Origin of the sequence: Desulfovibrio sp., from assembly GCF_035644575.1 — a bacterium.
GTDB lineage: Bacteria > Desulfobacterota > Desulfovibrionia > Desulfovibrionales > Desulfovibrionaceae > Desulfovibrio.
In genome coordinates this window covers 1-52,317 of record NZ_DASQOG010000093.1, presented here as the reverse complement: position 1 = coordinate 52,317, position 52,317 = coordinate 1, and the positions used below count along the sequence as shown (strand labels likewise).

The 52,317-nt window shown below is 53.0% G+C and carries 32 protein-coding genes and 1 CRISPR repeat array; of the genes, 24 read left to right on the top strand and 8 right to left on the bottom strand.

All coding sequences use genetic code 11. The annotated features are described in order from the left end of the window. Nucleotides 1-445 (bottom strand): hypothetical protein (locus tag VEZ52_RS05065; RefSeq protein WP_324835822.1); only part of this gene is annotated, 445 nt, incomplete at its 3' end. A 188-nt stretch (nucleotides 446-633) separates the two neighbouring features. Here VEZ52_RS05065 and VEZ52_RS14625 point away from each other — a divergent pair. After that, nucleotides 634-873, top strand: coding sequence for a helix-turn-helix domain-containing protein (locus tag VEZ52_RS14625; protein WP_414649502.1), 240 nt, complete (start codon nucleotides 634-636; stop codon nucleotides 871-873). 121 nt (nucleotides 874-994) lie between these two features. On the opposite strand, the gene VEZ52_RS05060 is transcribed toward VEZ52_RS14625, so the two are convergent. Further along, nucleotides 995-2,110 (bottom strand): Fic family protein, encoded by a 1,116-nt coding sequence (locus tag VEZ52_RS05060; RefSeq protein WP_324835821.1) that lies wholly within the window; start codon nucleotides 2,108-2,110, stop codon nucleotides 995-997. Nucleotides 2,111-2,506: 396 nt separating this feature from the next. Here VEZ52_RS05060 and VEZ52_RS05055 point away from each other — a divergent pair, with 396 nt between their 5' ends. From VEZ52_RS05055 to cas2, 9 genes are all read left to right on the top strand, one after another. After that, a complete protein-coding gene (locus VEZ52_RS05055; protein ID WP_324835820.1) occupies nucleotides 2,507-7,885 on the top strand; it encodes a DEAD/DEAH box helicase in 5,379 nt (1,792 codons plus the stop codon). Between the two features lie 13 nt (nucleotides 7,886-7,898). Beyond that, nucleotides 7,899-9,932: a hypothetical protein gene (locus tag VEZ52_RS05050; protein WP_324835819.1), complete on the top strand. Its 2,034-nt coding sequence runs from the start codon at nucleotides 7,899-7,901 to the stop codon at nucleotides 9,930-9,932. Between the two features lie 47 nt (nucleotides 9,933-9,979). Continuing rightward, a complete protein-coding gene (locus VEZ52_RS05045) occupies nucleotides 9,980-12,040 on the top strand; it encodes a hypothetical protein (RefSeq protein WP_324835818.1) in 2,061 nt (686 codons plus the stop codon). Between the two features lie 10 nt (nucleotides 12,041-12,050). Further along, nucleotides 12,051-12,842: an OmpA family protein gene (locus VEZ52_RS05040; protein WP_324835817.1), complete on the top strand. Its 792-nt coding sequence runs from the start codon at nucleotides 12,051-12,053 to the stop codon at nucleotides 12,840-12,842. Further along, complete coding sequence (locus tag VEZ52_RS05035) at nucleotides 12,839-14,224, top strand: EH signature domain-containing protein (protein WP_324835816.1); 1,386 nt, start codon at nucleotides 12,839-12,841, stop codon at nucleotides 14,222-14,224. Before VEZ52_RS05040 ends, VEZ52_RS05035 begins: the two co-directional genes overlap by 4 nt. A 26-nt stretch (nucleotides 14,225-14,250) precedes the next feature. Further along, nucleotides 14,251-17,253: a DEAD/DEAH box helicase gene (locus tag VEZ52_RS05030; protein WP_324835815.1), complete on the top strand. Its 3,003-nt coding sequence runs from the start codon at nucleotides 14,251-14,253 to the stop codon at nucleotides 17,251-17,253. 702 nt (nucleotides 17,254-17,955) lie between these two features. Next, nucleotides 17,956-19,044 (top strand): type II CRISPR RNA-guided endonuclease Cas9, encoded by a 1,089-nt coding sequence (gene cas9, locus VEZ52_RS05025; RefSeq protein ID WP_324835814.1) that lies wholly within the window; start codon nucleotides 17,956-17,958, stop codon nucleotides 19,042-19,044. Beyond that, on the top strand, nucleotides 18,932-21,445 hold the full coding sequence (cas9, locus tag VEZ52_RS05020) for a type II CRISPR RNA-guided endonuclease Cas9 (RefSeq protein ID WP_324835813.1): 2,514 nt from the start codon (nucleotides 18,932-18,934) through the stop codon (nucleotides 21,443-21,445). Before cas9 (VEZ52_RS05025) ends, cas9 (VEZ52_RS05020) begins: the two co-directional genes overlap by 113 nt. Continuing rightward, complete coding sequence (gene cas2, locus VEZ52_RS05015) at nucleotides 21,426-21,782, top strand: CRISPR-associated endonuclease Cas2 (RefSeq protein WP_324835812.1); 357 nt, start codon at nucleotides 21,426-21,428, stop codon at nucleotides 21,780-21,782. The genes cas9 (VEZ52_RS05020) and cas2 overlap by 20 nt, the downstream gene beginning before the upstream one ends. Here cas2 and cas1 read toward each other — a convergent pair. After that, nucleotides 21,779-22,702 carry a type II CRISPR-associated endonuclease Cas1 gene (gene cas1, locus VEZ52_RS05010; RefSeq protein WP_324835811.1) on the bottom strand — a complete coding sequence of 308 codons (924 nt, stop codon included), beginning with the start codon at nucleotides 22,700-22,702 and terminating at the stop codon, nucleotides 21,779-21,781. The two genes, cas2 and cas1, sit on opposite strands and share 4 nt — an antisense overlap. Nucleotides 22,703-22,826: 124 nt before the next feature. Next, a CRISPR array of direct repeats spans nucleotides 22,827-23,323; the repeat unit is 36 nt; unit sequence AGTTTAGCAGGATAGATTTGGACAGACAACTATAGC. Nucleotides 23,324-23,433: 110 nt separating this feature from the next. Here cas1 and dpaL point away from each other — a divergent pair. Then, a complete protein-coding gene (gene dpaL, locus VEZ52_RS05005; protein WP_324835810.1) occupies nucleotides 23,434-24,651 on the top strand; it encodes a diaminopropionate ammonia-lyase in 1,218 nt (405 codons plus the stop codon). A gap of 94 nt (nucleotides 24,652-24,745) precedes the next feature. On the opposite strand, the gene VEZ52_RS05000 is transcribed toward dpaL, so the two are convergent. The 3 genes from VEZ52_RS05000 to VEZ52_RS04990 are packed head-to-tail and all read right to left on the bottom strand — an operon-like array spanning nucleotide 24,746 to nucleotide 29,699. Further along, nucleotides 24,746-25,282, bottom strand: a complete 537-nt coding sequence (locus VEZ52_RS05000) for a GNAT family protein (protein ID WP_324835809.1) — start codon at nucleotides 25,280-25,282, stop codon at nucleotides 24,746-24,748. Between the two features lie 46 nt (nucleotides 25,283-25,328). Then, nucleotides 25,329-28,469 carry an efflux RND transporter permease subunit gene (locus VEZ52_RS04995; protein ID WP_324835808.1) on the bottom strand — a complete coding sequence of 1,047 codons (3,141 nt, stop codon included), beginning with the start codon at nucleotides 28,467-28,469 and terminating at the stop codon, nucleotides 25,329-25,331. Nucleotides 28,470-28,472: 3 nt separating this feature from the next. Then, nucleotides 28,473-29,699 (bottom strand): efflux RND transporter periplasmic adaptor subunit, encoded by a 1,227-nt coding sequence (locus VEZ52_RS04990; RefSeq protein ID WP_324835807.1) that lies wholly within the window; start codon nucleotides 29,697-29,699, stop codon nucleotides 28,473-28,475. 123 nt (nucleotides 29,700-29,822) lie between these two features. On the opposite strand from VEZ52_RS04990, the gene VEZ52_RS04985 reads away from it, so the two are divergent. The 10 genes from VEZ52_RS04985 to hmcF all read left to right on the top strand — a co-directional run bounded on the left by VEZ52_RS04985 (nucleotide 29,823) and on the right by hmcF (nucleotide 47,597). Further along, on the top strand, nucleotides 29,823-30,638 hold the full coding sequence (locus VEZ52_RS04985) for a MerR family transcriptional regulator (protein WP_324835806.1): 816 nt from the start codon (nucleotides 29,823-29,825) through the stop codon (nucleotides 30,636-30,638). 170 nt (nucleotides 30,639-30,808) lie between these two features. After that, entirely contained in the window at nucleotides 30,809-31,105 is a 297-nt protein-coding gene (locus VEZ52_RS04980) for an STAS domain-containing protein (RefSeq protein WP_022658308.1), read from the top strand. A 78-nt stretch (nucleotides 31,106-31,183) separates the two neighbouring features. Further along, nucleotides 31,184-33,427, top strand: a complete 2,244-nt coding sequence (locus tag VEZ52_RS04975) for a SpoIIE family protein phosphatase (protein WP_324835805.1) — start codon at nucleotides 31,184-31,186, stop codon at nucleotides 33,425-33,427. Nucleotides 33,428-33,542: 115 nt separating this feature from the next. Continuing rightward, complete coding sequence (locus VEZ52_RS04970) at nucleotides 33,543-34,883, top strand: hypothetical protein (protein WP_324835804.1); 1,341 nt, start codon at nucleotides 33,543-33,545, stop codon at nucleotides 34,881-34,883. Nucleotides 34,884-35,365: 482 nt separating this feature from the next. Beyond that, a complete protein-coding gene (gene rpoB, locus VEZ52_RS04965) occupies nucleotides 35,366-39,502 on the top strand; it encodes a DNA-directed RNA polymerase subunit beta (protein WP_324835803.1) in 4,137 nt (1,378 codons plus the stop codon). Nucleotides 39,503-39,620: 118 nt separating this feature from the next. Beyond that, on the top strand, nucleotides 39,621-43,790 hold the full coding sequence (gene rpoC / locus VEZ52_RS04960; protein WP_324835802.1) for a DNA-directed RNA polymerase subunit beta': 4,170 nt from the start codon (nucleotides 39,621-39,623) through the stop codon (nucleotides 43,788-43,790). Between the two features lie 841 nt (nucleotides 43,791-44,631). Then, nucleotides 44,632-44,916: a hypothetical protein gene (locus VEZ52_RS04955; RefSeq protein WP_022658301.1), complete on the top strand. Its 285-nt coding sequence runs from the start codon at nucleotides 44,632-44,634 to the stop codon at nucleotides 44,914-44,916. 117 nt (nucleotides 44,917-45,033) lie between these two features. After that, entirely contained in the window at nucleotides 45,034-45,441 is a 408-nt protein-coding gene (locus tag VEZ52_RS04950; RefSeq protein WP_324835801.1) for a cytochrome c3 family protein, read from the top strand. Nucleotides 45,442-45,488: 47 nt separating this feature from the next. Continuing rightward, nucleotides 45,489-46,169: a sulfate respiration complex protein HmcE gene (hmcE, locus tag VEZ52_RS04945; protein ID WP_324835800.1), complete on the top strand. Its 681-nt coding sequence runs from the start codon at nucleotides 45,489-45,491 to the stop codon at nucleotides 46,167-46,169. A 42-nt stretch (nucleotides 46,170-46,211) separates the two neighbouring features. Further along, nucleotides 46,212-47,597, top strand: a complete 1,386-nt coding sequence (gene hmcF / locus VEZ52_RS04940) for a sulfate respiration complex iron-sulfur protein HmcF (protein ID WP_324835799.1) — start codon at nucleotides 46,212-46,214, stop codon at nucleotides 47,595-47,597. Nucleotides 47,598-47,784: 187 nt separating this feature from the next. On the opposite strand, the gene VEZ52_RS04935 is transcribed toward hmcF, so the two are convergent. Beyond that, nucleotides 47,785-48,138, bottom strand: a complete 354-nt coding sequence (locus VEZ52_RS04935) for a response regulator (RefSeq protein ID WP_324835798.1) — start codon at nucleotides 48,136-48,138, stop codon at nucleotides 47,785-47,787. Beyond that, entirely contained in the window at nucleotides 48,062-48,610 is a 549-nt protein-coding gene (locus tag VEZ52_RS04930; protein ID WP_298997999.1) for an RrF2 family transcriptional regulator, read from the bottom strand. Before VEZ52_RS04930 ends, VEZ52_RS04935 begins: the two co-directional genes overlap by 77 nt. Nucleotides 48,611-48,943: 333 nt before the next feature. Here VEZ52_RS04930 and VEZ52_RS04925 point away from each other — a divergent pair, with 333 nt between their 5' ends. The 3 genes from VEZ52_RS04925 to VEZ52_RS04915 all read left to right on the top strand — a co-directional run. Then, a complete protein-coding gene (locus VEZ52_RS04925; RefSeq protein WP_192112874.1) occupies nucleotides 48,944-49,360 on the top strand; it encodes an RrF2 family transcriptional regulator in 417 nt (138 codons plus the stop codon). A 496-nt stretch (nucleotides 49,361-49,856) separates the two neighbouring features. Continuing rightward, nucleotides 49,857-50,795, top strand: a complete 939-nt coding sequence (locus VEZ52_RS04920) for a respiratory nitrate reductase subunit gamma (protein WP_324835797.1) — start codon at nucleotides 49,857-49,859, stop codon at nucleotides 50,793-50,795. Nucleotides 50,796-50,806: 11 nt separating this feature from the next. Beyond that, nucleotides 50,807-52,317, top strand: a 1,511-nt coding sequence (locus VEZ52_RS04915; protein ID WP_324835796.1) for a (Fe-S)-binding protein, incomplete at its 3' end; no start/stop codon positions are given.

Sequence of the window (52,317 nt, the reverse complement as noted above, 5' to 3'; positions counted from 1 at the left end):
AAAATGACAGTACTGCAAGGATCAAAAAAACCCAACCACGGGATCCTTTGTTAATATCAAATGTTTTAAATATATCACCATGCACACCTGGCATCACCCATTCTGCATCCGTTGTAGTATTTTTGACAAAGCAGGTGAGATTCTCTTTTCCATCTGAAACCTCACAAATAGCAATCTTGTGTCCAGGTCTAAAGGCCAAAGATCCAGGGAAACCCCATTGGACCTCCTTGCCATTATGATTTACCCAAACCTTTGTTTTCCACGATGTATGTGAGCTGATGCGTACGTTGGACATATGACCTGAGCCATTAGAAACCGATCCGCCCCCACCTTGACCGTGAACATGGGTGGTGCCCACTTCATCAAGCTGAAGAACCTCTCCCTCAAGAATTTCTGCGACCAGTTCAGCGTCCCCGATTGTATATTTCCGCGTAGTCTCCATCATTTTCTCCTTTTATGTTTTTTAGGCTCTATACGTCAGGGCTGCTTTTGCTATTAAGGAACCTTGGTAGCTGAGATTCCTTAGTCAGAAGTGGCATCCCATCCTTCAAAAAAACATATGGGTCACAACTGAAATCAGGGTTACAACTGTGACTCTAATAATGTCAAGAAAAAATATGCTAGCTTGATAAGATGAGAAGCGAACCTGAGATATATCAAGAAATTTCGGAGGTATTGGAGCGGCGACGTGTGGATTTGAAAATGTCGAAAAGACAATTAGCTAAACTAACTGATATAACGCCTGTATACTTAAGAGAAGTGCTGAGAGGTGATAGAAAACCATCCGTTGTTATTCTTATATCACTCTGTTCAGCTCTAAATTTAAGAATGTCTGATTTATTTCTTCAATTAGAAAGACAAAATAAAATATAAATCAATGCTGAGGATTAAAAAAGTGGTTCAGGAATAGCCAGCATCGTGATGTGTAGCTAGTTTTCTTGATGTATGAACTGCTCATCTGTTTTTTTCTATAATAAAAGGCTCTCGTTGCGAGTTATTGATTGGCTGTTTTCTCCGCTAAAGTGTAACTTGTGCTGCGCCCGCCGCTCTCGCCTTGCAGCAAAATACCGTATCCCATCAATTCCCGAATATCCCGTAAGGCGGTATCCGGAGAACACTTTGCCAGTTTTGCGTATTTGCCGCTGGTCAGTTTCCCCTCGAATCCGGTTAACAAGCGATTGATGATAGCCCGCTGGCGTTCATTGAGCGGGTACTGATTAGCATATTGCCACACATGAGCCTTGCGAAAGACAACGGCCAACGTTTCATCGGCTCCATCAATAGCCCGCCCAAGGCAGCCAAAGAACCAATTCAGCCAAGGCGTGATATTCAAGCCGCCCTTTTGGGTGCGTTCCAAGATATCATAATACTCTTTGCGCTCCCGCTCGATCTGGCCGGACATGCTGTAAAAGCGTTGTGGACAATCATCGGCCCGCGCCAGGGCACAATCAGCAATGGCACGGGCTATGCGCCCGTTACCGTCCTCAAAAGGGTGGATAGTCACAAACCAGAGGTGCGCTATTCCCGCCTTCAGTACAGGATCAAGTTGCAACGGCGCATTGAACCACTCCAGAAAGTGGCTCATTTCCATATCAAGGCGTCCTGCTGCCGGGGCTTTAAAATGAACCTTTTCATGGCCGATGTAGCCGGAGACAACTTGCATGGGACCAGCTTCTGGCTTGCGCCATGAGCCCACGGTGATACGTCGTGATGCCCCGAATCCGGTAGGAAAAAGCGCCGCATGCCAGCCAAACAGCCGTTCCGCTGTGAGCGGTTCAGCATAGCGCTGTGTTGCGTCCAGCATCATTTCAACAACGCCTTCCACGCTTCTGCTCGTGGGCATCAGGCCGCCGATGTCAATTCCAAGCCTTCGAGCCAGTGAAGAGCGCACCTGAGCCACATCAAGGGATTCCCCTTCAATGGCACTCGATTTCACCACATCCAGGGTCAAAGTCTCCAAGCCAGCCTCAGCGCGAATGGAGAAGCCAAGGGCGTTCATCCGTCCCAAGAGCAAGCCCTGCTTGTGGCGAATTGCGGCAAGCTGTTCCGCCAGTTTTGCAATGTCCCATTGGAATGTCGGCCAGTATGGCCTCTCGTAAATATAGCGCATAATATCCGCACCCCTTGCGGTGAATATGGCAGATATTCTTCGCAAAAGCAATATTCGCCGTAAAAATTGCGGCGAATATAAGTCTCAAACGCCGCATCTGTGTTGGAGGGGATTCACCAAGATGCATGATAGCATGTATGACGGCATTGATAACACGTTTACCGCATTTCTCCCACTGCCATCCCGTTGCCGCTAAAGACGCGAGCTGGGACAGCTCTTGTCACGCTTGAATTTGTTTAGCGGCAAAAAGAACGAAAGTGGGAGCATCTTCGCAGCTAGGGGCTAGGTTGAGAGGGAGAGGAATCCCTCCATATATTGACAAAGTTACGTGGTTTATTTTTTGAGCTGTTCGCGGTATTGTTTTCAATACCAATCTGATAATGAGAGTATAATTTAATGAATTTTCAGGAAGTTTTGACCAAATATCGGCAAATATCATTTTCCGAGCGTGATAAAGGTGATCGTTTTGAGCGCCTGATACAGGCGTTTTTGAAAACGTATCCTGTATACGACGGAAAATTCAAGCATATCTGGCAATGGAAGGAATTTCCTTACAAGCAGAATATCGGCGGCAAGGATACGGGCATCGATCTTGTTACTCAGACCGTTGAAGGCGACTTTTGGGCCATTCAGTGTAAATGCTGGGATCAAAAATCCACCATTGATAAACCTTCGGTGGACAGCTTTCTAGCCACGTCTAGTAAGACCTTTATTAATGATCAGCACCAAACTGACTCTTTTGCGCTCCGCTTATGGATATCTACAACCAACAGATGGGGTAGTGAAGCGGAAAACGCCATTCAGCACCAAAATCCGCCCGTCCACAGAATCAACCTTACCGACCTTGAAGACGCGCCAGTGGCTTGGGAAGAACTGGATAAAGGCATTTTCGGCGCTCAAGCTCGGCAGGAAAAAAAGAAACTGCGAGAGCATCAACGAAGGGCATCTGATACGTTCCATGAGCATTTTCAAAAAAATAGCCGTGGCAAGCTGATCATGGCTTGCGGAACCGGCAAGACTTTTACCTCTTTGAAAATTGCCGAGCGGGAAACTAGCGGAAAGGGCTTGGTGCTATTTCTCGTGCCTTCTATCGCCTTGTTGGGGCAGACCTTGCGAGAGTGGACAGCAGAGGCTGAAAAACCAATATTTCCTATCTGCATTTGTTCCGATCCGGAAGTCAGCAAACACAAAACCAAGAATGGCGAGGAAAGCGATGGGTACAGTGTTGAAAATTTAGCCCTTCCTGCGTCCACCTATGTCCCTGATATTGTAAAGCAGTTTTCATCCGCAGAAAAAACGTGTCCTGAAGGTATGATCGTCGTTTTTTCTACCTATCAGTCCATAGAAGTTATTGCCAGAGCGCAAGAGGAATTCGGCAAACATTTTGATCTGATTATTTGTGATGAAGCCCACCGCACTACGGGTGTCACCATAAAGGGCGAAGACGATTCTGCTTTTGTGAAAGTCCATGACAACGACTTTATTCGGGCAAAAAAACGTATATATATGACGGCCACACCGCGCTTATACAATGATAGCAGCAAGGAAAAAGCCAAAGAATCTGAAGCTTATCTTTGCTCTATGGATAACGAGGCCATGTACGGGCCGGAAGTTTTCCGTATCGGTTTTGGCGAAGCCGTGGATAAAAAGCTGCTCTCCGATTACAAGGTCCTTGTTCTTACTCTTAAGGAAAGCCAGATACCAGAAGCCTTACAGAAGGCCATTGCCGACAAAACCAAGGAAATCAGCACGGATGACGCCAGCAAGCTGATCGGCTGCATCAATGCCCTGTCAAAACGGATGCTGGTGGATGAAGGATTGCTTAGGGCATCAGACCCCAACCCGATGCACCGGGCGGTGGCATTTTGCCAGAGCATAAAAAATTCTAAGCGGATTACCAACACCTTTAACGAATACAAAGACGACTACTACAGCAGTTTCGAGCAAAACGAGCGCGAAGAGCTGGTTAACGTGTCTGCCGATCACGTTGATGGCACTATGGGCGCAACCTTGCGCGACGCTAAGCTGGCATGGCTGAAAAATGCCTCATCTGAAAGTAATGAATGCCGAGTCCTGACAAATGTCCGCTGCCTGTCCGAGGGCGTTGATGTGCCGAGTTTGGATGCCGTCATGTTCTTGTCCGCCCGGAACTCCCAAGTAGACGTGGTGCAGTCAGTAGGCCGCGTTATGCGTGTGGCCTCTGGTAAAAATTATGGGTACATCATCATTCCTGTTGTAATTCCCTCCAATGTTTCGCCGGAAGAGGCATTGAACGATAATGAACGCTTCCGTGTGGTCTGGACGGTTCTCAATGCACTTCGCGCTCACGATGACCGCTTCAACGCAATGGTCAATAAAATCGAACTGAACAAGCACAAGCCAAAAAATGGCGGCTCTGTTCTGATTGGCGGCATTGGCGGCGGTAACGGAAGCTCAGATGCTGGTGACAGTAAACCTAAGTCGCAGAAGCAACTGACGTTGCCTTTGCCGGAAATCCAGCAGCTCCAAAACGCCATATACGCCCGCATGGTGCAGAAAGTGGGTAATAAGCGCTATTGGGAGCAATGGGCGGCTGATGTTGCCCAAATCGCCCAGGGCTACATCGAACGCATAACTCGGCTGGTTGCCCAAGAAGGCCCGCACAAAGAAAAATTTGAAGAGTTCTTAAACGGACTGCGAAAAAACATCAATCCGTCCGTAAAGACGGATGAGGTGGTCGAGATGCTGGCCCAGCATATGATCACCAAACCGGTTTTTGAAGCGCTCTTTGAGAACTATTCCTTTGTAGGTAACAACCCTGTATCCAAAGCGCTACAAAGCATGGTTGATTTGCTTGAAGAACAGGCACTTGAAAAAGATACAGTGGTGCTTACCCGCTTTTACCAATCGGTAAAACAGCGTGTTTCCGGCATCGACAACTCCGATAGCCGCCAAAGCATTATGGTGGAATTGTATGAAAAATTCTTCAAAACAGCTTTCCCGAGAACAGTTGAAAAGCTAGGTATTGTATACACGCCTATCAAGATAGTGGATTTCATCAATAAATCTGTGGCCGATGTTCTGCAAAAAGAATTTGGACGCTCCCTTTCAGATGAAAATATCCATATACTAGACCCGTTTACTGGGACAGGAACATTCATTTCCCGTCTGATTCAAAGCGGCCTGATTGAAAAAAGTGCCTTGAAGCGGAAATACGAGCAAGAGTTTCACGCCAATGAAATTATTCTTTTGGCGTACTATATAGCGTCTATTAACATTGAGAATACCTTCCATGAGGCAATGGGGGAGAGTTCCGACTATGAACCGTTCTCGGGTATCTGCCTCACAGATACCTTTCAGCTTGGCGAAACAGAGGATGTAAACTGGCTGTACTCTCCCATGCTGCCGCAGAACTCCGAGCGAGTGCAAGAACAGCAGAAAGCGCCTATCCGAGTTATTCTTGGCAATCCACCGTATTCGGCTGGGCAAAAGTCTGCCAACGATAATGCGCAAAACCAAGAATACCCTAAATTGGAAAAGCGCATTGTAGACACCTATGCCGCCGGTTCAAAGGCAACCCTGAAAAACTCTTTGTATGATTCCTATATAAAAGCCTTCCGCTGGGCATCAGATCGCCTTGAACAAACTGGCGGCGGGGGTATCGTCGCCTTTGTCTCTAACGCCGGATGGATTGACGGCAATGCTATGGATGGTTTCCGGAAGTGTCTGGAGAATGAGTTCAGTGCTGCCTATGTGTTTAATTTGCGGGGCAATCAACGCACGTCTGGAGAAGTGTCCCGCAAGGAAGGCGGAAAAATTTTTGGCTCTGGCAGCCGAACCCCCATTGCCATTACCGTACTGATAAAAAATCCCACACATGAGGGGAAAGCCATTATTCGCTATCGTGATATCGGTGACTACCTTTCCAGAGAAGAGAAGCTTGATATTATCGCTCAAAAGCAGAGTATCTTGAGCGGTGAAATGGATTGGGAGCTTTTATGCCCCAATGAGCATGGCGATTGGTTAACTCAACGGAACGATTTATTTAGCAGCTTTATTCCCATTGGAGATAAAGACAATAAAACAAACAAGCATACTGTATTTATAAATTACTATTCTCATGGTTTAAAAACCCAGAGAGATGCTTGGTGTTTTAATTTTTCCAAGAAAAATCTTGAAAAAAATATGCGGGTTACTATTGATTTTTATAATGAGCAACTAGCCTTACTCCAAAACAATAGCGTTAACGTTTCTGATGCTAGCACAATAATAGGTAATGATCCCCAAAAAATAAGCTGGTCAAGATCACTACGTGCGGATATTACGAACAATAAGAAAAAGGTGTTTGAAATAAATAATATTCGAATTTCAGCATATAGGCCATTCTCTTTATGTAATGTTTATTACAGCAGAGAGATGAATGAACTTATTGGCCTCATGCCAAAAATTTTTCCGACACTTGAACAAAGAAATTTAGTTATATGTGTTTCAGCTAATAAGAACGAGTTGCCTCTTATTGCTATGAATATTGTTGACCTTCATTTCAATGGTGACTGCCAGTGTTTTCCTCTTTATTATTATGAAGAAAAATCCATCCAACACCCAACTCTGTTTGACTTCAATAACAATCAGTACACGCGCCGTGACGGCATAACTGACTTCATTTTAGAACAATGTCGTTTCCTCCATGGACCTAAAGTCACAAAAGAAGACATTTTCTACTACGTTTATGGCTTGCTCCATTCGCCTGATTACCGTGAGCAATTCAGTGCTGACTTAAAAAAGATGCTGCCTCGCCTCCCTTTGGTGGAAAAAACTGCGGATTTCTGGGCTTTCAGCAACGCCGGGCGGGCGTTGGCGGAATTGCATCTCAAATATGAAGAACAACCGCTTTACCCAGATGCCGTTGTTACCGGTGCGGAGCATGAAAACTTCCGGGTAGAAAAAATGCGATTTTCCACCAAGGGCGACAAAAGTGTTATTGAATACAACTCGCGGATTAAAATCTCAAATATCCCGCTTGCCACCTATGATTATGTCATCAATGGTCGTTCAGCTATTGAGTGGATCATGGATCGTTACCAAGTTAAAGTAGATAAGGCCAGTGGCATTAAAAATGACCCTAACGACTGGGCTGATGAGCGTGGCAAGCCAAGGTATATTCTAGATTTGTTGTTGAGCATTATCACTGTCAGCTTGGAAACGATGAAAATTGTGCATGCGCTGCCAGCACTTTTATTCGTTGAAGAAGCCGCAAAAGCTACGCCGAATGTCAAAACAGTGGCTATAACTAAGCCGCACCCGCAAATATTTCCGCACCCTGGTCGCGAGGCGGCTATCCGCAAGATACTGCCGTATATCCTTCAAGCTCGGCCCGGAATGGCCCAAGACAAAGCATTCCAACGGGCGTGGCTGTCCACATACCCTGAAGCTTGCTCAACTTTGCTTGCGGATAAGGCGCAGGCTTTCAATGACGCCTATTTCCAGTCCGCTTTGGGACAATGGCCCCTTGCGAAAGATGACCCAGTTAGAGAAAAAGGACTGTGGAAATCATGGAAGAATAACATGGGGATCATCGTCAATGCCAACGCTGAGTGCTTTGTTACAGGCGAGATTAAGTACCCCATTCAGGGAATTGGAGCCCTCATTCCCTTTATTCTAGAGGCTGGCGACAATTATGATCTGGGAATTGAGCAGCTTATAACGCAGGAACAATTCCAAGGCAGTGTTTCCAGCCTGCAAGCCTGCTACGCGCAGCTTACGGAAGCGCTAAAGGCCATAGACCAAGCCGCATAATGAGGAGGTAAACTTGCAATTTGATCCTTCTACTGCGCCCAAGCTGTGGTTCAAGCGGGTGGTGCTTTTTCGATCACTAAATCCCGTTGCAGTCATACGTGAAATCAAACTGTACCGCGGCTTGAATATTGTAGAGGGTAGATCATCCCGCGATCCTACCTTATCTAACAATCCAATGGCGATGGCCGGACATTCCGTGGGGAAGACCACCTTTTGCCGTCTTTTACGCTACTGCCTTGGCGAACAGCACTTTTCGACGGCAGGCAGCGAACAGTGTCTTCGGTCAAGCCTTCCCCACACTTGGATAGGCGCGGAACTGGAGATAGAAGGCGTCCCTTGGGCTGTCTTGCGTTCTTTGGGCGCACAGAAAGCGCAATCTTCCGCGCAACGAGATGCATCCATTGAAGAATTGGTTGCAACAACGAAAAAGGACTCCGGATATTTTGAGTTTCGTCAGGAGCTGGATAGATTGATGCCTTCCACCGTCCACCACCCGGAACTTACCTACAAATGGGAACATTTGCTGTCTTGGTTGGCAAGGGATCAAGAATGCCGACTCAGGAAATTCGAAGTCTGGCGCGATAGCGATAGTGGTTCTGAATCGCCGGGGTTTCGTAAGCCCAAAGAATACCCGATTCATTTAGTTCGGGGGATGCTCGACTTGCTGGTTCCGGAAGAATCCAAATGGAGCCACACTGTATCAGAATTGACGAGTCGACTGGGAGCCTTAAAAGAGCAGTACCGTACCTCCATGTTGGATGCAGACTATTTTTATAGAGCCGCCAGCAAAAGACTGGCTGAATTCATTGGCGAATTCCCAGATACAAGGAATGACATCACGCCACGCATTGACGGGCCAATCATGCAGGCGGAAATTCGCCAAGCGGGTCTTCTTCACCAGCATATGGAGTTGGAACAGCAATTTGAAGAGGCCGACGCCAATTTTCGCAAGGAGCAACGCTATGTGGATAATGCCCTGGAGCGAAAGAGGCAAATTGATGCTCTAAGAGTCGCCACTCCACCCGTACTGCAGGCCGCCACAACCAAACCTTTAAGTGAATACGCAGAAAAGAAGAAAGAATTGGCCAAACTCACTGCGCAAGTGGACGACGGCGGTGAATGTATGCTGGCCAATCAGATGCCGTTGTCCAAATGCGAACACATTGCCGCCTACATGAAAGATTTGGAAAAATTCAAGCCAATTCTCAATTTGCCCACAGAGCGTCAAAAACTAGCTTTGGCCGAAATGAACGCTCAGCAACGTGAAAAAATTCAGACGATCATACAGCAACAGAATGCTGCAGATGCCGCCTTAAAAGAAGCTGAGCACCGTGCAGAATATTATAAAACGAAGCGCAATAGTGTTCTGAAAAAACTGTCTGCGCTTGAAAATCAGATGGATCGCCTAAGCCGTACCCTCCGAGATTTTCAGAACGCGGAAAAGGCTAACATGAGCGGCGGGCAAGAAGCCGAGGCTCAAAGAGTCAAAGAAAACTTGGATAAGCTTGATTCGGAAATCCACCATGCAAGAAACCAATTGGAATTCTACCGCGATCAATCCGCAAAAAAAGACCAGGGGGTGCAGAAACTTTTTGACGAAATTGTACGCCGGATTCTCAAGGCTGATTATTCCGGCTCCGTCATAACTTCCGCTGATGGTTTCGCACCGCAAATACGGCAAGGTAGCACCATTACAGGGGCTGCGGTAGAAAGTCTAAGTTTCGTACTGATGGACATAGCTTCAATGCTGGCTTCATCACGGGGAATAGGCCAACATCCGGGTTTTCTCATACACGATAGCCCACGCGAAGCCGACCTTGATATTGGACCGTATAATAGCCTGCTTACTGAACTTGCGATGATAACCACAGAAAAGGGTGGAGAGGACTGTGCGCCGTTCCAGTACATTATTACAACCACAACCCCGCCGCCCGATGCGCTGAATCCATTAGTTCGTTTGGCCCTCGCCGCATATCCTGAAGAAGAAATGCTTTTTCGGCAACGGCTGAAACGCGAAATGCCGTTGGGGCATATGCTTGAAGGTTAAGAGTAGCAAAGAGGACACAACGGTAGATCGCATCACTGGGAGATATCATGGAAGGTTCCTTTCCGCAGAGTATTTTTAGCATGGCTGGAGCTCCTCTTAAATGGGTGATGGAATGGGCTTTTAAGCTGCTTCATCTAGAGGGCTTTCCAGAAACGATCTCTCTTTGCATAGTCCTAGGAATGATATTCTTCATTGCCCGTTGTTGGCTTGGGCTGCGCACGTTAAATACGGGCATACAGTCATGCTCGAACGCTTTGGGTCGCATTGATCCAACTGAAAAATTTTTTGATAATTCCCAGGAAGTTGAATCAGCAGTAAATAATTCTCCTCAATCGCTACGAGATTGTTGGAATAAATTTCGGGCAACGCTTGTAGAGCACCGTACTTCAGTCTTTTTAACGACAAACCCGATAGATTTTTTCAATATTAATACATTGGGTGCCGAAGTAACTTTACGCAAACTATCAAAGTGGAGTGGTCTTTTTGTTGGGATTGGGCTTCTGTTTACTTTTTTAGGATTGGTGGCAGCACTTAGCGAGGCCAGTAATGCAATTAAAGCGGCAACTGCGTCTTCAACTACTAATGCAGCCTCTCTTGCAACCCAGCCGCACCAAATAACTTCCGTCGAAAAGCAGCAAAGTTCAAGCCTTGAGCAATTTTCAGCCACAGAATTGTCACCCCTGCTAGATACTCAACGCAATAAGCAAGAAAGTATACAAATTGCGCTTAAAAATTTGCTCAGTGCTGCAACATTTAAATTTTATACCTCTATTTTTGGCCTGCTTGCATCACTTGTTGTTAGTTATTCTGAAAAACGCTTGCGTAACAACCTTGAGCGAAACGCAAATGACTTATGTTTAGCTCTTGAGCATGCTCTGCCACCTATCACGTCAGAACAGTTGTTGGCGGAACAAGTCAGGGAAGCACAGGAAACCTCAACCCAATTAAAGCAATTTAATGGCGAAATGAGAGAAGGTTTGGTGCAACTTTCTGGTGCCATGGAGAAATCATTGCTTGAAACTGTGGGGCCCGTACAGCAAGAATTGACCAATGGTTTCTCATCTAGTGCGAAAGCTATGCATGAAGCCCTGCATAGTAACATATCTCCTGTGAAAATTGGCATTGATCAATTGAGTGAAAATATTGGCTCTATGGAGCATGCAATTAGCCGCACAATTGGTGAAAATTTGCAGGCAATGCAGGAAAAGACGCTCAGTACATTGGCTGAAAAATTGGGTACTGTTGTAAACGATCAGGCTGGTGCAGAGCTTGGCAGCCTTACACGCACATTAGTGGATGTCACTAGCTCGCTAGCAGCCATGCAAACTTCTTTGCAAGAGGGCGGAGGGAATTTTGCTCATACCCTTGAGGGTGCTGCAAGTGAGTTGCGCGCTGGCGTTGCTGGACTGGCTGCTGCCGCCAATAAAATCAGCCAGAGCATGCATTCCGACATGGCCACTGCTCAGCAGACGCTTCGCGCACAGATGGACGCTTTGGCAACGGAGCTTGTTCAAAGAAGCCGGGATTCTGCTACGCAGATGAACAATGAAACCACAACCGTTTTAAGTTCAATGCAAGCCGCTTTTACATCTGTCAATCAACGCCTGAACGACATGAGTGAAGCATTGAAAAATAATGGTCATGCGCTGGAATTGCATTATACTAATGTTAATCAGGCGGCAGCGTCTACAGGCAAGGCGGCGCAAGTGCTTGAGCAAGCTTCGGGAAAACTCAACGCAGTGGTTATCCCCATGAGTAATGGTGTGAGTGGGCTGGACACGACTCTTAAATCCTTGCAGCAAGAAAGTGCCGCTGTTGGTGGGAATATTCGCCAAGCTCAGGATGCAATTCGGCAAGCATCTCAAAGTTTGGAGCAAAATTGGAAAATGCATGTTGATCGTTTTCAAGGAATTGATGAGGGCCTAGCTCGTGCACTAGAGGCCGTGGCTCAGAACCTCGACAGCAATACAACTCAAGTTGCCCAATATGTAGCGCAGGTTGACCAGAGTCTGGGCAAAGCTGCATCGGCACTTGATGAAAGTATACAGGCTCTAGACGAGATATTTAGAGACTATTTACCGGCGATGCGAAATGCCAGTAAGCGATAGGGAATGAAGCATGGCTATTACTCCCTCCCACCGCGCTACTGAGGAACATGAAGAAAGTTTTTTTGTTTCCATGACCGATATGATGGTGGGCATGCTCTTTCTTTTCATCATCATGCTCATGTTTTTTGCAATGAAATTCAGTGATGATTCTGGAGATTTGCAAGCACAAATACAAAGTCTTAAAGAACAGCTTGCTTTATTGCAAGGTGCAGAAAGTACCAGATCTAGAATAGTAAATGAGATTGGCCATGCGCTTAAAGAAAAAGGGGTAGATGTAACCATTGACGCAGACAATGGTCTTTTGCGCCTGCCAGAGTCCATCCTTTTTGATACGAATAAATCTGACATCAAAGAAGATGGCAAAATAGCAGTGAAAAAGTTAGCAGCGGCTCTGTACGAAGTTTTGCCATGTTATACTACGAACAAAGGGCTTTCTTGGGGCAAAATGTGTCCACCTACTGCTTTTGGTGTAAATGCCCTGCTGATTGAGGGACATACAGATACTGACGGCTACAAGGCCAGAAACTGGGAGCTTTCCGTTCAACGAGCTTTGGCCACATATCAGCTGCTGATCAAAGAGCAGGAGCAGCTAGACAACATGTGCAGCCCCCAGCAGAAGGCAGGGGAAGATCCATATCCAATTCTTTCCATTGCTGGCTTTGCTTCAAACCGGCCTGTTCCACGGCAGACGGATGAGAGTGATAACGCTTACAAAAAAAGGAATAGACGCATCGACTTACGGTTCATTATTACTCCCCCGGATGAAAAAACCCTTGATACCGCGCGGAGAGCCATCCAATGAGCGAAGGTCTGCGAGGTCTTCTTTTAAGGTGGGGTCGCGCCAGCCATGTGGTTAAGCCCATCTCTTTGCCAAAATCAATGGCCGTAGAAGTCGCGACACGTATTATAAATGGTGAGACGTTAGATCCCCGGCCCACTGAAGATTTAAGTAAGCTTAACAGTCTACTGTTCAACTGCTCAAAAAATAATGATTTTTCTCAACTCACATTCACAAATTGGCGAAATTCTCCTCTCGCCCTGAATGGTCAACAATCTTTGCTGGCGGATATCACTCTGCTTCAACGGTACCTCAAAGAGTTGGAGAATCACATTCGCGTCCGCATTTTGCGTTACCTTACCATCATATATCTGGATACTTTTTCAGCGGACAGCCAATCAACCAAACATATTGCTAATTTTCTGCAGAGATATGCTGATAAAATGGGGCCGATTTGGCTTTCTGCCAGAAATGAACACTGTATTTTCTCACCAGCTCAGACCATTCCGCATCTGGCCAATCTTCTTGCGACACAAGTTGGCCCTGCCACCCTGGCAGATACATTTTCGACTTGTGGCCTTCACCGCTCTATTGCACAGAGTAATGTAGGTTTGTTTGCCTTTGAGCAGGCAGTGCGAAGCATTACCGACAACTTTAAGCGTCTTGAAGGTATTCATGCTACGCGCACTATCATTGCTTTATCGGTCAACAAGGATGGAGCTCTCATTTTTGGCGGGGGAAGCAAGGTCATAAATATTTTATGTAATGCGTTGCTATTACCGTTTTCGCATGCGTCCCCATCGGCAGAACAACGCACCGAAATAGAAGCTTTTTTGCTAAAACATCTTAAGGATCCCCGTTTGAACGCTGCCTGCTGGAATGGGGCTTCTTATGAGGCCAGGGAGGTGATGCTTCGCTGGCTGACCAAACAATCGTTAGAATTATTCCTCGAGATTGTTGATAATGTTGTTAACACATCAGAAGACGCAAAGCGCATGTGGCAGAACAGAAAGCGTCTTTGGCGCAATTATCTTAGCAAGGGATTTATAGATCAGGCATGGGTAGTGCTTGGTAGAGACGGAGAAGAGTATGCAAAAAAAATATCCTCGCAACCGGGGCAATCTCAGCTCAGCTACGGACGCCTGTTCTACTCTACAGATGTTGTCAAACACATTGCTTTGATGATGAAGATTGACTCAGTCATAGTAGTTGACTGGAGTCATCTCGGAAAATGTCACATTTGGCCTGAAAAAGATCCTTCAGCACCAGCGTTTTATCATATTTCTTACAGTAAAATTCAGCTTGAAAGAGGCTCTGAAATATCTTTTGCGCACGATGTGCATGGCACATGGATGAAAAAAGTTACTACAGAGATTTTCAGAAGAACTGGTAGGCAAGCTACTTAACAATACGGGTATTGCGGGAATTTAAAATGAAACTGAGATTTGCATTTAGACCAGAACAAGACGGCGTAGCTTTCCAACTGGTTTGTTCCCGTTTACTGCGTGGTGAGGCACTGCTGCCCGTGGATCAATGGGAACAAAACATAAATGCATCCATACGCCCAGCCTACAGTTTGCTCATGCGTTTGTATGAGGAATCCCCCACCGTAGCCAGAAGCGACAGCATACTGCTATCACACAGCACACTTGCAAATCTCGGGCAGGCCGAAGCCTATATGCTTGGATTGCCGTCCGTTACTCCCTTTAATTTGCATATGCAGAGTGTTGGCAACATAAGCCAACAGGATTTTCAGATAGAGACATCGTGGCTTACCCCCCAAGGAACCAAAGCTCTTGGTGCCAAGCCGTGCGGTGCCATGCTTCAGTATCGGAGCCTATGGCAGCGCATCCCAGCAACTCTCTTTAATCTGTGCGAAGCAATTCAGGCTCACAATGCTTTGCCCTCCAACGAGCTGGATGAGCGTCGCAAGCAGCTGGCAGCAATTACGGCACTTTTGCCAAATGAAGCTCAAAATCAGGTAATAAAAGACGGCTTTTTATCTAGTTTGCGTGTTTACCATGCGGCTGCGCTATCATTGAGCTTAAGTACTTATAACGGAAAATTCGATTTCATGCCCGTACTTTTTGGACAGCACCAAATGCAGTGCGGATTTGAAGAGAGTTCTATCATCGACATCGATGGAGCTCCAGAGGTCGTCACTGAGAAGCAGTCACTCCTTCCACAAAATTATCAAGAAACGTTTAAAAAGCATTTTGCGTATACTTATCCAACTACTCGTGCGTCATACGTCCTTGGTGACAATCGATATGCGTATATTGAACCTATGTTGCAGCAGGCCTTGGATATTGTTCGGCGCATGCGCAATGCCACCCTTGAAATGCAGCGAGATTTTATTCGCAATCCTCAGCGATTTTTTAAGGAAGAGCTTGGCGAACAGTTTGATGAAATGGCAATTGATGCCATGTTTATTCCCACTCAAGAGTATTCTGAACGCGTAATTGGCATGGGGCTGTGGATTAAAAAGGCCCTTCCTTGGATACAAAAAACTAGTAATAAATGGATTCCAGAGTCATATGGAATTACATCTGGAAACGTAACAACGGTCATCCATGACAGTAATACTGCTCAAGTAAATATTGATATCATTAAAGAAGCTATAGCTAGTAATGCGCGGTTAGCCACCATTTCCGGGGCAATGCCAGATAGCCCAGAAAATTATCCCGACACCTCATTTAGTGAAACCCTTACCGTTCCGGCAAATCAAGAAACACTAAATGCGCTTGAATCTATTCAGAGGCTTGTACAATCTCATGAAAGGGCTCAAGAGGAAGCAGCAGAGAGCGATCTTTCTACAAAACATGATTCTGGACAAAATTCAGGACCTATCTTTCTTGGCACAGAGGAGAACATAGACTCTACCACATACAACAGATATCAGCCCCGGGCTAAAACTTTCGCCTCGCACACTCTTCCACTTGTGCTTAAGACAGGGCTCAAGCCGCATCAGAAGGATGCCGTTGAGTGGCTTATCAATATGTGGTCTGGGGGGTATAGCGGTGCCTTGCTTGCAGATGACATGGGGCTGGGTAAGACTTTAACATGTCTTACTTTTATCGCATGGCTACACCAGGCCCGCAAAGAGTTGGGGTATAAAAAACTACCAATCCTCATTGTTGCCCCCACTAGCCTCATTGGTAACTGGCAGCAAGAAGCAGATACACATTTGCATGCTCCAGGACTTGGAGGGTGTCTCGTGGTCTCCGGCGGTCAGATCAAATCACTACGCAAACAAGGAGTAGGAGCAGGGCGGGACATTTGTGACGGAACTTCACGTCTAGACACAGGTTGCATGGAAAAGGAAGACTGGATCCTCACCACTTATGAAACCCTTCGCGACTACCATCACAGTTTTGCAGCCATGCCTCTCGCTGCGGTAGTCTACGATGAAATGCAGAAGGCCAAGAATCCCACGTCACAAATTAGCTGTGCAATCCGAACGCTCAATTCAGAGTTTAGTTTGGGTCTCACCGGCACACCAATTGAAAACAGCCTGACAGACATGTGGGCTATCATAGATGTGCTTTTGCCTGGTTTTTTGGGAGAGCTACGCCAGTTTAATGCTACTTATGCCAATGCGGAAGAGAACACTTTGCGTGCACTGAAATCCCGACTCGAAGGTAAGGAAAGTGATGATTTTCGGCCCATGTTGCGTCGAATGAAGGACAACACTCTCGCTGGTCTTCCGACCAAACATGAGCATGTCCTCACCGCCACCATGCCCCCCTATCAGGCCGAAACCTATGAAAAGGCTTTAACAGGGCATTCGCAGGCTTTGGCACTGCTCCAAGCGCTTCGCATGGTCAGTCTGCATCCTGTACGTCCGGATGATACAGTTTTTAAAAATATCACCGATTATCTGACCGGTTCTGCGCGGTTTAACACCATGTGGTCTATTCTCGATTCTATTTACGAAAAAAATGAAAAGGCACTTATTTTTTTGGAAGCACGTGAACATCAGCCTGTGCTCGCAATACTGCTGCAAGAGCGCTATCATCTGCGATGTTTGCCCATCATTATCAATGGGCAAACCCCTGGTGCCGTTCGTCAACGTTATGTCAACTCATTTCAAAATGCGCATGATAACTTTGACGTTATTATTCTCTCACCAAAAGCCGCAGGTGTCGGATTAACGCTAACGGCAGCTAATCATGTGGTGCATCTTTCCCGCTGGTGGAACCCAGCTGTGGAAGATCAATGTACTGACCGTGTTTATCGATTGGGGCAACATCGTGACGTTCATGTGTACTATCCGCTGGCAGAACACAGCCAACCACACCTCAAAGAATACAGCTTTGATTTACAGCTCCACAAGCTTCTTGAAAGGAAACGTAGTCTGAGTCGAGATGTTCTGCTACCCCCTCAAACTGGGACTGAGGCAACGGACTTATATGAAATGGTGCATAGGAACTAGGTGTGAGCAAGATGGAGCGGGAAAATGGTGTAGGACAAATAAAAGACCCTTACGGATCGTCTCCGTAAGAGCGTGAATTATTCGGATGCGAGGGTGGATTTAAACGTGCGCCCCTCGGGTATACACACATGCTCGTTTGTGGAGAGGGTTAAAAGGGGGTTAGTTCAGGGGGTATGCGGATGTCTTTTGATGTATCTGGATGCACTCTAACATTGCTAATTTATTGAATTAACAGTTTTAGAGGCTGTCCTTTCACGCCGTCGACAGGGGTTCAAATCCCCTTGGGGACGCCACTTGAGAATAAAGGGTTACATTGAAAAATGTAACCCTTTTTTCGTGCGCTTTCTACAGCCCCACGGGCCGCATTCCCCGCAGCATTCATTTTTCTTCTACTCCGGCACCTTCTGCGCGTGAGGGCAAGCTGGCCTGCCCCTGTCTGCCATTTACTCTGGACGGACGCCATGCCCCGCCTTAGCGGCAGAGCAACCTACCATCAAACAGCCAGCAATCTCCAACATTCCCCAGCACGTGACCGCATACCCTCCCGACAAAAAAAAAGGGCGGCCCCCGAAGGGAACCGCCAGATTTGTCGGTGGAATAAATCCACTTGTTATAGTTGTCTATCCAATTCTATCCTGCTAAGAAAAATCAGATGACGTTTATCAAATATTAAATTTCACCCTTGCTGTCAATGGGGAATATATGCCAAAACTCTACCGCTACAATCTGGGAATTGATCTGGGTATTGCCTCTATCGGCACTTCTCTTGTGCTTATAGATGAAGAAGGCAATCCCCAAAAGCTTCTTGATCACGGTGTACGCACTTTTTCAATACCCGAAGGTGCGGCAATCAGACGATCAAAACGCCTTGAGCGCAAGCACATTCGCCGCAGGCGTCAGCGCATAGCCAAGCTTAAGCTTTTTTTGCAGCAACACCACCTGCTCCCCACGGATGACCAGCAACTGCGCGCCCTCATACGCACAAGCCCATATATCCTGCGCGAGCAAGGCGCTTCTGGTGTGTACCCATCGCTTTATTGCCTGGGGCGCAGCCTGCTGCACATGGCAAAATTCCGTGGGGCGGGCTTTTTAACGCAGTCAGAAGAAAACCCGGATGTCGATATTTCTGATGATCCGCCAAAGAAAAAAGACAGTCAGAAAACAGCCAACGCCTACCGCCTTCTGGAAAAAGCAGTAAAAGACAGCGGCAAAACGCTGTCGGCCTTTTTTGCAGAGCGCCTTGGGGAGAAAAAACCAATCCGCAGGCGAGCGCACCATGTGAGCAGCAAGGCCGTGGATTATGCAGTTCCGCGCTTTCTGGTCAAGGATGAGTTCCGCAAAATATGGGAGCAGCAATCACGCCATTACAAAGAACTGACCCCGGAACTCGAGCAGGAAATTTTCAGGCTGATTTTTAGCGACCACCCCCACGCGCCTTACGCCACAGGCTATTGCACGCTTATAGTGGGGCAAAAGCGCCTGCCTAGAATGCACAGGCTGGCAGAGCAAAGGCGTATTTACGAGCAGCTGGCCAATGTGCGCTACGTTACGCCCAAGGGCGAATATGCCCTGTCCAGAGAAATGCGCGACCACCTGGCGCAGCTGGCCTTTGGCGAAGGTACTAACCTTACAACAGCTGCCATAAAAAAAATACATTGCTCAAACCGCTGGGCAAACGGTGGTTCGCGTCAACCTTGGCGAAGACGCCAAAACCATTCGCGGATTCTGCCAGATTCAGGCCTTTGCGCATATTCCCGCATGGCAGACACTGCCGCCGCAAGAGCGGGATGAAATGGCTGATTTTATCGCCAACCCGGCCGTAAAACCAGAGGAAGAAAACAGCGTGCTGCTTCCGGAAGATGAGGTGATCGCTGCATTGTGCAAGCGCCTCGGCCTTTCAGGCCCGGAAGGTGAAAAGGCCGTCAGTATCGCCCTTGCCCGGCTCACGCCGGACAGGAGCAAACTCGGGCTTGAAGCCACCCAGCGCATTCTTGAAAAGCTGATCGAGGGCCAGCAGGTCGAAGCCATCGACCCGCATACTGGTGAAGTCACATCAACCTGGCAACCCCATACCCACCGTACCGCCGCCGATGCCTGCGGCTTTGAAGCGGAGGAAGAAACCCTGCGCAAAAAGCGTGGCACCTTTGCCTTGCTCCCCTACTATGGCGAGGTGCTGCGGCAGGATGTAACGCCCATCCATCCGTGGCACATCAAACAGGCAGCCCCGGAGGAGGCAGCGCACGGTCGCATTCCCAATCCTGTGGTGCACACGGCGCTCAACCAGTTGCGCAAGGTGGTCAATGAAATTGTGTCCCTTTATGGCAAGCCGCAGCGTATCCATATAGAGCTGGCCAGAGAACTGGGCATGTCCGCCGCCAAACGCGAGGAACTCCAGCGCGACATGCAAAAACGCGAAAGGGAAAACGCCCGTATTGACGCAGAGCTGGTAAAACTTGGTCTCTCCCCTTCGCGTACCAACCGCACAAAGTTCCGCCTGTGGGAGGAACAGGGCAAACGCAGCCTGTTCAGCTATGCCGAGATCAAACAGTCAGACATTGCCGCCTGCGAGATCGAGCACCTCATCCCGCAATCACACGGCGGGTCAGACAGCTATATGAATCTGGCCCTCGTATCCGGCAATGAAAATTTTGCCAAGGGCAATGCGTTTCCTTACGAGTTCATCCAAAAAAATTCTCCGGAGGCATGGCAGCACATTTCCAAGGCCATTGCGGAAAAATCCTTCCCCAAGGCCAAGGCATGGCGCTTTGCGCCCGATGCTTCCAACCGCTATGGCGAACAGGGCGATGAAGACGCCACAGACAGCCGCCTTTCCAATACAAGCTATATGGCAAAAATCGCGGCGCGCTATCTTTCCATGCTTTGCGCCGATGTGGTAGCCGTTAAGGGCGGCACCACCGCCAGATTGCGCCACCTGTGGGGGCTGGACGGCATTGAATATGAACTTTTGGGCCTACCCATCCGCAAGCACGAATACGACCCCAGTACGGGCGAAATACAGCTCAATAATTTTGGCTACCCGGTTCGCAATCCGTTATGGGTGGCAAAACCGCGCATAGATCATCGTCATCACGCCGTTGACGCCCTTGTGGCGGCCTGCACCACGCGCAGCATGGTGAGCCGCATGGTGCGCGATGAAAAAGCCAACAAGCGCTCGCCAGACTTTCCCTCGCCCTTGGGCGGCGATACTAGCTGGTTTCGCCAGCAGCTTCTGGAGGCACTGTGCAAGGTGGTGATTTCGCCCAAAAAGGAGCACGGCAAGGCCGGGCAACTGCACGATGCCACCAAGTACCGGATTTTGCAGCAGGATACGCGCCGCAACTCCGGCAAGACCCTGATACGCTACAGTAAACCTGTTGATACGCTGAAAGATAAAAAAAGCGTTTCCGGCATACTGCCGGGGGCGACCATTCCGCAGGATTTGCCCGCAGCAAGGGTTGCATCAGCGCAATGCAGGGCAATCAGGGACGCCATAGAATCGCGCTACATTATCGCCGCCGACACCATTGAAGCAAGGCGGCAGGAAGCCCGCAACAACGGAGGCACGGTGCGGGCGCTTACAGAAAAGGCAAGGGAAGAAGCCATTGTGGCCGAAGCCATTGCACTGGCCCGAAAGGATTGGGCCATTGGCGCAACCTACCCCATCATTGAATATAAAACGCTGGTTGCCGTTAATGATGCCTTGCAGTTTGGCTTTGAACCGAAAAACAACTATTGCGTTGAATTTTATGAAGACCAGAACGGCGCGGTGGGCTGGGAATGCATTACCCGCATAGATGCCAACAATCCCGCCTTTGTGCCCGAGTTGAAGGGCAAAGGTGGGCGGTTTATCTGGCGTTTGTGCATTGACGATGTCATTGAGGTGGAATTGACGCCAGAGCTCAAGGCCAAACTCAAGGTTCCCTGCCCTGTAGGCAAGTGCTACATGGTGGTGCAAAAAATGAGTTCCGGCAGGCTCCAGTGCAATCTGCTTAACGATGCACGCCCGCTCAATGGGCGCACTTCCACTATCAAAAGCGGCACGGTTGCCTTTGAGGAGTACAAAAGGTGGACAAGTGGCGAACTTGGCCTGGGCGTGTGGTGCCAGCTCAAGGCGCGCAAGGTGGATATTTCGCCATTTGGCAAAATACTGCACAAACACAAAAAACTCTGGCATGGCAAAAAGGCCACGTAAGCCAAGCCATTATGAGCTTATGTGGCTTGTTGTCATGTTTGATCTCCCGGTCAGCAGCAAGGCCGAAATGAAGCGTGCCACGCTTTTTCGCAACAGCCTGCTGGAACTGGGCTTCAGCCGAAAGCAGTTTTCGGTCTACATGCGCCACTGCGACAATCTGGAAAGCGCACAAAACATGGCCCAGAAAGTGCGGCACTGCCTCGTGCCCAATGGTTTTGTGTCTGTAGTGTTTATTACAGACAGGCAATACGGCATGACACAAAACTTCTTTGGCGAAGCAAAGGAAGAAAACGAAGCAAAAACGTTGGAAAACACCAAACAACTGTTTTTGTTCTAGCAGGCCGCCACGCCAGGCTGCTGCAAGAGCGGCAGTGACAAGGCGGGCTCTTTGGCAAGCACGCAGTCTGCAAAGGATTGGGCCACGGTATTTGTTGCGGGTATAAATGCCGTGGCCCCCGCCTTGCACTCCAGCTTGTGGGCAAGAATGCCGCTGAGGTGCTTTTTGGCAGGGGTATCCAGTGTTGCGGCAAACTCTGTGGCCTCAAGGTGCTCCACCACAAAGGCGTCCGCCACAGGGCGTAGCGGCTCCATCAGGTCATCCACAAGGCAAAAGGCGTTGAGCGTGTTACGGTGGTGTACGCCAAACATGGGCAACAGCCCTGCGGCGCACACGGCCCGCGCCACACACGAGCGCACAATGGCATAGGCATAGTTGAAAAGGCTGTTGCTGCCTTCCAGATCAGGCCGCCGCACAAAGCCCTTTCCCATAAGCGCAGGCCAGTACAGGCGCGCGGCCTGAGCTTCGTGGTTGTCCGTATCGCCGCTTTTCACCTTGCGCTGGAGCAGGTGCAACTTTGCCAGCACGGCTTGTTGCTCTGGCCGGAACCCGGCAAGCGTAGCGATCTGGTTATGTATTTTTGCCTGAATAATGCTTTTCCAAAGCTGCTTGTGAAGCACAGGCGGGCACTGAACCTGCTGTTTTGCAATGGCGGTGTGCCTGTGGTGCGCCGCGATGGGCGCGGCGATGGAAAGCGGCATGTAGTCTTTGCCGCAAATGATAATGGGGATATTGGCTTCGCCAAGGCGTACAAAAAAAGATTTTGCGAGGGTCGCCCCCTCTGCGCTGATGATGGCAGCCACCAGACTGTCTATGGGGATACGCCCGATTTCTGCCGAATCCTCGCAAACAATGACAAAACCACGCGAACACCGCACATGGCGGGAGTTTTCTGAAACTTCCAGAATATAGTTGCCCATCGCTCCCCCTTTTTCAAAAAAACAAAAAAATCCGTTTGAGCCGCATTGTCATCATGCAGTCAGACGGATTTTTTTGCGGCTTTTTCGGAGTAACCGCTTTCATTATAGCAGGTTACACCAATGAAGTTTAGCAGGATAGATTTGGACAGACAACTATAGCGGGGAGTATGAGCAAGACTGCGTGTTGCTAGTTTAGCAGGATAGATTTGGACAGACAACTATAGCTTACCGTCCGTCAGCCGTGGGCGGCACTGAAGTTTAGCAGGATAGATTTGGACAGACAACTATAGCAGAACTTTCACAGGGGCTTATTCTTTCTTGAGTTTAGCAGGATAGATTTGGACAGACAACTATAGCTGCCTTATGCACATATGCAAGCACGGGGTTAGTTTAGCAGGATAGATTTGGACAGACAACTATAGCCACATGCTGCATATCCTCCATGTGCCAACGAGTTTAGCAGGATAGATTTGGACAGACAACTATAGCCTCAGCAGACTGTTCAACACGTTGTGACCAAGTTTAGCAGGATAGATTTGGACAGACAACTATAGCAAACCTGGCGACATTATCTACAGCGGAATGAGTTTAGCAGGATAGATTTGGACAGACAACTATAGCTGACCAGCTATCCCCTCCGCCGCTTCCCCCTTGCCCAGATGGGCAAACCGCCGCTATACTTGACATTGCCCGGCCTGACGCCGAAGGCAATCCTTCAAAGGAAACCGCCCATGCCCGCATCCCTGCTGCTCAATCCCTTCCGCACCGCGCCCGCTCAGGGTGTGGACGTTAGCGATTTTTCGCCCGCCGTGGCCCGGCACGTCCGCGCATACCACGCATCTTTCAGCCAGTACCGCCCCACTCCATTGGTAAGCCTGCCGGGGCTGGCGGCAAGCCTTGGCCTGAAAAACGTCTGCGTTAAGGACGAATCGCACCGCTTTGGCCTCAACGCCTTCAAGGTGCTTGGCGGCTCTTACGCCGTGGCCCGCTGCCTTGCCGAGCGCATGCACCTGCCAGCCGAGGGCCTTGTGCGGGGCATGCTTGACGCCCCCGCCGCCAGAGCAGCCGCAGGGCAGATCACCTTTATCAGCACTACGGACGGCAACCACGGCAGGGGGCTGGCATGGACAGCCCGCGAGCTGGGCTATCCCTGCATCATCTACATGCCCAAAGGGTCGGACAAAACCCGCCAGAACAACATTCTGGCGCTTGACGCGCAGTGCAGCATCACTCATCTCAATTATGACGACACCGTGCGTATGAGCTGGAATCTGGCGCAGGAAAAAGGCTATGTGATGGTGCAGGATACCGCGTGGGATGGCTACGAGCAGATTCCCGCATGGATCATGCAGGGGTACTTGACCCTTGCCGCAGAAGTTCTGGAGCAGATGGACGCAGCCGCCATTCGCCCGACCCACTGTTTTCTTCAGGCTGGCGTGGGGTCATTTGCCGCTGCGGTTGCGGGTTTTCTGGTGGCGGCCCTTGGCGAGGCGGCCCCACGATTCATTGTGGTGGAACCGCACGCCGCCGATTGCTTTTACCGCTCCGCACTGGCGGGCGACGGCAAGGCCCACGCCGTGGGCGGCGACCTGCAGACCCTCATGGCGGGGCTTGCCTGCGGCGAACCGAGCAGTCTGGCCTGGAGCATTCTCAAGGATTACAGCACGGCCTTCATGTCCTGCCCGGATTACATGGCAGCCAATGGCATGCGTTTGCTGGCAGCGCCCGTGAGGGACGATCAGCCCATTGTTTCCGGCGAATCTGGCGCGGCTGGCGCGGGTGCGCTGCACTGGCTCATGAGCAGCCCCGCTGCGGCAGACCAGCGCGAAACTCTGGGCCTGAACGCCGAAGCCTCGGTTCTGCTTATCAGCACCGAGGGCGACACTGTGCCGCACATCTACAAAAAAATTGTCTGGCAGGGCGCGTATGCGGATGAGGAACGCGCCTGACAACAGCCGCACCCGTCAACCATACATCCGTCAGATGCGGCATCCATGCGCAGGCCACACCGCAACGGGTGCATATATGCAGCCCCTGCGCCCATTAGCGGTTGTTTTCCCATTCCTTTTTCAGCAGGGCATAGAGGCATGTATTTTCGTATTTGGGCGTTCCATCGGTATTGCTGACAAATGAAATGAACTCCTTGAAAAGCCCTTCCCTGCGCATGCCCAACCGCTCGCACAGTTTTTGCGAACGGATATTGTCATCTTCCACATAGGCATATATCCGCCGTGCGCCCTTGTGGGTAAAAAGGATACCAAAGAACGCCCTTGCGGCCTCGCTTGCGTATCCTTTCCCCTCATGGCTGGCGCTCAGATGCCAGCCCACGCCATAGGAATCCGGCTCATCGTTCGCGGCAAACATCAGCCCGATCATCTCATCCTGCTCTTTGAGGCAAACCGCCAGTTGCACTGGGTCTGCGCTTCGCCGCGCAACATCGGCAACCGCCGCTTCCATCGAATCCAGACGGTCAGGCGCAAAACAGTGGACGCGTGGGTGCGAAAGCATTTCAAAGAGGCCTGCCGCATCCTTGGCTTCAAAAGGTCTCAGGACAAGACGTTCCGTTTCAAATTTTGCCACAGCAACCTCCTGTATTTCAAAATCATGATCCCTGATCATGGCATGCTCAATGTTGTTCTTGCTGGGCCGCAGGCTCGGCAGAAGGCTCTTTTCGCCGCAGCTTTCCGCTGAAAAAGCGGCTCACTACAATGAAGAACAGCGGCGTATAGTAAATGCCCAATCCTGTCGCGGTGATCATGCCCGTCAGCACTGCTGTACCAAGGGCGTTTTGCGCGCCGGAGCCTGCCCCGCTGCTGAGCGCCAGCGGCACCACACCAAGAATGAAGCATAGCGAGGTCATTATGATGGGCCGCAGGCGAAGCCGGGAGGCCTCCACCGTGGCTGCAACCAGTTCTTTGCCGCCCCTGTGCATTTCTCTGGCAAATTCCACGATCAGGATTGAGTTCTTGGCCGATAGGCCAATGATCGTCAGCAGTGCAATTTGCAGGTAGATGTCGTTATTCATGCCGCGCAGGTACACGCCGCCCAAGGCGCCCACAATGCCCGTGGGCACCGCCAGCAGCACCGCCAGCGGGATAGTCCAGCTTTCGTACAGGGCAGCCAGACAAAGAAAGACCACGATAATGGAAACAGCGTACAGCAAAGGGGCCTGACTTGCGGACACACGCTGCTGATAGGAAAGCCCCGTCCAGGCATAATCAAAACCGGGGGGCAGACTTGCCGCGCTTTTTTCCATTGCCGTCATGGCCTGCCCGGTGCTTTGCCCCGGCGCGGCGGCCCCTTCAATCTTTACGGACGGTATGCCCTGATAGCGGGTCAGGCTTGGTGAAGCCAGAACGGATTTTACGCCGATGAAACTGGAGAACGGCACCATCTCGTCCTTGGCGTTGCGCAGATAAAAACGGCTGAAATCGCCTATTCCGGCGCGAACCGAAGGCTCCGCCTGAAAGTAAACCTTTTTTGTTCTGCCCTTGTCCGAAAAATCGTTGATATACTCGCCTGCCCAGTAAGCGCTGATGGCGCTGTTTATTTCGGCTCTGCTCAGGCCGTAAGCGCCAGCCTTGCTGTTGTCGATGACCAGATCGTACTGTTCGGTATCGGCCATGCCGCTATACCTTACGCTGGTAACAGCAGTGGATTTTGCCGCACTTTCCAGCAGGGCATCCTTGGCGTTGAGCAAGGCCGCGTGCCCTTTGCCGCCGCGATCCATCAGTTCCAGTTCAAAGCCGGAGGAAGTGCCAAGCTCCATGACCGCCGGGGGCGACATCACAACTATTTCCGCCCCGGCTATGGATGAAAACCGTTCCGTGGCGCGTTCCATCACGTCAGAGGCGCTCTGCCCCGGGCCGCGTTTGCTCCAGTCCTTGAGCAGGGGAAGCACCATGGCCGAATTCTGGCCGGAACCGCTGAATCCCCAGCCGATAACACACATGACGCTTTCTATGGAATCCTTTTCGTCGTTGCGAAAGTAGGCATCGACCTCTTTGACAATCTTTTCCGTGCGTTCAAGTGACGCGCCCGGCGGCAACTGCACGTCAACATACAGTATTCCCTGATCTTCATCCGGCAAAAATGCCGAGGGCAAAAGCATAAATAAAGCCAGGCACCCTGCTGCCAAAGCCGCAAATACCACGCCCCACCACAAAGGTTGCCGCACCATGCCGCTCACGCCACGGCTGTAACGTTCCGTAAAGGCGGCAAACCATCGGTTGAAGCGCCCAAAGAAGCCTTCGCCCGTTCCGTTGCCATGCGTACGCAGCATGGTGGCGCACAGGGCAGGCGTAAGCACAATGGCAACCACCACAGAAAGCACCATTGACGCAACAATGGTCACGGAAAACTGCCGGAAGATTGCCCCGGTGGAACCGGGCATAAAGGCCATGGGAACAAACACGGCGGATATGACCACGGCAACGCCTACAAGCGCCCCGGTTATCTGCCGCATGGATTTGAGCGCGGCCTCCTTTGGGGCAAGCCCTTCATCGCGCATGAGGCGTTCCACATTTTCCACCACAACAATGGCGTCATCCACCAAAAGGCCGATAGCCAGCACCATGCCGAACATGGTCAATGTGTTGATGGAAAAACCCGTGGCCGCAAATACCGCGAACACCCCGAGCAGCACCACAGGCACGGCAATGGCCGGAATAAGCGTGGCCCGGTAGCTCTGCATGAACACAAACATCACCGCGACCACAAGCGCGATGGCCTCAAACAGGGTACGCACAACCGAGCGTATGGATTTTTCCACAATAGGCGCGCGGTCATCGGCATAGGCATATTTGAGCCCCGGCGGGAAAAAGCTGGCGAGCGACTGCAATTCTGCCTTGATGCCCTTGGTGGTTTGCAGAACATTGGCCCCGGACGACAGCTTGAAAGCCAGCCCCGTGCCCGCATGCCCATTGAAAAACGTGACACCCATGAAGCTTTCTTCGTTCAGCTCGATGCGGGCAACATCCTTGAGCAGCACTGCGGAGCCGTTTTCTTCCACCCGCAGTTGGATCTGTTCAAACTGTTCCGCCGTTTCCAGGCTGGATGAGGCGTTGATGGCAATATTGATCTCCTGCCCCGGCACGGCAGGGGCCGCCCCCACCTGACCGCCCGCAACCTGGGCGTTCTGGGCGCGCACGGCAGCAATAATATCCTGCGGATTCAGCTTGTACTGGCGCATTTTATCCGGGTCGCACCAGATGCGCATGGCATTCTGAGAACCGTACAGGGTGATTGTGCCAACCCCTTGAACGCGGCTCAAGGGGTCAACCAGCGAGCTTGCCACGAAGTCGCTTATGTCGTTGGGGCGCATGGTGTCGCTGGCATCGTAAAAAGCCACGGTCATGAAGGAATTGTCCACGGCTTTGGATACCTGAACGCCCTGCCGCTGCACGGTATCGGGCAACAGGGAGAGAGCCTGCTGCACCTTGTTCTGCACCTGCACCTGCGCGGTATCGGCATCCGTGCCCGCAGCAAAGGTGAGGGTAATTTCCGTACCGCCGGAGGAACTGCTGGTTGATTTCATGTGCAGCAGGTTGTCCAGACCTTTTATCTGCTGCTCAATGATCTGCGTGACACTGCGGTCAACAATGGACGCGGTCGCTCCGGGGTACTGGGCAGAGATGGATATCTGCGGCAAGGCGATATCCGGATAATGCGCAACAGGAAGCTTGCCCAGGGCCAACAGCCCGGCCAGCATAATGATGATGGCAATAACCCAGGCGAAAATGGGGCGATTGATGAAAAAAGCTGCCATACCCTACCGCGCCTCGGTGGTTGATGCCGGGGCGGCAGCCTTGGCCTGCAATGATTGCGCAGGCACGCCCCGGACAAGCTCGCCGGAGGCCGCTTTCTGGAAGCCCTCAACCACCAGCATGTCGCCAGCGCCGAGGCCCGCGCCCACAATCCAGCGGTTGCCGTATGCGCGGTCAATGCTCACATCGCGCCGCGTCAGACGATAAATTCCGTCCTTCGCGCCTTCTTTCTGCAAGACGTAAACAGAGTGCGCGCCCGTATTGTTCACAAAGGCGGCCCCCTGCGGGATCAGCACAGCCTTGTCCACCGAGCCTTCTTCAATAGCGGCCTTAACGTACATGCCCGGCAGCAGCAGCCCGTCAGGATTATCGACCACAGCCCGCAGCATGATGCTTCCCGTGCTCTGCGCGACAGATATTTCAGAAAACAGCAGGTCGCCCTGTATCCAGGCCGATTCACCAGCATGCGCTGCTGTGGAGACTGGCGTATAGGGCGAACCGTCTTCCAGCGTCAGCCTGATTTTTGCTGTATTGCCGTTGGCGGATATGCGGCCTTGCGCAAGGGCGCGACGCAGGCGAATAGCCTCCGCGCTGGATTGCGTCATATCAATATAGACGCGGTCAATCTGCTGGATAACGGCCAGGGGGGATGACTGGTTGGCAGTAACCAGAGCGCCGACCGTAACGGCAGAGGCCCCAATGCGGCCTGACACCGGGGCTTTTATTTCTGTATAGGCAAGGTTGATGGCCGCTGTTTCAAGTTCGGCCTCCGCCCTGGCAACGCGGGCGCGGGCCTGACCATGCTGCGAAATGGAATTGTCCAGCTCCTGCTGGCTTACAGCGTACTGCTTGATCAGCAGCCTCTGGCGTTTTTCCAGCAGGGCAATGGCGGTAACAGCGGCCTTTGCCTCCGCAAGCGAGGCTCTGGCCGTGGCGTGGGCCGCCTGATAGATGGCCGGGTCTATGCGGTACAAGACCTGCCCTTTTTTTATATCAGCGCCTTCCTCAAAAAGCCGCTCAATGATAATGCCGTCAACCTGAGGCCGAACCTCCGCCGTTACCAGCGCGGAGACCCTGCCCGGCAGTGTGCTGCTCAGGGTCAGCTTTTCTTCCCCCAGCACGAGGTATTGCACCTCGGCATGGGCTGGGCCAGACTCCTCCGCCTTGGTGCAGCCAAGGGCGAGCACGGTCAGCCACAGGGGCACGAGCAGCCACAGTCGAAATTTTTTCATACTAAACCAGCACATTACAAACACCTCTGCTCTTGTATGGGCAAGCGACTTCCGGCTTGCCCTTTTGCCTGTAATTTGCCAGCGTAAACTATACAGTTACTTTAGAGTCAAGGAAAAAATGAAATGAAAAAGAACCTGCTCACCTCAGGCGAATTCGCCAGCCTGTGCGGCACGCAAAAAGGCACCCTGCTGTTTTACGAAAAGGAAGGGTTGCTGAAACCCAGGCACGTTTCAGAAAACAGGTACCGGCGATACGGGATTGAGCAGTATTTTGAATTTGACCTGCTCTCCATGCTCAAGGAGGTCGGCAGCTCGCTGAAGGAAATCAAGGCGCACCTGCATAACATGAACGGCGAGGACTTCCTGTCATTCTTGCAGGAAAAACAGCTCGCCGCAGAAAAGGAACTGCGCCGGGTGGCCCAGCGCAGGCTGATGCTCAAAGACATGACCGCCTGCCTGCGCGAAGCCCTGGATTTTGAATACGACACCATGACCGTGCGGCATCAAAAGGCAGAACGGCTGGAAATGACGCCCACAGGCGCAAGCCCGTCAGAATCTCAGTGGGAACTTGTGCAGCGTTTTGTGGAATATAATCGTGGCTATGAGCAGCAGGAGGAAAAACCGCGTTACCCCTTTGGCGTTGTCTTTTGCCTGGATGACATACGGCAGGGCAGCTATGTTGAGCGGTATTACTTCACCAGGGTGCGGCGCTCCACGCCGCCCTCCCTCCTCCATATCAAACCAGAGGGAAAATACGCCATTCTGGCCCACAGCGGTACGGATGCATCACACCGGCTGGCCCTTGCCGATATGCTGGAAAAGGTCAGCGCTGCCGCCCTGACCATTAAAAGCGAGGTCTACGTGTGCGACATGATGAGTTACGTCATGCAGGAGGGCGGCGACTGCTACGCGCTGAAATACGCCATCCGTGTGGAATAGCGGCATGGGGCCTCAATTGACGGCTCCCCGTAATCAAGCAGCCAGCAAGGCCCGTGCGCGCGCCTCAAGCCCTGCCGATACGTATTTTCCTCTTGCGGGCGGGGCGCTGTAATCGTAAAGATATGCAAGAGCTACACGATTGCTCCACCAAAATCACAACGAGGCCCCACATGCAGGTTTGCAAAAAAATGGCTGACGGCGTTTTGCATGTCAGCATAGCGGGCAAGATCGACACCGTGACGGCTCCGGCGCTGGACAGGGATTTGCAGGAAGACTGCGGCGCTGCGGACGAACTGGTGCTTGATTTCAGCGAGGTGGACTATATTTCCAGCGCAGGCCTGCGCATATTGCTGCGCCTGCACAAGCGCATGGTTCAGCGTAAGGGCATGCGCATCATCCACGCCAATGAAACCGTGAGGGAAGTATTCAGCATCACAGGTTTTGTGGATCTGTTTACCATAGAATAGCCGCACACCCGCAAGCCCGCGCCGCCAGGTTCGGGCTTTCCTTATGCTGCGCGGGCAAGCCCGCAAAGGCGGGCCGCCATGCACAAGTTATTTCACAAATGGCTTTTTATCTGCATTTTTCCCGCCTTTTGCCTCACGCTTGCCGCATCCTATCTGTTGCAGACCCGTCAGGCCGAAGAAAACGCCCGCCACATGCTTTCCAGCAATCTGGACGATGGGGAAAAATATCTGCGCATGGTCATCACCAATGCCGCCTACATCCGCGAAATTTCCGATGCTGGGGCTTTGACCAAGGCGCGGGCCTTTGCGGCCATAATCACGCAAAACCCAAACATACTTAACGTCCCAACAATATTACATTTTTTGCGAAAACTGCTGGATGTGGAGGAGCTGAACGTTGCGGACGACCGGGGAGTGATCATCGCCTCCACGGGCCCCTTTGCGGGTTACGACATGGCCTCTTCGCCGCAGTCTGCGGCATTTTTGCCAGCCCTGCGCGATCTGGATTTTGCCCTTGTGCAGGATATTGAAGAGCGCGGCGCAGACCGAGTGCCCTTTCAGTATGCTGGCGTGGCCCGCCGCGACTGCACGGGCATTGTGCAGATCGGCTATTCCCCCAAGCGCCTGACAGCCGCCCTGCGCTCCGCTGCTGTGGATCAGATCGCCCCCCGCTATCATATTGGCTCCAACGGTTTTATGGCCATCTCCATTTACGGAGCCGTCATCAGCACGGGCAACGAGGCCGCTGTTCCCCTTGGGGCCAATGTGAATGCCCTCGGCCTCATACAGCCAGACGGCAAGGGGCTGGTTTCCATTCTCGGCAAGCAGTACATCTGCCAGAACATCGAGGTGGAGGGCTACACCCTCTTTGCCCTGCTGCCACGCAACGAGGTATTTTTCTCGCGCGACAGCATGCTCCTGTACATTGCGGCCTGCAATCTGGCGCTGTTTGCCGTGATTTTCTGGATGGTGTCGCATCTGGTCAAACGTCTGGTTATCAACGATGTGTACCGCGTTAACGAAGACCTGCAAAAAATCACCTCCGGCAATCTGGATGTGGTGCTCAACGAGCGCACCACACCGGAATTCGGGCTGCTCTCGGACGGCATCAACAAGACCGTACAGAGCCTCAAGGCGGCCATCAGCGCCGCAGCTGGCCGAATAGACGCGGAGCTGGAATTTGCCCGCGCCATCCAGTGTTCCTCGCTGCCAAGCGTTTTCCCCGCCTATCCCGAGCGGGAAGATTTTGACATTTTTGCCGTCATGCGCGCCGCCAAGGTGGTGGGCGGCGATTTTTACGACTTCTATTTGCGGGATAAAAACCAGCTTGTGATCGTGGTGGCCGATGTGGCGGACAAGGGCATCGGCGCGGCCCTGTTTATGATGACGGCCAAAACCCTCATCAAGAGCCTTGCGGAATCGGGCCTTTCCCCGTCAGAAATATTCACGCAGGCCAACAAGCGCATCACGGCGCACAATGACCAGGATATCTTTCTCACTGCCTTTCTTGCGGTGCTTGACCTCACCACCGGGCGGCTGGTCTGCGCCAATGCCGGGCATGAACACCCGCTGGTATTCAGACGCGCCGAGGGCAGCTATGCATGGCTTGAAGCAGGCCACGGCCTGCCGCTGGGGGCCATGCCCAACTCCCGTTACAGGGAGCAGACCTTTCAGATTGCCCCCGGCGACCGTATGTTGCTTTATACCGATGGGGTGAGCGAGGCGGAGAACAGCCGGGGCGAACGCCTTGGCCTCAGCGGCATAGAAAGCGCCGTGCGGGGCACCGAACGTATGGATGCGGAGCAGACCGTGCAGGCCCTGCTGCGCCAGGTGGACGATTTTGCCGCTGCCGTGGAGCAGGCGGACGACATCACCATTCTGGCGCTGGAATTTACTGGTCTGGCCTGGGATGAACTGCTCATAACAGCGGATGACGCTCATCTGGAAACTCTGCTGGCCTTTCTGGAAGAAAAGCTCAAGGCCGCCCAATGCCCTGCCGCCACCCTGCCAATGCTGCTGGTTACTGCGGAAGAAGTCTTTGCCAACATCGCCCACTATGCCTACGCCCCGGATCAGGGAACCGTGCTGGTGCGCTGCCGGATGCGCTCCGGGCCATTTCAGGCCGTGATGCAGTTTCAGGATACAGGCCGCCCCTTCAACCCCCTGCACCAGCCAGACCCGGATACAAGCCTGCCCGCCGAGCAACGCCGCGAGGGAGGGCTGGGCATTGCCATGATGCGCAAGATCATGAGCAGGGTGGAATATGCCCGCACTGAGGACGGCAAGAACATTTTAACCCTCTGGAAGCAGGAAGACGCCTGAGCGCCGGGCCTGGCTCGGCCCGCCTGATTCGCAGCCCGCGCCAGCCTCCTGCGTCAGGTGCGGCATCTTCGCCGCGTGGTTGCCGGTTCTGCCAATGCCCATAGGGAGTAGCATCATGGAAGCAAAAAAAGCCATCATCGAGGCTGTGGCAGAATACCTTGCCCCGCTCTTCGGCCCCGCCACCGAAATTCTGGACGATGACTACACCAGGGAAAATTTTGAAGACCTCGCCGAAATGAACGGCAGGCGCTTTATGCTGCGGGTCGCCCTTACCGGTCAGCCGGAGGATGAAGTGTACCTGTTCCGCGCCATTCCATTTACGGAAACGGAGCAGGCCATTGCCCGCAACATTCTTGATGAATGGGAAAAAATCTTCACCACGCCCCATATAGATGATTACGCCGCCGTGTGCATACGGCAGGCGCAGATCATCGGCATTGCAAAAATACTCTCGCCAGAGCGGCACACAACGGTGCTGCGCATGCTGAATCTGCTGTCGTTCTGGTCGAGTGAAACGTATGAAGGCGACAAGATATCCTTCTGCGTGGGCATTGACGAAGACGATCCCCGCCCCGGCAGCGTGAATTTTTTTGATGCCAGCAAGGAGGACTACGCCAAGGTGCTCACCTCCGGCTGCGACACCCTGCTGGTGTGCAATGCAGAGGGCGGCATAACCGCGTACTGCGAGGCGGATTTGCCCGCAGAGGCCGAGGCGGCCCATGTTTACGCGCCTCTGGCCTTTCTGCCCGTGGCCTACTGGACATCACAAAACAGATGCGCTTTTTGCCTCAGCAGAAACGGCGACGTCCTCATCTTCAAAAACAGGCAGCTCTTTTTTGCCAAAAGGCGCGGCAAGTGGCTGCACTTTTCGCATCAGGCCTACCTTGCCGAGCTTGGCTATCAGGGGCAAGGCGGCAGCAGGGGCACCATTGAGGCGCTGTACCTGAGCCTGCTTGATGTTTCATTCAGGCGCAAGGGCGCGTGTATCGGCTTTTTCCGCACCAACGCCGTTACCCCGTGGATGATAAACGAACGCCGTAACCAGCGCATTGGACAGAACATTTCCCAGGATGAACTGGTGCGCATTTCGCAAGACAGGCTGCACGGCTACCTCAACGAAATAGTCAGCCAGGGCGATATGCTGGCGCACGATGCCAGCAGCAAAACCGCGCTGCTTCGCTCGGCTCTGCCCAGCCTGAATTTCGCGCAGATTCCGCGCAAGCTGCGGGCCGAGCTTCTTTCCATTGATGGCGCAACCCTGATCTTTGACGATGGCAGCGTTTTTGCGGTGGGGGCTATCCTCAAGATTCCCGGCGGCAGCAGCAGCGGCGGGCGCAAGGCGGCAGCCATGACCCTGGCCGAACACGGCATCGGCATCAAGGTTTCCAACGATGGGCATATCACTGCCTGGAGCCGCAGGGCCGAGGAAGGACAGGCCCTGTTTGAAATAGGCTAAGCGGCGGCAAATTTTGGTGAGGCTGGAAAAAACGTTCTTTTGTGAGCCCTGTCAGCACGGATTGTGTGCTCAAACGAGAATAACCGCTCCACCCGGCATTTTTTTTGTCTTGTCATGAAGTTCCCACTGAGGTAAATTAGTGAACAGAGCCTTTTTAATTTTTCTCTCCCGCTTTTTTTGCTTGCCAAGGACTCTGATTCCTAGTATGCATCCTCTTTCAACGATTGGTGCGGGAGGCTCCTTTCTGTTTTTCAATAACTTACTGACCAAGCATATATATTAAAGGTAATGCCCTGACCCCAGCCCTGTTTACCCAGACAGGGATGGGTTTTTTACGCCTTGCCCGCAGTAAGTTCTTTTTAGCCTTCCCACCAGATTACGCTTTCAGGGTGCAGTGACAGCAAGTTTTTTGCCCGCCGGCTTAGGCATGCTGATTTGTCTCGCGCAGCCGGGGCGCAACCGCTACCTATCTTGAGGTACCCATGGGCCAGCTCACCAAACAGTTCGGCAAGATCAAGGTTTCCCTCCCTATCCCACATCTGCTGAATCTGCAGATAGATTCTTACCAGAAATTCCTTCAGGAAGGCGTTTCAGATGCCGACCGCAGCCCAGAGGAAGGGCTGGAAGGTGTGTTCCACACCGTCTTCCCCATTGAGGATTTCAATAAGACCGCCAGTCTTGAGTTCGTCAGCTATGAAATCGGCGAACCCAAGTACGACCAGGCCGAGTGCATTTCCAAGGGGCTGACCTACGAGGCACCCATGCGCATCAAGGTGCGCCTGGTTGTCTATGACACCGATGAAGCTTCGGGCAACCGCACCATCCGCGACATCAAAGAGCAGGATATCTATTTTGGCACCCTGCCCCTGATGACGGAAAAGGGCACGTTTATCATCAACGGCACCGAGCGCGTCATCGTTAACCAGTTGCAGCGCTCGCCGGGCATCATCTTTGAGCACGATGGCGGCAAGACTCACACCAGCCGCAAGGTGCTCTATTCCTGCCGCATCATCCCCATGCGCGGCTCGTGGCTCGACTTTGACTTCGACCACAAGGATATTCTGTACGTCCGCATCGACCGCCGCCGCAAGATGCCTGCCACCATCCTGTTCAAGGCCATGGGCATGAGCAAGGAGCAGATTCTTGAATACTTCTACTCGCAGGAGCACTACCGCATTGAGTCGGCCAGCAGCCTGTTCTGGGAAGTGCGCAAGGACCTGTACCGCAAGGACAACGCCTACGCCGACATCATCGACGCGCAGGGCAATGTCATTGTCAAGGCTGGCAAGCCCATCACCAAGCGCAGCTGGCGTCTGATCTGCGAAGCGGGCATTGAAGCTATCGAAGTTCGCCCCGACACGCTGGACGCCATGTTCCTGGCTTTGGACGTGGCCGATCCCAAGACCGGCGAAGTGCTGGCCGAAGCTGCGGACGAAATCACCGCAGGCCTGCTCGACCGCTTCCGCGAAGCGGGCATCACGCGCATTGCCGTGCTGCACACCAAGGGCACGGATACGTCTTCGTCCATCCGCGATACCCTGGTTCAGGATCGCATCCCCGACCAGCAGAAAGCGCAGGAAGAAATCTACCGTCGTCTGCGTCCGTCTTCTCCGCCTACCCCGGAAATTGCGGCCAGCTTCTTTGACAACCTGTTCCGCAACGGCGACTACTATGACCTGTCGCCCGTGGGCCGCTACAAACTCAACCAGCGTCTGAGCCTGGATGAGGCTGACGACCTGCGCACGCTGACCGACCACGACATCCTCACCGCCATCAAGGTGCTGGTGCAGTTGAAGGACAGCCACGGCCCCGCCGACGATATCGACCACCTTGGCAACCGCCGTGTGCGTCTGGTGGGCGAACTGGTGGAAAACCAGTACCGCATCGGCCTTGTTCGTATGGAACGCGCCATCAAGGAGCGCATGAGCCTTCAGGAAATTTCCACGCTCATGCCCCACGACCTGATCAATCCCAAGCCTGTGGCGGCTGTGCTGAAAGAATTCTTCGGCACCTCGCAGCTTTCGCAGTTCATGGATCAGACCAACTCGCTCTCCGAAGTGACGCACAAGCGCCGCCTTTCGGCCCTGGGCCCCGGCGGTCTTACCCGTGAACGCGCGGGCTTTGAAGTGCGCGACGTGCACACCTCGCACTACGGACGTATCTGCCCCATTGAAACGCCTGAAGGCCCGAACATTGGTCTGATCGTTTCGTTGACCACCTTTGCCAAGGTGAACGACTACGGCTTTATCGAAACGCCTTACCGCGTTGTGCGCGATGCCCGCGTTACCAATGACGTGGTGCACCTCGATGCCTCGCGCGAAGGCGGTCAGGTTGTGGCTCAGGCCAACGCCCGCACCGATGCCGACGGCAACCTGCTTGACGAATACGTTACCGTGCGCGTCAAGGGCGAAGTGGAAATGAACCCGCGTGAAGAAGTGACCCTGATGGACATTTCGCCCAGCCAGATGGTCTCCATCTCTGCCGCGCTCATTCCCTTTCTGGAACACGACGACGCCAACCGCGCGCTCATGGGTTCAAACATGCAGCGTCAGGCCGTGCCGCTTCTGCGCGCCGAAAAGCCCCTGGTGGGCACCGGCATGGAAGTGGACGTGGCCCGCGACTCCGGCGCGTGCATCGTGGCTCCCGCTCCGGGCAAGGTGGAATATGTGGACGCCGACCGCCTCATCGTTTCCTACGAAGGCGATGTGTTCCCCAAGCAGGGCGGCGTGCGCGCCTATGACCTGCTGAAGTTCCACAAGTCCAACCAGAACTCCTGCTTTGGGCAAAAGCCCACCTGCTACCCCGGCATGCCCGTGAAAAAGGGCCAGATTCTGGCTGACGGCCCCGGTATTGACGAAGGCGAACTGGCCCTCGGCAAAAACCTGGTGGTCGCCTTCATGCCCTGGTGCGGTTACAACTACGAAGACTCCATCCTCATTTCCGAGCGCACTGTTCGCGAAGATACCTTTACCTCCATTCATATTGAAGAATTCGAGGTAGTGGCCCGCGACACCAAGCTTGGACCGGAGGAAATCACCCGCGATATTCCCAACGTCAGCGAAGAAATGCTGCGCAACCTGGACGAAAGCGGCATCATCCGCATCGGCGCAGCGGTCAAGCCCGACGATATCCTTGTGGGCAAGATCACGCCCAAGGGCGAAACCCAGCTTACCCCTGAAGAAAAGCTGCTTCGCGCCATCTTCGGCGAGAAGGCCAGGGATGTGAAAAACACCTCCCTCAAGGTTCCCCCGGGAGTGGAAGGCACCATCATTGACGTGAAGGTCTTCAACCGCCGTTCCGGCGAGAAGGACGACCGCACGCTGGCCATTGAAAGCCACGACACGTCCGTGCTGGACCAGAAGGAATCTGATCACCTTCGCGCTTTGTCCGACCGCACCCGCGTTCAGATTGCCCCGCATGTGCTGGGCAAGCAGATCGCCGCCGCAGTGCCGGGCAAGAAGAAGGGCGAAGTGCTGGCCGAAGTGGGCGCAGCCCTGACCGAAGACGTGCTTGAACAGATCCCCGTGAAGAAGCTCGCGGGCCTGTTCAAGAGCAAGGAAGTCAACGACGCCGTGGCCGACGTGCTCAAGTCTTACGACCAGCAGGTTGAATACCTGAAGGCCATTTACGACTCCAAGCGCGAAAAGGTTACGGAAGGCGATGATCTGCCCCCTGGCGTCATCAAGATGGTCAAGGTGCACATCGCCATCAAGCGTAAGCTCTCTGTGGGCGATAAAATGGCTGGCCGCCACGGTAACAAGGGTGTTGTTTCCTGCATTCTGCCGGAAGAAGACATGCCCTTCTTTGCCGACGGTCGCCCCGTGGACATCGTGTTGAACCCCCTGGGCGTGCCTTCACGTATGAACATCGGGCAGATCATGGAAACCCACCTTGGGTGGGGCGCCAAGGAACTTGGTCGGCAGCTGGCCGAACTGGTTGACTCCGGCGCGGCCATGCAGGTTGTGCGCGAAGAACTGAAGGGCGTTTACAATTCGCCTGAAATCAGCGCCCTGGTGGACAGCATGAGCGATGAGGAATTCAAGGCCTCCGCCCTCAAGCTGCGCAACGGTATTGTTACCAAGACCCCGGTGTTCGACGGCGCGACCGAAGAAGAAATCTGGGGCTGGATGGACAAGGCTGGTCTTGCCAACGACGGCAAAACCACCCTGTACGATGGCCGCACGGGTGTTCCCTTCAAGAACCGCGTGACCACGGGCGTCATGTACATGCTCAAACTGCACCACCTGGTTGACGAAAAAATCCATGCCCGTTCCACTGGCCCCTACTCGCTGGTGACGCAGCAGCCCCTCGGCGGTAAAGCCCAGTTCGGTGGCCAGCGTCTTGGTGAAATGGAAGTGTGGGCTCTGGAAGCTTACGGCGCGGCCTATCTGCTGCAGGAATTCCTCACGGTCAAGTCGGACGACGTGACCGGGCGCGTGAAGATGTACGAGAAGATCGTCAAGGGCGACAACTTCCTTGAAGCCGGTCTGCCCGAATCCTTCAACGTGTTGGTGAAGGAACTCATGAGCCTTGGCCTCAACGTGACCCTGCATCAGGAAGAAGGCAAGAAAAAGCCCAAACGCGTGGGCTATATGAAAGAACGCGAGGAAGAGGCGTAACAGCCCCTTTCTGCGGCCCCGGAAACGCGTTGCGTTGGCCGTGAGCGGTTATGCCTCTCACGGCCAACGACAGCATGGCTAACGATTTCAACGAGCTTTTTACAAAGCAAGGTATACTATGAGCCTGGACGATCTTTTCACCGCACGCGGCGCGTCGACCAACGTGACGAACATCCGCAACCTGAAAGCCATCCAGATTTCCATCGCTTCGCCCGAGGCCATTCGTGAATGGTCTTACGGCGAAGTGAAAAAGCCGGAAACCATCAATTATCGCACCTTCAAGCCGGAGCGCGACGGCCTGTTCTGCGCCAAGATCTTCGGCCCCGTGAAGGACTATGAATGCAACTGCGGCAAATACAAGCGCATGAAGCACCGCGGCATCGTCTGCGAAAAGTGCGGCGTTGAAGTTATTGCCTCCAAGGTGCGCCGCGAGCGCATGGGCCACATTGAGCTGGCCGCGCCCGTTGCCCACATCTGGTTTTTGAAGACCCTGCCTTCCAAGATCGGCACCCTGCTCGACATGACCATGGCTGATCTGGAAAAGGTGCTGTACTTCGACTCCTACATTGTTCTTGATCCCGGTCAGACCAATCTGCAGAAGCGTCAGGTCATCTCTGAAGACCAGTACCTCCAGATTCTTGACCACTACGGCACGGACGAAGTTCTGACCGTGGGCATGGGCGCGGAAGCCGTGCGCAGCCTGCTGGAAGAGCTGGAGCTGGAAAAGCTGCGCGCCGAACTGCGCGAAGAAGGCGAATCCACCAAGAGCCAGACCAAGAAGAAAAAGATCACCAAGCGCCTCAAGATTGTTGAAGCCTTCCTTGAGTCGGACAACAAGCCCGAATGGATGATTATGGAAGTCATTCCCGTCATCCCGCCGGAACTGCGTCCTCTGGTGCCGCTGGACGGTGGCCGTTTTGCCACCTCTGACCTCAACGACCTTTACCGTCGTGTGATCAACCGCAACAACCGTCTGAAACGGCTGATGGAACTGGGCGCGCCCGAAATCATCATCCGCAACGAAAAGCGCATGCTTCAGGAAGCTGTGGACGCGCTCTTCGACAACGGTCGTCGTGGCCGCGCCATTGCTGGCACCAACGGTCGCCCGCTCAAGTCGCTTTCCGACATGATCAAGGGTAAGCAGGGCCGCTTCCGTCAGAACCTGCTCGGCAAGCGCGTTGACTACTCCGGCCGTTCGGTTATTACCGTTGGCCCTTACCTCAAGCTGCACCAGTGCGGTTTGCCCAAAAAGATGGCGCTTGAGCTGTTCAAGCCCTTCATCTATGCCGAACTTGAAAAAAGAGGCCACGCCTCCACAATCAAGAGCGCCAAAAAGATGGTGGAGCGTGAAGAGCTGGTAGTGTGGGATATCCTTTCGGAAGTGGTGCGCGAATACCCCATTCTGCTCAACCGCGCCCCTACCCTGCACCGACTGGGCATTCAGGCCTTTGAACCCCTGCTGGTCGAAGGCAAGGCCATCCGTCTGCATCCGCTCGTCTGCTCGGCCTACAACGCCGACTTTGACGGTGACCAGATGGCCGTGCACATTCCCCTTTCGGTGGAAGCGCAGATCGAATGCCGCGTGCTCATGATGAGCACCAACAACATTCTCTCGCCCGCCAACGGCGGCCCTGTCATCGTGCCTTCTCAGGATATCGTGCTTGGTCTGTACTACATGACCGCCGAGCGCAGCTTTGAGCTGGGCGAAGGCATGACCTTCTGCGCCCCCTGGGAAGTGGAAGCCGCCTATGACGGCGGACAGGTTTCTCTGCATGCCCGCGTCAAGGTACGCATGCCCGATGGGCACGTGTACGACACGACCCCCGGTCGTGTGCTCGTAAGCGACATCCTGCCCGAAAAGCTGGGCTTCGAAAACGTCAACTGCGTGCTCACCAAGAAGAACATTGCGCGTCTCGTGGGCGCGGCCTACCGCCACTGCGGCATCAAGGCCACGGTCATTCTGTGCGACCGCCTCAAGGACATGGGTTACGAATTCGCCACCAGGGCGGGCGTGACCATCGGCGTGAAAGACCTCACCATTCCTGAAAGCAAGAAGCACATTCTGGCTGCCTCGCAGGCGGAAGTGGACGACATTGAACATCAGTACCGCGACGGTATCATCACCCGTACTGAAAAGTACAACAAGGTGGTTGACGTGTGGACCAAGGCCACACAGGACGTTTCGGCAGAGATGATCAAGGATATCTCCTACGATATCCTCACTGATCCCAAGACCGGCAAGCAGGAAAAGAACCAGAGCTTCAACCCGATCTTCATGATGTCCAATTCGGGCGCTCGTGGTAACCAGGACCAGATGCGTCAGCTCGCGGGCATGCGCGGTCTTATGGCCAAGCCTTCTGGTGAAATCATTGAAACGCCTATCACATCTTCGTTCCGCGAAGGTCTGTCGGTGTTGCAGTACTTCACCTCCACCCACGGTGCTCGTAAGGGTCTGGCCGATACGGCTCTTAAAACGGCCAACTCCGGTTACCTTACCCGCCGTCTGGTTGACGTTGTGCAGGACGTTATTGTCTGCGAACACGACTGCGGCACTGTGGACGGCATTGAACTGACCCACCTCAAGGACGGCGGCGATATCAAAACCCCGCTGGCCGAGCGCGTCATTGGCCGTGTGCTGCTCTACCCCGTGTTTGATCCCGATGATCCAAACACCGTGCTGATGCCCGAAAACACGCTTATCGAGGAAAGGGAAGCCCAGCTTATCAGCGACAAGGGCATTTCCTCCATCACCGTGCGCTCGCCCCTTACCTGCCAGGCCGAACGCGGCATCTGCGCCCTCTGCTACGGGCGTGACCTTGCCCGCGGGCACCTGGTCAACACGGGCGAAACCGTGGGTATCATCGCGGCCCAGTCCATCGGTGAACCTGGCACGCAGCTTACCATGCGTACCTTCCACATCGGTGGTACGGCTTCGAGCACCATTGAAAAGAACAAGTTTGAAGCCCAGAACGCAGGCCGAGTTATTCTTAACCGCGTGCGTTCCGTTACCAACCGTGACGGCGTTGAACTGGTGCTCGGCAAGAGCGGCCAGCTCACCATTGTGGACGCGCAGGGCCGCGAACGCGAAAAATACATTCTGCCCAACGGCGCACGCCTGCTTGTCCATGACGGCCAGGAAGTGACCAAGGGCGTTGTGCTGGCCGAATGGGATCCGTTCAACGAACCCTTTGTCTGCGAAGAAGAAGGCGTTATCCGTTTTACGGACATCATCGACGGCAAGACCGTGCAGGAAAAGGTGGACGATATTACCCGTCAGGCATCCCTGACCATTATGGAATACCGCACCACCAACTTCCGCCCGTCCATCTCCATCTGCGATGAACACGGCAGCGTCAAAAAACGCAGCCACGCAGGCACGGCGGCGGTTTACACCCTGCCTGTCGGCTCCATCATCATGATCAAGGACGGCGCAGACATCCAGGCGGGCGACATCATCGCCCGTAAGCCCCGCGAAACATCCAAGACCAAGGATATCGTGGGTGGTCTTCCGCGCGTGGCCGAGCTCTTTGAAGTTCGCAAGCCCAAGGACATGGCCGTGGTTTCCGAAATCGCGGGTACTGTCACCTACGCTGGCGAATCCAAGGGCAAGCGCAAGCTGGTTGTTACGCCCGAAATTGGCGAGGCCAAGGAATACCTGGTGCCAAAGGGCAAGCACATTACCGCTGCTGACGGCGACTTTGTGGAAGCGGGCGATCCGCTGACCGAAGGCTACCCCGAACTGCACGATATTCTGCGCACCCGTGGCGAAAAGTACCTTGCCCGCTACCTTGTGGACGAAATCCAGGAAGTGTACCGCTTCCAGGGCGTGGGTATCGACGACAAGCACATCGAAGTTATTGTGCGTCAGATGCTCAAGAAGGTTACGGTTCTCGATTGCGGCGGCACCAGCTTCCTCGTGGGCGAGCAGGTGGACAAGGCCGAATTCAAGGCTGAAAACCAGAAGGTCATTGCCGAAGGGCGTGTGCCAGCTACAGCGGAACCGCTGGTGCTGGGTATCACCCAGGCTTCGTTGACCACCTCCTCGTTCATCTCGGCGGCCTCCTTCCAGGAAACCACCAAGGTGCTCACCGAGGCGTCGCTCAAGGGCAAGATGGACTACCTGCGCGGCCTCAAGGAAAACGTCATTGTGGGTCGCCTCATTCCTGCCGGTACCGGCTACCGCGAATACGTCAATGGCGATATCGTGGTTCCCGACCAGAAGGAACGTCCCGACAAGTTCCTTGAAGACCTTGAAGAAAATCCTGTGCTGGTTGACCTGAACAACTAGGCAGACAGAATAAACCGGGCCACGGCCTGGTGACTGAAAGCCCCCTTCGGAAGTTCGCTTCCGAAGGGGGCTTTACGTTTGCGCATGAGAACCTGCGGTGCATCTACTTCCACGCATGGGCTTTCCACGGCCTGGTCGCGACCCGTTTCCTCCACGGAGGCAGGCTCACCCCCCGGCATGACTTCTTGTCGCAGTGAACTTCACTATTCTCAAAATCCTGCCGTACATGCTGTCTCCCGACAAAGGTGACAGCCACATCAGCCAGGGTCTTCTCCTGCCCCATACTGGCCCCAGGAAGAGTCAAATCAGCTTCACACGAAGCATAATCCATATTTAACACCGCAAGCACGTCGCCCCCCTTTATACAGCCGCAAGATCCCTACATGTGGGCCCTATACAGGTTATCAAGAAGCTAACCGGGCATTTGCGCTGCGAATCTTTGCAGTTTGTACACACAAACACCATTACTTATAGAAACAATAAGCAATCTTTTAGCTACGTTTATACATAATTCATATGCACCTTTTCATGAAAATATTTTTTAAAACATTAATTGTATTGTTTTACTATGCAATGACAGTGTTTATTGCAATATCAATACATTAGCTTTCATGCCGTTTGTGCAATTTTTCTCATTCAAGATAGATTGTCAATCCTTTCAATACTTGAGCTTAACTTGTAATTTTTTGCATGAAAAAATCCATACCTCGTTGACACAGTATATTTAATATGAGAATAGTTTTGTACGGATTAATTACATCAAGTTTTTTATTAATTAATTGCTCTTTTTAACCGCCTCATATAAACTGGGGCGCGACTGCGGAAGACGCAGGGGGTTGTTATGTCAGCTTTGTCAGAACGCGATTATCTGGCCGATGAAATTTGCGAACTGTTCACCAAGCTCACAGGCGATGCGTATGCCGAAGACATGGCACGTGCGCGCAAGCTGGCCGAGGGGGGAAACCCTCACGATCACTGGTTGCACACCACCAGGCTTGACTACGAATCGCGCCTCTTCATGTACATGGCGGCGGCTTTTGCCATGCGCTGCATGAAGGGCGAACCCTACAAGTGTGCCGTTTTCATGCGCAGCGCGGCCGAGGCCCTTAGCCAGCCCCAGGACTAAGCGAATGTCGACAACGGGAAATCCCGACGCATGTGCGCGGGATTTCTCCAATTGTGCCCGGCACAATTCAGGCCGGGAAAACACCATCTGGATTTTGTCAGGAAGCAAGGATCCATCATGCGGGAAAAACTTATCAGATTCAGAACCACTCTCCCCTGCCTGTTATTATTGATCTGCGGCCTGGCGGCATTGCCCGGCGCGGCGTTTGGCAACGAGCTTGTGCCCGTTACCACGCCCGCCGTGAGCAAGCCAGAGATGCCCAAGGTCTTTTTTCCCCATGACAAGCATGTGGACGCAGTGGAGGCCATGAACGGCGACTGTTCAACCTGCCACAACATGACAGATGCAGGCATGTCTGAAACCCTCAAGGACGTAACATCGGTTCCGGCGAAAAAGCAGGTTACTTACATGCACACAGCCTGTACCGAGTGCCACGTCAAAGCTGGCAAGGGCCCGCGTCTTGTGGACTGCCGAGTCTGCCACAGTGAACGCACCGCATCTGAGTTTGCCGGCAAGAAGAAATAGCCAGTAGGCTCAAGGTACACCGAAGAATACGTTAGGAGGCAGATCAGATGCTGGATTTCATTACCGGACCACTTTTCATTATTTCAATTGCCGTATTTCTCGTCGGCCTGCTTGTACGCGCGGTTTTGTACGTGCGCGGCCTGGATGCACGCCTTGAGCGCGTCGCATACAGCTATCATTCTGAGCGTTCCATCCCCGGCGCGCTTGCTTCCATTTTCAAATGGCTTATCCCTGGCGGCACCAGCGGCTGGCGCGCCCAGCCGGTTGCCACCATTCTGTTCTTTCTTTTGCATTTCGGCGCTGTGCTTATACCGCTGTTTCTTCTTGGGCACACGGTTTTGCTTGAAACCTATGTGGGTATAAGCCTGCCGTCGCTTCCGGGCGGCGTTGCCGATGTGCTTGCCATCATGGCTCTTTCCGGCATTGTTCTGCTTGCCTTGCGGCGTCTTTCCTCACCGGCGCTCAGGCAGCTCAACAGTGGGCAGGATTGGCTTATTCTGCTTTTGACCTTTCTGCCCTTCGCCACGGGTCTTATGGCGCGCCTTGACGGCGGCGCCTACCAGACGTGGATGATAGCCCATGTGCTCAGCGGCGAACTGTTTCTTCTGCTGGCCCCCTTCACCAAGCTTTCGCACATTGTCCTCTTCTTTATGTCCCGTGCGCAGATCGGCATGGACTTTGCCATTAAAAGAGGCGGCGCAACGCGCGGCGGCGCTTTCCCCTGGTAATCGGGGCAAACGAATTATCTTTTCGCCTGAAAGGAGCGAACCATGTCCGAATTGCTGTGCACCCCAACCCCCGTCACCACCAAGGAAGGTATCCTTGATCTGCTGAAGGACAAGGGCGGGGCGCAATATTATGCCCAGATGAAGGAACTGAAGGTCGATCAGGAAGCCCTGGCACGCGACCTCGAACAAACCTGCAAATCGCGCACCCGCACATGGCTCAGCGTCTGTGCGCACTGCGCCATGTGCGCGGACAGCTGCTTTTTCTACCGCACCAACAACAACGACCCCACGCAGATTCCCTCGTACAAGATTCAGGCTACGCTGGGCGAGCTGCTGCGCCGCAAAGGCAAGGTTGACGCCGAGTTCATGATCAAATGCATGGACGCCGCCTGGGGCAAGTGCACCTGCTGCAACCGCTGCGCCGTATACTGCCCGCACGGCATTGATACGGGCGTTATGTTCAGCTATTTGCGCGGCATCCTCTTCAAGCACGGCTTCATCCCGTGGGAAATGAAAATCGGCTCCGGCATGCACCGCGTTTACGGAGCGCAGATGGACGTGACCGAAGAAGACTGGGTTGAAACCTGCGAATGGATGGTCGAAGAACAACAGGATGAATGGCCCGACCTGGAAATTCCTGTTGAAAAAGACAACGCGGACGTCATGTACATTCTCAACGCCCGCGAAGTGAAGCACTATCCTGAAGACATCGCTCAGGCAGCCATTCTCTTTCACGCCACAGACACCAACTGGACTGTGCCGCGCGAAGGCTGGGAGAACACATCTCTCACCATGTTCGCTGGCGACTGGGAAGGCTGCGCGCAGAACGTCAAACGCATCTACGCCGCCATTGAGCGCCTCAAGCCCAAGGTGGTTGTGGGCACGGAATGCGGCCACGCCCACCGCGCCACAGTAGTTGAAGGCCCCTACTGGGCCGGACGCGAAAGCGGTGATCCGCCGGTGCGTTTCATGCATTATGTGGAATGGGTTGCAGAGATGCTGCGCACAGGCAAGATCAAGATTGACCCTGCCAAAAAGCTCAAGATGCCCTGCACCCTTCAGGATTCGTGCAACTATGTGCGCAGCCACGGGCTTGGCAAGGCCACCCGCGAAATCATGAGCTACATTGCGGAAGACTTCCGCGAAATGGACCCCAAGGGCGATCACAACTTCTGCTGCGGTGGCGGCGGCGGCCTCAACGGCATTGGCCTGTACCGCAAAGAGCGCAACGTGGGCCTGAAAAACAAGCTGGACCAGATCAAGGCAACCGGCGCGGAACTGGTCATAAGCCCCTGCCATAACTGCTGGGACGCCATCCGCGACATGATGGAAGTCTACGAGGAACACAACATCAAGTGGTCGTTCCTCAAGCCGCTGCTGGTTGATATGATGATCATTCCGGATCACATCAACCACAACGAAGTATAAAAAGATGGGCCGTCTGTGCGGCAGACGGCCCAATCAAACAAGGGTTCCCAAAAAGAACCTGAAAAAACTCGCCGTTTGCCGCGCCAGCATTTGTCCTTTTGCCTGACGCGGATAACGGAGCGAACCACAGCCCTGACGGTCGGGTACTATCCCAGCCCGACCGTCAGGCGAGTATCAAACAAGAGCGCTATGCCATAGCGGCGCTGACGGTAGAAAGCAGCGCTTCGCTCGAACAGTTTTTTGAAAGAACGGGAATTCCCGTTCCAAAGCTCACAGGCCGGGGCCCAACAGATGTGCACACCACCGCCGGAAGGGACCTGGTGCTCGCATTGCGGCGCAAACGACTGTACATGATGGTGCCGGATGTTCCCTCCAGCTCCACATCAAAAACAACGCAGTCGGGCCTGTCGCTGGCAATCTTGGCCAGGCTTTCAGCACAGGTGCTGGCGGTGCTTACCCGGTAATCACACTGCTGAAGGGTTTGGGACAGTCTGCTTTGGCTTTCGGCATCGCTGTCTACCAAGAGAATATGCTTTTGCATTGGTGCCTCCGAAGTCGGTCTCCGGCAGAAGCGGAGAAGAGGGTTGCGCCACCCTGCGGCGGGTGGCTTGCCGCGGCGCTGAAGCACTACTCTGTCGAACGGAACTGAGAGTCACAGCTTCGAGCGAACTGTTCATGGAACGGGCGACCATATCCCAGGCGTCCAGAGCAGTTTTGCCCCTGGGGGCAACATTGCTGACACCGGGCAGGGAAATGCCGCCTTCAACTGCAATAATTATGTCGGCCAGCGTTATCTCATCAGGAGTGCGCGCCAGCATGTGGCCTCCGGCAATGCCACGAACGCTTTTGACAATGCCCTCTGACTGAAGCAGCCGCATGATCTTTTGAACAAATTTTTCAGATATGCCGGTGCAGACCGAAAGTTCGGACGCAGAGGCAGGGATGTCGTCGTCTTGTTCAGAAAGGCACAATAACAAGTGCAAAGCATGGCAGGCCATTGTCGAAATACGCATAGTCATTCCTTATTTTGCAGGAGACAATAACTATCTCTAAACCGTATCTGTCTAATTTAGACTGTTCTACTCAACTTTTTAGCGCACCAGAATAACGGCGTCAAGCGGGTACCAGCGTACCAAAAAGAACGCCGCCGACCAGAATTCGTCATGCTTTCAATGATGTGAATAGTTTCGCAACCTTTTGGCGAAGAAAAAAAAATACTGCCCATAGCAAATATAATGTGTTAGATTTGTGCGTCATTAGTCATAGCTAGCCGCAGCATCGGCGCTGAGACGCCGGCAGTCATGGCAGATGGAAACTATTCAATCTGCACACAAGAGGGACCCGCAATGAAGCTTTCTGCAAAAACCCGGTATGCCGCCAGAATCCTGCTTTTTCTGGCAAAAAACGGTCTTGAGAAACCGGTCTCTTCAAGCCAGTTGGCTGCACAAACTGGCATAAGCTCGCAATTCAGCGAACAGATTTTGCGCCAGCTGCGCCTGGCTGGCATAACGGGCAGCATCCGTGGGGCCAAGGGCGGGCATGTGCTTTTGCGCAAGCCCGAAGAACTCACATTTGGATGCATTGTCAAACTGATGGAAGGCGGCATTGAGCTGACAAACTGTATGGAAAAGCCCGGCGAGTGCGCGCGCTTTGATGGATGTGAAGTCAGAAAAGCCTGGGAGAACCTGCAGGCGACACTTGACGGCGTTTTCGAGTCAATTACCTTGCGCGATCTCATGCACGACCCGCACATTCTCCTGTAGGCAGCCCGTTTTCTATCGTAACAGCCTTTTATACTATCATACCACTTGACACACAAAGGTCGGCCTGCGCCGACCTTTTTTATTATCTCAATATCACTGATAAATTTTATCATACTAAAAAAGTATATAATTTTTCATCCCAAGCTTGTTAAAAAAAATTTTTAGTTTGCTTGAAAAAAAATTTTTATAGGCGTAATCTACTTGATTTAGTTAAATAAAATTAGGTTAATCCAGATTAAGTTTACTGTATTGTTTCCATCTGACATCTTTGCATTTTTTGTAATTTTGAGTATCAGGGGGGTCACCGTACACCTTGACTATGTCGACTATTGTGATCAATTCCTGATTACAACGGTCAGATTTGACTCAGGCGTCGGCCCATTAAAAGGAGAGGTTGCAGGCAGGCAGACGCATGCCGGGCTTGAAAGCGTGTCGGCTGTGCCGGCCGCAACTAACCCACGATTTAGCGGCATCTTGACCCCACGGGAGTAAACGCATGACCACACTTTTTTACATTCTTGGCTATCTGGCGGTAGCCGGCTTTTTCTGCATGGCCTACCTCAAGATCAAATCGTATCTTGCAGCCAGCCCCCTGCACGTACGCTGGGAACTGTACCCCGTGCCTCACGAAGGCTCCAAGACGGTGTACGGCGGCAGCTTTATGGAAGAAAAGGACTGGTGGACAAAGCCTCGTCACATCGCTCACATGGGCGACGTCAAGGCCCTGCTGACCGAAGTGCTTTTCCTGCACGCCACCTTTGAACACAACCTCAAGCTTTGGGTGCGCACCTACCCCTTCCATGTGGGCATGTACATGCTCATGGGCGGCACCATCGTGGTGCTGTTTGCCGCCATCGCGCAGGTTCTGGGCCTCAACCCCCAGGGCGGTCTGATGATCTTTGTCGGCAATGTTATCAGCGCCTGTGCTCTTGCTGGCACGCTGTGCATCATTGTGGGCGGCGTCAGCCTTGTTTTGCGCCGTCGCGCCGATGAAGGCCTGCGCCGTTACAGCACCCCCGAGCATTACTTCAACCTGCTTGTCTTCGTGCTCTTCGGTGTGCTGGGTCTGGCTGCCTGGGCTTCCGCTCCTTCCTACTTCGAGCTGGCCCGCACCTTCATGTACAACCTGATCACGTTCCACTTTGCCCCGCAGACCAACGTGCTGTTCAGCCTGCACCTGCTGGTGGGCTTCTTCCTGCTGATCTGGATTCCCATGACCCACATGGGCCACGTCTTCATGAAGTACTTCACCTACCACGACATCCGCTGGGGTGACGAACCAACCAACTACAGCCCCAAGAACCAGCAGAAGATCATGGACGCCCTGAAGTTCAACGTCACGTGGTCTGCCGATCATATCAATAGCGATGGCCAGCCCAAGACCTGGGTTGACGTGGCTACCACAAATCCCGCAGCCCCCAAGAAGGAAGACTAGGGAGTTCCACAATGAAAGATAATCTGCAATTGAAAGATGTTTCCACTGCCGAAGGGCAGATGGTCAGCATTGACCTCAAGGATATTCCTGAGCTTCCCCTGGACGTGCACACCATGCCCTGGAAGCCCTTCACCGATGAACAGAAGCAGAACACCGCCTGCATCCTTGACGATGTGTGCGTGCTGAACATTCCTGTGCCCAAGAACAAGGAAGAAGAAGAGGAGCTGGTCAACAAGTTCCTCAACGGCATGCGCAAGCTGTTCACCAAGGAAAACAACTGGACCTTCCTGCCCATGCTCGAAACCAGCATGGACTACTGCGCCCAGTGCAACTCCTGTTCTGACGCCTGCCATCTGTACGAAATGTCGGGCAAGAACGAAATGTACCGGCCCAACTTCCGGTCTGAAATCTTCCGCCGCATCTACAAGCAGTATGTGAAGAAAGAACCCTTTGCCAAATGGCGCTACGGCGACATGGGCCTGAACTGGAAGACCGTGGCCCGCCTGGGCGAACTGGCCTACCGCTGCAACCTTTGCCGTCGCTGCGCGCAGACCTGCCCCATCGGTGTGGACAACGGCCTGCTGGCCCGCGAAATCCGCAAGCTTTTCAGCCAGGAGATGGGCATCTACGCCCGCGAACTGCACGAAAAAGGCACCATGAACCAGATGAAGTGCGGGTCTTCCACCGGCATGACGCCTGAAGTGGTGAAAGAAAACGTGGAGTTCATCGACGAGGACTACACCGAAATCACCGGCGTGGGCATCCACACTCCCTTCGACGTGCAGGGCGCGGACATCATGCTGCTGCACAACGCTGGCGAAGTGATGGCCTGGCCTGAAAACATCGCCGCCTTCTCGCTGATCTTCCAGGAAGCTGGTCTTTCATGGACGCTTTCGAGCAAGGCCCTGGCATACGACGGCGTGAACTACGGCGTGTTCTACGACGACGCCCAGACCGCCCGTATTGCCCTGCAGCACATGATGGCCGCCAAGGAACTTGGCGTGAAGAAGATCGTCATCGGTGAATGCGGCCACGCCCACAAGGCCCTGACCGTTATCGCCGACCGCGTTATCCCCTTCGAATATCAGGTGCCGCGCGAAAGCTGCTACGTGACCCTGCACGACATTGTCATGTCGGGCCGCCTCAAGCTTGATCCTTCGCGCAACAACTTCCCCGTGACCCTGCACGACCCCTGCAACATCGTGCGCCTCATGGGCATTGTTGAACCCCAGCGCGAAATCGTGCGCAAAATTGCGCCCATGTTCCGCGAAATGCCCTGCCATGGTGTGGACAACTACTGCTGCGGCGGCGGCTCCGGCTTTGCCATCATGACCCGCAACAACATTGAGCAATGGCGCGGCAACATCTCTGGCCGCAAAAAGATGTGGCAGATCGCCGAAGCCTTCAAGGATTGCCTTGGACCGGAAACCCGCAAGTACATCTGCGCTCCCTGCTCCAACTGCAAGGGCCAGATCCGCGAAATGCTGGAACACAACGATCTGTACACCAAGAACAACTTCGC

What these genes read in the sequence shown, in the direction of transcription:
- VEZ52_RS14625 (WP_414649502.1), top strand. Translation starts at nt 634, where the DNA reads ATGAGAAGCGAACCTGAGATATATCAAGAAATTTCGGAGGTATTGGAG.
- VEZ52_RS05060 (WP_324835821.1), bottom strand. Translation starts at nt 2,110, where the DNA reads ATGCGCTATATTTACGAGAGGCCATACTGGCCGACATTCCAATGGGAC.
- VEZ52_RS05055 (WP_324835820.1), top strand. Translation starts at nt 2,507, where the DNA reads ATGAATTTTCAGGAAGTTTTGACCAAATATCGGCAAATATCATTTTCC.
- VEZ52_RS05045 (WP_324835818.1), top strand. Translation starts at nt 9,980, where the DNA reads ATGGAAGGTTCCTTTCCGCAGAGTATTTTTAGCATGGCTGGAGCTCCT.
- VEZ52_RS05040 (WP_324835817.1), top strand. Translation starts at nt 12,051, where the DNA reads ATGGCTATTACTCCCTCCCACCGCGCTACTGAGGAACATGAAGAAAGT.
- VEZ52_RS05035 (WP_324835816.1), top strand. Translation starts at nt 12,839, where the DNA reads ATGAGCGAAGGTCTGCGAGGTCTTCTTTTAAGGTGGGGTCGCGCCAGC.
- VEZ52_RS05030 (WP_324835815.1), top strand. Translation starts at nt 14,251, where the DNA reads ATGAAACTGAGATTTGCATTTAGACCAGAACAAGACGGCGTAGCTTTC.
- cas9 (WP_324835814.1), top strand. Translation starts at nt 17,956, where the DNA reads ATGCCAAAACTCTACCGCTACAATCTGGGAATTGATCTGGGTATTGCC.
- cas2 (WP_324835812.1), top strand. Translation starts at nt 21,426, where the DNA reads ATGGCAAAAAGGCCACGTAAGCCAAGCCATTATGAGCTTATGTGGCTT.
- cas1 (WP_324835811.1), bottom strand. Translation starts at nt 22,702, where the DNA reads ATGGGCAACTATATTCTGGAAGTTTCAGAAAACTCCCGCCATGTGCGG.
- dpaL (WP_324835810.1), top strand. Translation starts at nt 23,434, where the DNA reads ATGCCCGCATCCCTGCTGCTCAATCCCTTCCGCACCGCGCCCGCTCAG.
- VEZ52_RS04995 (WP_324835808.1), bottom strand. Translation starts at nt 28,469, where the DNA reads ATGGCAGCTTTTTTCATCAATCGCCCCATTTTCGCCTGGGTTATTGCC.
- VEZ52_RS04990 (WP_324835807.1), bottom strand. Translation starts at nt 29,699, where the DNA reads ATGAAAAAATTTCGACTGTGGCTGCTCGTGCCCCTGTGGCTGACCGTG.
- VEZ52_RS04985 (WP_324835806.1), top strand. Translation starts at nt 29,823, where the DNA reads ATGAAAAAGAACCTGCTCACCTCAGGCGAATTCGCCAGCCTGTGCGGC.
- VEZ52_RS04980 (WP_022658308.1), top strand. Translation starts at nt 30,809, where the DNA reads ATGCAGGTTTGCAAAAAAATGGCTGACGGCGTTTTGCATGTCAGCATA.
- VEZ52_RS04975 (WP_324835805.1), top strand. Translation starts at nt 31,184, where the DNA reads ATGCACAAGTTATTTCACAAATGGCTTTTTATCTGCATTTTTCCCGCC.
- VEZ52_RS04970 (WP_324835804.1), top strand. Translation starts at nt 33,543, where the DNA reads ATGGAAGCAAAAAAAGCCATCATCGAGGCTGTGGCAGAATACCTTGCC.
- rpoB (WP_324835803.1), top strand. Translation starts at nt 35,366, where the DNA reads ATGGGCCAGCTCACCAAACAGTTCGGCAAGATCAAGGTTTCCCTCCCT.
- rpoC (WP_324835802.1), top strand. Translation starts at nt 39,621, where the DNA reads ATGAGCCTGGACGATCTTTTCACCGCACGCGGCGCGTCGACCAACGTG.
- VEZ52_RS04955 (WP_022658301.1), top strand. Translation starts at nt 44,632, where the DNA reads ATGTCAGCTTTGTCAGAACGCGATTATCTGGCCGATGAAATTTGCGAA.
- VEZ52_RS04950 (WP_324835801.1), top strand. Translation starts at nt 45,034, where the DNA reads ATGCGGGAAAAACTTATCAGATTCAGAACCACTCTCCCCTGCCTGTTA.
- hmcE (WP_324835800.1), top strand. Translation starts at nt 45,489, where the DNA reads ATGCTGGATTTCATTACCGGACCACTTTTCATTATTTCAATTGCCGTA.
- hmcF (WP_324835799.1), top strand. Translation starts at nt 46,212, where the DNA reads ATGTCCGAATTGCTGTGCACCCCAACCCCCGTCACCACCAAGGAAGGT.
- VEZ52_RS04935 (WP_324835798.1), bottom strand. Translation starts at nt 48,138, where the DNA reads ATGCAAAAGCATATTCTCTTGGTAGACAGCGATGCCGAAAGCCAAAGC.
- VEZ52_RS04930 (WP_298997999.1), bottom strand. Translation starts at nt 48,610, where the DNA reads ATGCGTATTTCGACAATGGCCTGCCATGCTTTGCACTTGTTATTGTGC.
- VEZ52_RS04925 (WP_192112874.1), top strand. Translation starts at nt 48,944, where the DNA reads ATGAAGCTTTCTGCAAAAACCCGGTATGCCGCCAGAATCCTGCTTTTT.
- VEZ52_RS04920 (WP_324835797.1), top strand. Translation starts at nt 49,857, where the DNA reads ATGACCACACTTTTTTACATTCTTGGCTATCTGGCGGTAGCCGGCTTT.